Raw genomic sequence first — 57,671 nt, forward strand, 5'->3', positions numbered from 1 at the left:
GCGCGTGGCGAAATTGTGTCTGGACTACGGCGTGCGCGTGCAATATTCGGTGTTCGAATGCGACATCGCGCCAGACCAGTGGGTTGTTTTAAAAGACAAACTTTTGAAAACCTACAACCCCGAAACCGACAGCCTGCGCTTTTACCATTTAGGCAGCAAATGGCGGCGCAAAGTGGAACACCACGGCGCGAAACCGGCGGTGGATGTGTTTAAGGATACGTTGATTGTGTGAATCGCGAACCTGCGGTTCTCATGAAAATGCGGCAGGGTTGGCGAACTGGAATTGTTCTTTAACAATCAGGATATTGCGAATGCGGGTGTAACGGAAAAGGCTGTGTTATACTTGCGTTCGCGCTTTTCTTGGGAGCCTAGCGAAATCGGGGCTGCGAAACCTGATGGAGCAAGGCTTTTGAGAGAGGCTCCAGCCGCCTTCGGGCGGCTGTGTGTTGAAACCGTTTTTGATGGGTTTTTGTGCGGTTTTGTCGTTGCCAGCCGCCTTCGGGCGGCTGTGTGTTGAAACTGAAATAGTTATCGGCGACGTAGTTCAAGATGCCCCAGCCGCCTTCGGGCGGCTGTGTGTTGAAACTTTCGTAATACCCAAATCGCGGGCATCTTGTTCAATCCAGCCGCCTTCGGGCGGCTGTGTGTTGAAACATTTTCATATCTAACCCTTAAACAAGTAAATCAACCAGCCGCCTTCGGGCGGCTGTGTGTTGAAACAGCCTTTTGTACGGGGCTGGTCTGAGTTCAGCCTCCAGCCGCCTTCGGGCGGCTGTGTGTTGAAACATGCACCTCCCGAAAGGGCGGTTTTGTCAAAGCAATCCAGCCGCCTTCGGGCGGCTGTGTGTTGAAACCACGTTCAGGGTGTTGGTGCGGTCGAAAACCGCCCAGCCGCCTTCGGGCGGCTGTGTGTTGAAACAGGTCGTCTGAAAGACGCCGCAATCAAAAAAGCTCCAGCCGCCTTCGGGCGGCTGTGTGTTGAAACATTATCCTCAATTTGGCGAATAACTTTTGCTGCACCAGCCGCCTTCGGGCGGCTGTGTGTTGAAACTTCGCGGATGGCGAACATAACGGCTTTATTCAACCAGCCGCCTTCGGGCGGCTGTGTGTTGAAACAATCCTTATAAAGCCAAAAAGACCGAAACAGCAGAAGCCAGCCGCCTTCGGGCGGCTGTGTGTTGAAACACCTAATTGTAAATACCCGTGTTGATATACGGCCCAGCCGCCTTCGGGCGGCTGTGTGTTGAAACACTTGCGTATTCAGATCGGTGTAGCCGTTGCTGACTACCAGCCGCCTTCGGGCGGCTGTGTGTTGAAACTAATGAATTCGAGTCCTAAAAAACCAAGTCCATCCCAGCCGCCTTCGGGCGGCTGTGTGTTGAAACAAGAACATGGTAAAAATCGCAGCCCAATATTTTTTCCAGCCGCCTTCGGGCGGCTGTGTGTTGAAACTTTCAGTAGGAATTACAAGTTCGGGTATTCCATGCCAGCCGCCTTCGGGCGGCTGTGTGTTGAAACAGGTGGTTCAGACGACCTTAACCAAAGCGACAGGCCCAGCCGCCTTCGGGCGGCTGTGTGTTGAAACTTTTTCCGATGTTTTGCCCTTTTTAAAATCCCTGCCAGCCGCCTTCGGGCGGCTGTGTGTTGAAACATCAATCAGATTGCACGAGGCGTTAGAAGTGTTCCCAGCCGCCTTCGGGCGGCTGTGTGTTGAAACGATGGTGCGGACGGCTGTGTATAGCAATAACTGCCCAGCCGCCTTCGGGCGGCTGTGTGTTGAAACCCATTTCTGCGCCGCGTCCTCTTGGGCGTAGTAGCCAGCCGCCTTCGGGCGGCTGTGTGTTGAAACCAGTGTGTATTTGTGTGTAAAGATTTTGACGTATCCAGCCGCCTTCGGGCGGCTGTGTGTTGAAACGCGAACGCTCTCGTAAGGGTCTAAGAACGTGTTCATTGTCTCAGCCTCTGCTGTAAACTATCGGCATGAACAGAAAAACCTACCCAAGCGATATCAGTCGCGAGCAATTTGCGCCTCTCCTTCCCCTGCTGGAAAGTGCCCGTAAACGCACAGCGCCACGCCAGGTGGACTTGTACGATGTCTTTTGTGCCATTCTCTACCTGCAACGCACTGGCTGCTCCTGGCGCGCTTTGCCGGGCGACTTCCCCAAATGGCGCACCGTGCATTCCTACTTCCAGAGATGGACCGAACCACGCGAGAGTGGCATCAGCATCCTTGAGGAAGCATTAAAAAAATCAGGTAGTTGCGGAGCACCGCAAGCAGGGGCGCCATGAAGCAACTACTTTCCTGATTATTGATGCGCAGAGTGTGAAGAACACGGATACCGCCATGGAAAAAGGCTACGATGCGGGCAAGAAGGTTAGCGGTATCAAGCGACATATAGCGGTTGACACGCAAGGTTTGCCGCATGCCCTTGCGGTAACGACGGCGGATGTTACGGATAGAAAAGGCTGCCTGGTGGCATTGGAACGTGGGCGGGATAATCTTGGTGCGATACAAAAAATCCTTGCTGACGGTGGTTACACGGGTAAGGCATTTGCTTCGTCGGTACAGGAGTTGATTGGTGCGGAGGTAGAGATTGCCAAACGAAACGAATTGCACCGTTTTGCAGTATTGCCGAAGCGATGGGTAGTAGAGCGCAGCTTTTCCTGGTTGGAAAAGAACAGGCGGCTTTGGAAAAACTGCGAGCGTAAGTTGAGTACCAGTCTGCAAATGGTAGCTTTGGCTTTCTTGGGAGTCCTGCTACGAAGACTATGAACACGCTCTCAGACGACCTTTTTTGTTGATATGGCATTAAACATTCAAAATGAGTTAATTTATAAAATATCAATCGAAATATATATTTCAATAGAAAATTACCAAGATAAACCAAGAGGTAAACCTTGCAATGCAAACAGTTTTTATTTATATTCATGTTTAAGAATAAAACACACTATCAATACTAAGCGAAAGAAAACACGGAGCACATTATGTTTGTCTGCATCTGCAACGCCATTACCGACCACGAAATCAAAGAAACCATCGCCGCCGGCGCAAGTACGATGAGCGATTTGCAGGCTCAATTAGGAGTAGCTACTTGCTGTGGGTGTTGCAGCGAATTGGCTGCTTCGTTTCTGAATATCAACAATGCCCAAACTACCATTACCGCTGGTATTAATGTTCAGTCTTAATTTCATCTAGAATTCAAACAAGGTCGTCTGAAACCAAAATCTTTGGTTTCAGACGACCTTTTGCATCTACTCTAAAATAAAACAGTATATGCCGAACTGCCGTTTTGAAGTTAATCGGCTATACCTTACAATCTCGATTTCCGTTTACAGTAAAGAGTCTATTATGAAACTGACGTTGATGTTTCGCGAATATTGCAGCCTCTGCCACAAAATGCGCGAACAGCTTAAACCATATCAAGAAAGATTTGGCTTTGAGCTGGAAATTCTTGATGTTGATGAAGATCCTGTCTTGGAGGAAAAATATAATGAACTTATCCCTGTTTTGCTTGATGGCGAAACAGAAATTTGCCATTGGTTTTTGGATGGGGAAAAATTGAAAACCTTTTTGGAAACAAAATGTGATGGGGTATAACGGCTGAAAGTATTTCTGTTTTGATAAGTTGGTTTCGATAAATTGAAAACAGCTCGTCTGAAAAATTTTCAAAGAATTTCAGGATTTTGTTCTTACGCTACCGCTATATGAATAAAAGGCTGCCTGATTTTTATTTCAGACAACCTTTGAAATATCATGAGGGGTAAGCATCATCCCCTCTGTTTGGTTTAACCGGCTACGGGTGTAGTCGGAGCAACCGGTTTTCTGGTGAAGGAGGCGCGTTTTGCGGCTTGGTAAATAGCCAGTCGTCTGCGATGTGGCATTATTTTTCCTTTCTGTGATTTAAAGGATTATCCCGAAACGAAAGATGAATAAAATCATAAATTTACCGTTTAATAATCCTGTCGTTGATTGTTTATTGGGCTTTTATCGCTTATTCAATATATTGTGAGATGTTAGATTATAATGATAGCTGTTTTTTATTTAAACTAAAAGATGAATTGTGTAAAGTTAAATGCCTGTTTCGTAAGGCTTGACGTTTATATAAAAAAGCCCCTGATAACAGGGGCTTTTCAGTAAAGATTAGTCCAATTTACCGATGATGTCGTTTAAAGCTTTTTGCCAGTCAGAGGGTTTGATGCCGTAATCGTTTTCGATTTTTCGACAATCCATAATACTGTACTCGGGACGTGGTGCAGGAAGAGGATATTGATCAGTGGTGATGGGTGTTAATTGCGGCATTTTGAAATTATTGTCATGTTTTAGTGCTGTTTGAAAGATAGTTTGACTGAATTCATACCAAGTAACAGATTTGTTGCCGCCGAAGTGGTAGATCCCTCTAGAAGGCGATGGGTGTTGCAAAAGGGTAATGATGGCTTGCGCCAAATCCCCCGCATAGGTCGGGCATCCGATTTGATCGTTGACAACGGAAAGGCTGTCTCGTTCTTTTGCCAAGCGCAGCATGGTTTTAACAAAATTATTGCCGTATTCGCTAAATAGCCAAGAGGTACGGATAATTGTGCTTTCCGGATTAGCGGCAAGCGCGAGTAGTTCGCCGGTGGCTTTAGTGCGGCCATATACGCTTTGCGGATTGGTGTAGTCATGTTCACGATAGGGCGTTTTGCTTGTCCCGTCGAAAACGTAATCGGTCGATACATGGATAAATCGGGCATGAACAGAACGTGCCGCATCGGCAAGGTTGTGAACGGCTGCGGCGTTAACGGCAAATGCTGCAGGAACGTTTGTTTCTGCGCGATCGACAGCGGTATAGGCAGCGGCATTGACAATTGCATCGGGTTGAAAGCTTTGAACCATATTGCGTACAGCATCAGCATCTGTAATATCCAAGGAAGAGGAGTCAGTAGCAATCAGCTCCCAATTATCAGGAAGTCGGTCTCGGAAGCAGTGTGCGAGTTGTCCTTTAGAGCCTGTCAGCAGAGTCCTCATGGTATATCTCCTTAATGAATATTGTTTCGGCAAGATGGACATCATTATAGAGCAAACATCAGCTCTTAACAGCATTTTACGCCCTCACCGTTTTAAACTTATGTTTATCGGAAAATTTGAACGGGGTAAGGAACGATCGTTGTAATGTCTCGCTAATATTTGGTGGTAAGATAAGACGAATGATGAAAAATTTTGTTTGAAGGGGAAAAAAGGAATCTCTGTTGTGGAAAAAAACAATAAATAGTACGTTGAAATAAATAATATTATTTCGACAAAATAATCAATATCTTGTTTTTTAAAAAGGAATTATCATTAGAATAAAGTGTCAATTTAAATTTGATTGCTTTAAAAAATGTTTCCATTCGTCTGAAATTTCAACCGTTAGCGAATTGAAAAACAGTTAATCATGAAATATCACTAGAATAACAGTGTAGGCAGTTTGATCAGTTTGCATTTTGACAAAAGGCCTATGCTTCTTAATTACATATATTCTGGGAGTGATTTATCATGACTTATCATTATGGCGGCTATTCTTCTAAAGCCCACTTCAACTCATACTGCCCTCCGGCTAAACCCTACAATCCTTACTGCCCTCCTAGCCATGGCGGTTTCGGTTACAAAGGCGGTTTCCATAACTACGGTTCTTCACACGGCTTCAAAATGCCTCACGGCAAATTCGGTCATGGCGCCTACTGCCCTCCGCCGAAACCCGTGTACAAATGCATTATTATTGATTTCAACTGCAATCCGGGTAAACCTTATTACCCTAAACCGGCTCCAAAACCGGTTCCTCCAAAGCATGTTGATCCTTACTGCCCACCGGTTGAACCAAAACCACAGCCTCAACCACACCCACAACCCCAACCTAAGCCGCAGCCACAACCTCAGCCGCAGCCTAAACCTCAACCGCAGCCGCAGCCGCAGCCTAAACCTCAACCGCAGCCCAAACCGCAGCCTAAACCCAACGATAAAGACTGCAAAGATTGTGTTGATGATCAAAACCAACAAAATACCTACGGACATGACGACAAAAATCCGGGCAACATTATCCATGTTGATGGTTCGACCAAAGATAAAAATGGCCTGACCAATACCGTAGGTACTGATAAGAAAGATACCATTTACGGTACTAGTGGTGAAGACGTGATTTATGGCGGCGACGGTGCCGACGTGATTTACGGCGGTGACGGCAACGACACTTTGCAAGGCGGTAACAACGGCGACTCTCTGTACGGTCAAGGCGGTAAAGACTACCTGCAAGGCGGTGACGGTAACGACTACTTGAACGGTGGTGCCGACGCTGACATCATGCGCGGTGGTGATGGTAATGACGTTTACTTTGTTGATCACAAAGGCGACGAAGTTATCGAATATGGTAATTTAAACGGCGGTATTGATACTGTCCGTACAGTAATCGACTACACCCTGACCGACAACGTTGAACACCTGTTCTTGCAAGGTTCCGGCAACCTCAACGGTACCGGTAACGCTCTGAACAACGACATCAACGGCAACTCCGGCAACAACCACCTGTACGGCTTGGCAGGCGATGACTGCCTGGTTGGTAAAGACGGTAACGATTACCTCGACGGCGGTATCGGCAACGATGTCCTGATCGGCGGTACCGGCGACGATACCTACTTCTTTGATAAAGGTTACGGTCGTGACACCATCCAAGACGAAAGCGGTAACGATACCCTGCAATTCGGCAAAGGTATTTCTGCTTCCGACGTGTTGTTGAGCAAAACAGGCAACAGCCTGACCGTATCTGTCGGCGGCGGTGACACTGTTACCATTGACGACTGGTTCTCCGGTAACAACCATAAGATCGAAAACTTCAAGTTTGCCGATGGCAGTACTTACGAAGTAACCGGTCATGGCGATTACTACTCTCTGTCAGCTGTAAACAGCATCCAACAACAAACCCAAGTGCCTAGCATCTAATCTCTGATTAGCAATACTTAGGATTGATAAGGTCGTCTGAAAGCGTCTGCATCCGTGCAAAACGTTTTCAGACGACCTATTTTGTAAACAATCTGACCCAAAAATCCAAATTCGGATAAAATAACGGAATCCTGTTTAAACCGAGTCAGCGAAGGGAGAAACCTGAAATGTCCGAAATCAGCTTGAAAAAGATTTACTCCGGAAAAGTGCGAGATTTATACGAAATCGACAGCAAGCGCATGTTGATGGTCGCATCCGACCGATTGTCTGCATTTGATGTGATTTTAGACAATCCGATTCCGGGTAAAGGAGAAATTCTGACGCAGATTTCCAATTTCTGGTTTCAAAAACTGGCGCATATCATGCCCAATCATTTTACCGGCGATACGGTTTATGACGTGTTGCCTGAACATGAAGCCAAAGCCATCGAGAAACGCGCGGTTGTCGCCAAAAAACTGACTCCTGTCAAAGTAGAGGCGATTGTGCGCGGTTATTTGGCGGGCAGCGGGTGGAAAGATTACCAAAAAAACGGTTCTGTCTGCGGCATCAAACTTCCCGAAGGGATGAAAGAAGCGCAGCAGCTTCCGGAAGTGATTTTTACCCCGTCCACCAAGGCTGCCGTCGGTGATCATGATGAAAACATCAGTTTTGAAGAATGCGAACGCATTATCGGTAAAGAGTTGGCGGCTGAAGTGCGCGCTAAAGCCATTCAGCTTTATACGGAAGCTGCAGAATATGCAAAATCACGCGGTATCATCATATGCGATACCAAATTCGAATTCGGGCTGGATGAAAACGGTACGTTAACCCTGATGGATGAAGTACTGACGCCCGATTCCAGCCGCTTTTGGCCGGCGGATCAATATCAAGTCGGCACCAATCCGCCATCTTTTGACAAACAATTTGTTCGAGATTGGCTGGAGCAAAGCGGTTGGAACAAAAAAGCTCCGGCACCGGACGTCCCTAGTGATGTTATTCAGAAAACAGTTGATAAATATCGGGAAGCATTAAATCTTTTAACCAAAGAATCATAAATTTGATAAAAGGTCGTCTGAAACACGGAAGCGCGTTTCAGACGACCTTTTGCTGTCATGAATGCTTGGATTTACTTACATTTGCTATTATAATGCGCGTTTGGATTGACCGTTTGAGGTCGTCTGAAAAATATAGTTTTTACCAACCGCCGCACACCTGAAACCCTAACTATGCACATTCTCACTTTTAGTGTGCATTATTAGTGTTTTAGCGTGCGGCATTCTGAAAGGAACGAAATGTTCGATAAACACGTTAAAACCTTCCAATACGGCAATCACACCGTTACCTTGGAAACCGGCGAAATCGCGCGCCAAGCCGCAGCGGCTGTTAAAGTATCGATGGGAGATACCGTTGTTTTGGTCGCTGTGACCACCAACAAAGAAGTCAAAGAAGGTCAAGACTTCTTCCCTCTGACTGTCGATTACCTTGAGCGCACTTACGCCGCAGGTAAAATCCCCGGAGGTTTCTTTAAGCGCGAAGGTAAACAAAGCGAAAAAGAAATCCTGACCAGCCGTCTGATTGACCGTCCTATCCGCCCGCTGTTCCCTGAAGGTTTCTACCACGATATCCAAATTGTTGCGATGGTGGTTTCCGTTGACCCTGAAATTGATTCCGATATTCCTGCCATGCTCGGCGCATCCGCTGCGCTGGTGTTGAGCGGCGTACCGTTTGCCGGTCCGATTGGTGCCGCACGCGTAGGTTATGTAAACGGCGTGTACGTATTGAACCCGACCAAAGCCGAATTGGCTAAATCTAAGCTGGACTTGGTGGTTGCGGGTACATCCAAAGCCGTTTTGATGGTGGAATCCGAAGCTAAAATCCTGCCTGAAGACGTGATGTTGGGTGCCGTAGTTTACGGCCACGACCAAATGCAGGTAGCGATTAACGCCATCAACGAGTTCGCCGATGAAGTAAATCCTGAAGTATGGGATTGGAAAGCGCCTGAAACTAATGAAGAATTGGTTGCCAAAGTGCGCGAAATCGCAGGTGAAGCAATTAAAGAAGCATTCAAAATCCGTCAAAAACAAGCGCGTTCCGCTAAATTGGACGAGGCTTGGAATGCAGTGAAAGATGCGTTGATTACTGAAGAAACCGATACTCTGGCTGCCAACGAAATTAAAGGTATTTTCAAACATTTGGAAGCTGACGTTGTCCGCACCCAAATTTTGGAAGGTCAGCCGCGTATCGACGGTCGCGATACCCGCACCGTCCGTCCGCTGAACATCCAAACCGGCGTATTGCCGCGTACACACGGTTCTGCCCTGTTTACCCGTGGCGAAACCCAAGCCCTTGCCGTGGCGACTTTGGGTACTTCACGCGACGAGCAAATTATTGATGCGCTCTCCGGCGAATACACTGACCGCTTCATGCTGCATTACAACTTCCCGCCGTATTCTACCGGCGAAGTAGGTCGCGTCGGCGCGCCGAAACGCCGCGAAATCGGACATGGCCGCTTGGCAAAACGCGCACTGGTTGCTGTATTGCCGTCCCCTGAAGAATTCAGCTACACCATGCGTGTTGTTTCTGAAATTACTGAATCCAACGGTTCGTCTTCTATGGCTTCTGTCTGCGGCGGCTGCTTGAGCCTGCTGTCTGCCGGTGTGCCTTTGAAAGCACACGTCGCCGGTATTGCGATGGGTCTGATTTTGGATAACAACAAATTCGCCGTATTGACCGACATTTTGGGTGATGAAGACCACTTGGGCGACATGGACTTTAAAGTTGCCGGTACGACCGAAGGCGTGACTGCGCTGCAAATGGACATCAAAATCCAAGGCATTACCAAAGAAATCATGCAGATTGCTTTGGCGCAAGCCAAAGACGCGCGTCTGCACATCTTGGAACAGATGAAAGCCGCCGTGGCAGGTCCGCAAGAGCTGTCCGCTCACGCTCCGCGCCTGTTCACCATGAAAATCAACCAAGACAAAATCCGTGAAGTCATTGGCAAAGGCGGCGAAACCATCCGTGCGATTACTGCTGAAACCGGTACTGAAATCAATATCGCGGAAGACGGCACCATCACTATTGCTGCAACCACTCAAGAAGCCGGCGACGCTGCGAAAAAACGTATCGAAGAAATCACTGCCGAAGTGGAAGTGGGCAAAGTGTACGAAGGTACTGTGGTTAAAATCCTCGACAACAACGTCGGCGCCATCGTCAGCGTGATGCCGGGCAAAGACGGTTTGGTACACATCAGCCAAATCGCCCACGAGCGCGTACGCAACGTCAGCGACTATCTGCAAGTCGGTCAGGTTGTGAATGTGAAAGCATTGGAAGTGGACGACCGCGGCCGCGTGCGTCTGTCTATCAAAGCATTGACCGAAGCTCCTGCGCGCGAAGAAAAAGCGCCTGAATAATCGTTGAGCCGATTTTGATTGATGAAAGGTCGTCTGAAAAATTTCAGACGACCTTTTTTGCTGAATGCGGATGAAAAAGTAGGGGTAGGAATATGAAGTTGAGTTGTCTTGTGTCGGAACTTTGATTTATCGTTCCTTTTAGGCAGCAATTAGGGAGAATGCTGAAAGGGTCGTCTGAAAACCATTTTCTTTGGTTTTCAGACGACCTTTTATATCAATAATATTCGGGGTAGATGTAGAAACTAGTATCGTTGTTTACAGTATTTCCAGGAGAATACTGAAACATGAACATACATAAAAACACCCGTCTCACCCCGCACCACCGCCAAGCCATTTGGCTGGCCTACACGCAGGAAAAGGAAAGCGTTACCTCCCTGGCACGCCGCTACCAAGTCAGCCGCGTCACCATTTACCGCGCACTTAAAGCCGCAAGAGGCAGACTGCTCAAACCCCAAACCAGTACCAACAACCGTTTCAAACAGGCAAAGTACGGAATGAAACGCCTGGCCAAGGTAGAACGCGGCATTCAGGAAAAACTCAAAAGGCAGGCCAAACGCTACAATAAATCCTACCCCAGAGAGCTGGTGCATCTCGACACCAAACGGCTGCCGCTGCTCAAAGGGCAGAAAGCCACCGATAAGCGGGATTACCTGTTTGTCGCCATCGACGATTTCTCAAGGGAGCTATACGCCGCCATTTTGCCGGACAAAACCGCAGACAGTGCCGCCAAGTTTCTGACCGAACACCTGATTGATCCCTGCCCATACCTGATTGAGTGCGTTTACTCCGACAACGGTACGGAATATAAAGGCTCGGCTAACCATGCTTTCGGTGTAGCCTGTTATGAGAACGGGATTGGTCAAAAGTTTACCCGGGTTGCCCGTCCGCAGACCAACGGTAAGGCGGAACGGGTTATCCGCACCCTGATGGAGATGTGGCATGAGAAACAGTTGTTTGACAGTCCGGAACACCGGCGAAAGGAGTTGTGCCGCTTTGTTAATTTCTATAACACTGTGAAGCCGCACCGCAGTTTGAACGGCGATACGCCGTTTGAGGTCTTGCAGGCTTATTTTTCTCAACCTGTGGTATAAACAACGCAACGTTTTCCTACAAATCAGATATATTGAACCGAAATAATGTCGTATTCGCGTACACCACCAGGGGCTTGTACTTCAGCGACATCGCCTTCCTCTTTGCCGATTAGGGCGCGGGCAATGGGGGAGCCGACGTAGATTTTGCCTTCTTTGATGTCTGCTTCGTCTTCGCCGACGATTTGATAGGTAACGTGTTCTTCGGTTTCCAAATCTTCCAGCGTTACGGTCGTGCCGAAGACGATTTTGCCTTCTGCGTGGATTTCAGCGGGATTGATGATGTGCGCCATGGACAATTTGTGTTCCAACTCGGAAATACGACCTTCGATGAAGCCTTGTTTTTCTTTGGCAGCTTCATATTCAGCGTTTTCGGACAAATCGCCGTGCGAACGGGCTTCGGCGATGGCTTCGATGATTTCTGGACGGGCGACGCTTTTGAGGCGTTGCAATTCTTGTTTGAGCAATTCTGCGCCGCGTACGGTCAATGGAATTTTTTGCATGGTTTGTTATCTCCGCAAAAGCGTTTGGACTGCTTTTGCCTAGTAAATACGCGGGAAACATAGTGGATTAAGTTTAAATCAGGACAAGGCGACGAAGCCGTAGACAGTACAGATAGTACGGCAAGGCGAGGTAACGCAGTACTGGTTTAAACTTAATCCACTATAAAATCCGCAAAATGAAAATAAAAATACAAGCCGCCTAAATCTCGGCGGCTTGTCTGTGTAAGAATGAATGGCGGTATTGTACCAAAATCAGGGGAAACTGCAACGGCAATCGGCTTTTTCCCTGCTCTGGTGTGGCTTTAGTCCAAATGTTCGCTGCTTTGCGCCAAAACAGTACGGTTGCCGTTGGTTTCGGCAGGCGAAACGATGCCGTCTGCTTCCATTTGGTCAATCAGGCGGGCGGCGCGGTTGTAGCCGATGCGTAATTGACGCTGGATGCCTGAGATACTGGCTTTGCGTGTTTTCAGAACAACGGAGACGGCATCGTCATACATCGGATCAACTTCGCTGTCGCTGCTGCGGCTGATACCCGGCAGATCGTCGGTTGTGCCGCTCATCAGAATATCGTCGATGTAATCGGGTTCGCCGAATTGTTTCAAATATTCGACTACGCGGTGTACTTCGTCGTCTGAAGCGAATGCGCCGTGGACGCGTTGCGGATAACCTGTACCAGGCGGCAGGAACAGCATATCGCCTTGTCCGAGCAGGTTTTCCGCGCCCATTTGGTCGAGAATCGTACGGCTGTCGATTTTGCTGGATACTTGGAAGGCGATGCGTGTCGGGATGTTGGCTTTAATCAGACCTGTGATGACATCGACGCTGGGGCGTTGTGTGGCAAGAATCAAATGGATGCCTGCTGCGCGGGCTTTTTGGGCAAGGCGGGCAATCAGTTCTTCGATTTTCTTGCCTGCGGTCATCATCAAATCGGCAAACTCGTCAACCACGACTACGATAAACGGCAGTTTTTCCAAAGGTTCGGGATCATCAGGCGTCAGGCTGAACGGGTTGGCAATTTTCATGCCTTGTGCGGCAGCTTCCATGATTTTTTGATTGAAGCCCGCAAGGTTGCGCACGCCTACATGGCTCATCAGACGATAGCGTTTTTCCATTTCGTTGACGCACCAGTTGAGCGCATTGGCCGCCAGCTTCATATCGGTAACGACAGGCGCGAGCAGGTGCGGAATGCCTTCGTAAATGCTCAATTCCAGCATTTTCGGGTCAATCATAATCATGCGCACGTCTTCAGGCGTCGCTTTGAAGAGCATAGATAAAATCATGGCATTAACGCCGACCGATTTACCCGAGCCGGTCGTACCGGCAACCAGCAAATGCGGCGCTTTGCCCAAGTCGGTAACGACGGGCTGACCGGTAATGTCCTGACCGAGCGCGAGCGTCAGCTTGGATTTGGATTCGGCAAACGCGGGTGAATTGAAGATTTCGCTCAGGCGTATCATTTGCCGTTTCGGGTTCGGCAACTCCAAGCCCATGCAGGTTTTGCCGGGAATGGTTTCGACAACGCGGATAGAGGCAACACCGAGCGAACGGGCGAGGTCTTTTTCAAGGTTTATGACCGAATTGCCGCGCACGCCGACATCAGGTTCGATTTCGTAACGTGTAATCACCGGACCGGAATAAGAGTCCACGACTTTGACTTTGACCTTAAATTCCGCCAGCTTTTCTTCGATGGTGATGCTGTTGTTTAACAATTCTTCTTCGGTCTGTGTGGCAGCCGGGTCGAATTGGGGCGGAAGGAGCAGGGCGGTAGTCGGCAGATGGATGCTGTTCGTCTGCGGGGCGGTGAGGTCGTCTGAAGCCGCGTCCCAATCATCGTCGCCGTCAAACCATGGTGTTTCATTGGTTTCAATGTTTTCAGACGACGTTTGCTCGTGTGGCAGGTCGCGTCCGAATACATCCGCGGTATCGTTGTCTGTTTCGGAATCAACGTCCTTAATTGTGTCGCTTGCCGATTCGCGAATCAGGTAATCATGTATAGAGATTTCCGGATTGTTGCTGATGTGTGCGTTAACTTCCGACTCAAATACGGAAACGGACGGATGATTACGGAACACGGGTGGTTCGGGAATGTCGATTTTGTTTTCGGGTAAATCGAATTTGGGCGGTTTCGGAATATCGACCGCAGGTGCCGGTACGGGCGGTACGGGAGGCGGTTCGATGACGGTTGCGTCAGGAGCGGGCGGCCGGGAGATGAAAGTGTTTTCACGAACGGCGCGGGACAGTTTGGCGGGAACCGCCGCTTTTCGGCTGAGAACAGGAGCTTGGCTTCTTGCTGTAAAGGATGAGGTGGGTTTCGCCGTTGATTGTTCAACACTTTCTGCTTCTTGTTGAGACAGTTGGCGACGGGTTATTTTTTCTGCGGCAGCTTCGGAGTGCTTGAGCGTGCGGCGGCGGTTTGCGGGCAGTTTCAGATTGGCAAAAATATCCTCATCTTCAATAATTTGAGGCTGGTATCCGCGCACAGGAGCAACGGCTGCGGCAAGTTTGTCGCGAGCGGCACGGCGCATGGCGAGATTGTTTTGGATGTCGATGACGTTGATTTCGTCTTTTTGACCGTAATAGTTGGCCGTAGAGGGGATGGATTCACGTTCGGCAGTACGCAAAGCGGTTTGTGCCGTTTCGATATGGGGACGGCCGGCTTTTTCCAGATGGATGCGATCCACATAAGATTTGACGCGTTCGCGCGTACGGCGTAAGACAGGGTCGTTGAAATCAATGACTTCCAAACCTTTCATCGGTGTAACCGATGTCCGTACCAAACGGATTTCCGGTTCGCTTTCATCGGTGATGGCAACGGGGTTTTGTTTAGCGGTTTGATGCTCTTCCCATTCTTGGACGGCAGCTTCAGTCAGCGAGCGGGTGGCTTCTTCCAAAGTAATCTCTTCGAAGGCACCGCCTGTTACCAAGCCGGGCGTATATTCCGGCGTATCGGACGTTTCGAACGGTACGATTTCCGGATATTGCTCAGGTTTGTGGGCATTTGGACGGACTTTAGGGAGGGGGGTGTCGGGTGTTTGGGGAAATTCAGGCTCGTGGAGGTATTCCGGCTCGAAATCGGTTTCAGACGACGTTTCGTATGCGGGCGATGAATCTGCCGCATCTTCTTGTACGGAAGGGGAAACTTGGAATGCGCCCATAGCCTCCGCCAGCGAGCTTGGAGAGAAAGAGGAGTCGTCTGAAAGCGTTTGCGTACGTTTCTTGTAGTCGTGTTGCGCAGCCAAAAGACGCAGGCGGGCGATGGTTTTGTTGCCTGCGGTTTTTGCTTCTTCCGTAAGTTCGTACGCTGCGTCCGGATTTTCGTCAAAATCCCTGCCGCGTTTCAGACGGACCAGCTCGCGTTCCCAATCTTGTTCTTGTTTTTTGTGCAGTAAAAACACGATGCCGATGGCAAGCAATAAAATAATAATCAGCACGCTCCACAACATATTGAAATTTTCCCGAGTCAAAAAAGCAAAGTCCGTTATTCTAACGCTTTTCAGGATGAAACAAAACCGACAAGGCTTTGTTTCCTTTCGGTTGTGCGAATCCACTATAATCAGGTCGTCTGAAACGCTTTTTAAACATTGAGGATATATGCTTTTCCAAACGGGATGGTTTTCGGGTTTGATTTTGGCCGCTGCGTGGTGCGTGTTGGTTTTATTGTTGGCATTATCCGCACCGAAGGCTTATCGTGATTTTCGAAAACATGGCTCGGCTGCCGCATTGGCAGGGATTATTTTGGCGTCGGTCTGGAGCTTGAATGCCACCCCTGACGGCGGGCAGCTTGCGGGGATGAGTTACCATCTTTTGGCGGTCAACCTGATTGCCTTGATGCTCGGTGTCCCGCTGGCATTTTGGGTCTGTGCGTTGCTGTATTTGCCCTATGTTTGGATATTTGGCTCAGATTGGCAGGCTTATCCGGTCAATGCGCTTGCATTGTTTCTGCCTGCGCTGGCAGTCAATTTGCTGTCGCGCGCCTGGGTCAACCGGCTTCCCGCCAATATTTTTATCTTCATTTTTGTCAATGGTTTTTTAGCATCCGCAGCGGGTATGCTGCTGACCGGGGGTGTTTTGGTCGGCATATTGGACAGGGTGCGGGCTTTTCCTGAAACGGCATTGTGGAGTACGGCATTTCCCGTGTTTTTCCTCATTGCATGGGCGGAAGCGTTTTTAAGCGGTATTACCGCTGCTATTTTTATTGCGTTAAGGCCGCAGTGGATTAATACGTTTGATGACGGACGCTACCTGAAACCGTCGAATAAGATTTGGTAAAAAGTCGTCTGAAAACCCGATTTGGGCTTTTCAGACGACCTTTCGTTTGGGGCGGTATCAATAAACGTCGCGTTGGTAGCGTTTGTCTTCGCGCATTTCGTTGAGATAGTCTTCGGCATCGTCGCGGCTGAGTTTGCCTTGGGTTTCGATGACGTCGATCAGGGCGGTTTCTACGTCGCGTGCCATGCGGGTGGCGTCGCCGCAGACGTAGAGGTGTGCGCCTTGTTGCAGCCAGTTCCAAACTTCGGTGGCGTGTTCGGCGATTTTGTGTTGGACATAGACTTTGTGTTCGCCTTGTCTGCTCCATGCCAAGTCGGCGCGGGTGAGTATGCTGTCTTTGCGGTAATCGCTCCATTCAAGCTGGTAGAGGAAGTCGTCGGCGAGGCGTTGGTTGCCGAAGATGAGCCAGTTTTTGCCATTGTCGCCGTTGGCGGCGCGTTGCTGCATGAAGGCGCGGAAGGGGGCGATGCCTGTGCCTGCGCCTATCATGATGATGGGGGTGTCGCCGTCGGCGGGCAGGCGGAAATTGGGGTTGGGTTCGACGAAGACGCGTACTTCTCCGCCTTCTTCAAGGCGTTCGCCCAGATAGCCTGAGGCTGCGCCGGTGTAGGTGTTGCCGTGGTGTTCGAAGCGGACGACGCCGACTGTCAGGTGAACTTCTTCGCCGACTTCGTCTTGCGCGGAGGCGATGGAGTAAAGGCGCGGGGTTTGGGGGCGGAACAGTTGGAACAAGGTTTGCGCGTCCAGCGGATGGGGGTAGGCGGCGAAGACGCCGACGGGCGGGGTAGCGGCGAGGTAGGCGTCCAATCGGGTTTTGTCGGCGGCTGTGGTTTTGAGTTCTTCGCTACCGGACAATTCGGCGTATTGCTGCACGAGTGCCGGCGTGTTTTGCGTGATGTCGGCGGACTCGGTCAGGGCGGTGCGGATGTCGGTTTCGAGGTCGTCTGAAAGGCGGATTTTTTCTTCCCCGCTTAATTGGTGCAAATCAAGGATTTCTTGAACCAAAGCGGGAGCGTTGAGCGGGAGTACGCCCAATGCGTCGCCTGCCTGATAGTGCAGTCCGGAACCGGACAGGTCGATTTCGATGTGCTCCACGTCTTTTTCGGCGGAGCGGGACGTGATTTTTTGGCGGACGGACAGGGTGGCGGTATAGGGTTTGTCTTTGGTATAGACAGTACCTGCAGCTTGAAGGGCAGCAGGTGTTGCAACGGATGCTGCGGCGGTTTGCACGGCAAGCTCGGCAACTTGTGGGACGACGGCTTCTATCCACGCGTCGGCGGCGCTTTGGAACTCTAAATCGCAGATGCCCAAGTCGTTCAGACGACGTGCGCCCAGTTCGGCAAATTTGGCGTCAAAGTCTTTGCCCGCTTGGCAGAAATTGGGATAGGAAGAATCGCCCAAACCTAAAACGGCAAAAGTGAGTTTGCCCAAATCGGGGGCTTTTTTGCCGAAGACGAATTTATACAGCGGCAGGACTTCTTCGGGCGGTTCACCCTCGCCTTGTGTGGATGTTACCAACAGTACGATGTCTTCATCGGGCAGGGTTTTGCTTTTGAAGTCCCCCGCGCTGCTCAATACGGCTTCGACGCCGGCGTTTTTGAGTTTGGCGTGTAAAGATTCGGCAACGCCGCGCGCATTGCCCGTTTGCGAGGCAGATAAGACCAACACGCGTCGCGCGGGGGCTGCAACGGCGGGAGCTGCGGAAACCTCCAAACCGCCCGCCGCCCCTTGACTTTGCGCCCAGCAGTAGCCGGAAAGCCAAGCGAGCTGTGTAGGCGAGAGGGCGGCGAGTTGTGCGGAAAGTTCGGTGGGAAGCGGGTTGGCTGGGGTCATGTCGGTTCCTTTGTGCGGACGGCTGCTTGAGGCAGATCGTTGCCTGCGCGGCTTTAATTGTTTGGTTGAATGGTGATTTTTCTGAAAACAGTGGCGATACTGTAAACAGGTCGTCTGAAAAACGGAAAGAATGCTTGGTTTTAATTTAATGCGATTTCGTTATATTCTGGATTGAGAGAGGGGGAGAGGGTTGATATCGGTTTTCAGACGACCCGACTATAATCTTTTGAGATTTTTAAGGGGCAGCAAAAGCGCAGATGTCCATCGGACAACTAATCAAGCAGCTTATATAAAGCTGCCGTCAGAGGTAATCAGATGATTGAATTTAATGATTTCATAAAAGAAGTAAATAAAAAATTTCAAGATGAGCTATGGGCTGATTTTGAATCCAAATTTTTTGGAGATGATTTATTTATTAAAGTAGGAATAGATTTTTCTTATGGCCATCAGTTTGAACTGTATATTCAAAATGCACTCATGAATAAATCGATTGAGGAATGGACGGTAGATTTGAAGAGAAATCAAATCATATATCTGAAAGATAGGGAAATTTATTTTATAACGGATGTCGATGAAAAAATAATGGTAAAAGGGGAAAGGTTTTTTGTTAATGTTTTGACGACTATTTACCATTTGAATCCTTCTGATAGTTTGACAAATTACATAATCAACCCAAAACTGATGGATTTTCCTACTGTTTCAAATGTTACGGTAAGTAACCATTTTGAAGAGTTGCGATTGTAATAAGCGCCAGTCATGACTGACATGAAATTGAATTCGTCTCTAGGGGAAGGGATATTAAATTCAGAAAACAGCAAAAGGTCGTCTGAAAACAGTTTGGCAGTATCTGCACTCGTGTTTTCAGACGACCTTTTGAGCTTTAAAGCGTTAACCGTTTACAGCGGCCATTTCAGCGCGGGATTGCTTTCTATGACGGCTTTGAACTGGTTTTGAATCCGTTCGATGGCTTCGTCGGAATCTGCCTCGAAGCGCAACACCAAAATCGGCGTGGTATTGGAGGCGCGCATCAGACCGAAGCCGTCGGGGAATTCTACGCGCAGGCCGTCGATGGTGATGATTTCGGTCGCGCCTTCGAATTTGGCTTTGGCGGCGAGTTCGTCGATAACCTGATGGCCGTTGCTGCCTTCGGGCAGGTCGATGTTGAGTTCGGGTGTGGAAATGCTTTGCGGCAGGCTGTTCAGGACTTCGGACGGATTGTCGAAGGCAGACAGGATTTCCAAGAGGCGCGCGCCGGCGTACATGCCGTCGTCGAAGCCGAACCAGCATTCTTTGAAGAAGATGTGTCCGCTCATTTCGCCGGCAACCAGCGCGCCGGTTTTTTTCATGGTGGACTTGATGAAGCTGTGGCCGGTTTTCTCCATGACGGCTTCGCCGCCGTGTTCTTTAATCCACGGTGCGAGCAGGCGGGTAGATTTGACGTCGAAGATGACTTTCGCGCCGGGATTGCGGCTCAAAACGTCTTGGGCGAACAGCATGAGTTGGCGGTCGGGATAGATGATGTTGCCGTCTTTGGTCACGACGCCCAAGCGGTCGGCATCGCCGTCAAAAGCCAAGCCGATTTCGGCATCGCTGTTTTTCAGCGCGGCAATCAAATCTTGCAGGTTTTTCGGTTTGGAAGGGTCGGGATGGTGGTTGGGGAAATTGCCGTCCACTTCGCAGAAAAGTTCGGTCACTTCGTTGCCCAAACCTTTGTAGAGCTTGCCTGCGAATGCGCCGCCTACGCCGTTGCCCGCGTCGATGGCGATTTTCATGGGGCGTTTGAGTTTGACGTGGCCGACGATGTGGTTGTGGTATTCGCCGGAGATGTCTTTTTCGGTTACGCTGCCTTTTTTGTCGGAAGCGGTCAGTTTGTCGGCTTCGATCAGGGCGAGCAGTTCTTGGATGGCTTCGCCTGCGAGGGTGTCGCCGCCGAGCATCATTTTGAAGCCGTTGTAATCGGGCGGGTTGTGGCTGCCGGTAATCATCACGCCGCTGCCGCCGCATTCGTTGATGGCGGCGAAATAAAGCATGGGGGTAGCGACCATGCCGACATTGAGGACGTCGATGCCGCTGTCGGTAAAGCCGCGCTGGATGTGTTCCATCAGTTCGGAACCGCTCAAGCGTCCGTCGCGTCCGAGTGCGATGCGGGTAATGCCTTTTTCGGCGGCTCGGGTGGCGATGGCTTTGCCGATGAGGTAGGCGGCTTCGTTGGTCAGGGTTTTGCCGACAATGCCCCGGATGTCGTAGGCTTTGAAAATGTCGCGGGCAATGTTTGCCATGATGGTTTCCTTTGTGATTGTGAATGGAAAACGGGCTTATTCTAACATAGGCAAAGGTCGTCTGAAGGCTTTCAGACGACCTTTGGGGGTTATATCAAATAACCATTTACTGCGGTTTCAATCAATTGCCGAATGTGTTGCATTGATTGATGTCGCCGCTGTCCAAACCGCGTTTGAGCCATGCCATGCGCTGTTCGGACGAGCCGTGTGTAAAGCTGTCGGGAACGACGTAGCCCTGCCCGTCTTTCTGCAGGCGGTCGTCGCCGACGGATTCGGCAGCCAGCATGGCTTTGGTGATGTCTTCGGCTTTGAAGATATTGTTGTTGACGGCGTAATGCCCCCAAATACCCGCGTAGCAGTCCGCCTGCAATTCGAGTTTGACGGAAAGGGCATTGGCTTCTTTTTTGTCGACCTGCTGCTGCATTCTGTGGACTTTAGGCAGGATACCGAGCAGGTTTTGGACGTGGTGTCCGACTTCGTGTGCGATGACGTAGGCAAACGCGGCATCGCTGGCAGAGTTGAGTTTGGTCTGCATATCCCTATAAAAGTCTAAGTCGAGATAGACTTTTTTGTCGCCCGGGCAGTAAAACGGCCCCATTGCCGATTGACCCATGCCGCAGGCGGTGGATGTACCGCCGTTGTATAACACCAGCGTGGTCGGGGTGTAGGTCCGTCCGATTTGTTTGAAATAGCTGCCCCAAGCTTTTTCAGTGTCGGCGAGGACGACGCGGGCAAGTTCGTTCAGTTCGGCTTCTTCTTGAGGTTTGAGCTGGGAGGTTTGGGTTGAACCCGTACCCATGGAAGGCGTGCCGACCAAGCCGCTCAAATCGACGCCGTAATAAGCGCCAATCAAAACGACGATGATGCCGAGGATGCCGGGCGTTCTACCGCCGCCTCCGCCGCTGCTGCCGCGTCGGTCTTCTACGTTTTGACTCTGTTCGCGTCCTTTCCAATCCATCTTGTGTGTTCCTTGTTGTGAAGTGATATGAGGCGGATTATACCGTGAAGGGGCGGCGTGATGCCTGCCTATATTGAGAAAAGGTCGTCTGAAAACACCAAACGGAGTTTTTTCAGACGACCTTTTTGCTATGTTAAAACCGGATTATTCCGCCTTCAAACCTGCCACACACTGCTTGTCGCGCTCTTCAAACGCTTGCGCGCCGCCGAGCAGGTCGAGCTGCTCTTGCGGGCTGAGTTTGCCCAATGAACGGATTTGATCTTCGGAGAGTTTGTCCAAAGGCTTGTCCCACATACAGGTGCAGTAATCGGTGGCGAGTTTGCTGTTGTTTGAATCCAAGCCCCTTTCTTTCAAATCGTTTTGCCATTTTTCGGCAAAGGGGATGTTTTTTACGCAAGACTCAAAGATGTTCTGCTTTGCCTGCGGTTTGGACATGGCGCATTGGGAGAGCAGGGCGGTGGCGGCGAGCAGCGCCAAAATGACCCACGCCCAAATGCGGATGGTGCGGATTTTGGCTTTTGCCTTTTTACGCGCCGCGGCTTGCTCTTCGGCGGACATTTCGTTTTTCGGTTCAGTCATGCAGGCTTTCCATGCGGATCATGGTGATTGGTTTTTCCACGCAGCTTAATGCTTCGATGGCTTCGATGGCGCGCTTGATGTTTTTCTCGACCGTGCTGTGGGTCAGAATCACGATTTCGGCGGTGGTTTGGTCGATGACGCCTTTTTGGATTAAGGCTTCGATAGACACGTTTTCTTTTGCCAAAAGCGCGGCGATTTGCCCCAGCGTACCCGGTTCGTCTTTGGCTTGGACGCGCAGGTAGTAGCTGCTGGTGATTTCGTCCATAGGCAGGATGGTCTGCGCTTGGACTTGGGCGGGCTGGAACGCTAGGTGCGGCACGCGGTGGCCGGTATCGGCGTCAATCAGGCGGGCGATGTCGATGATGTCGGCGACCACGGCGGAAGCGGTCGGCAGTGCGCCCGCGCCCGCGCCGTAATATAAGGTTTCGCCGACCATATCGGCGTTGACGCGCACGGCGTTCATCACGCCGTTGACGTTTGCCAAGAGGCGGCTTTCGGGAATCAGGGTCGGATGGACGCGCAATTCGATGCCTTTGTCGGTTTTGCGGGTGATGCCCAGAAGTTTGATGCGGTAGCCGAGTTCTTCGGCGTATTTGATGTCGCGGCTGTCGAGTTTGCTGATGCCTTCGAGGTAGCAGGCGGGGAAGTTCATCGGCGTGCCAAATGCCAGCGCGCTCATGATGGTGATTTTGTGGCCCGCGTCGTTGCCTTCGATGTCGAAGGTCGGATCGGCTTCGGCGTAGCCCAATGCTTGCGCTTCTTTCAATACGTCGGCAAACGCGCTGCCTTTTTCGCGCATTTCGGAGAGGATGAAGTTGCTGGTGCCGTTGATGATGCCGGCGATGCTGCGGATGCGGTTGGCGGCGAGGCCTTCGCGCAGGGCTTTGATAATCGGGATGCCGCCCGCTACTGCCGCTTCAAATTGCACCATGACGTTTTTTTCTTCCGCCAGCGGGAAGATTTCGTTGCCGTATTCGGCGAGCAGTTTTTTGTTGGCGGTAACGATGTGTTTGCCGTTTTCAATGGCTTTCAATACCGCATCTTTGGCGATGCCGGTACCGCCGAACAATTCGACGACGACATCGACGTCTTCACGCGCGACCAGTTCGAACGGGTCTTTGACAAAGGCTGCGGACGGACAGGTTTGGCGGGCTTTTTCTTCGCTCAAGTCGCATACGGCACTGATGCGCACTTCGCGTCCCAAACGACGGCTGATTTCCGCCGCATTGTCCTGCAACACGGCAGCCGTACCGCCGCCGACCGTACCTAAACCTAAAAGACCGATGTTTACTGGCTTCATTGTGCCTCCTTGTGAGCCGATTCTCTTAAATCAAAAAGTAAAAACAGAAATTCAGAAAGCCCGAAACGCACCGCCGCCGCAGATTGATATAATGCTGATTTTGCAAGGGCGGAAGGCGCAGGCTAAAGTCGCCCATCCTACCTGAAATTGCCTGATTTTGCACCTTTTTTACGGAACGCGGCGAAAGGGCGGCAAGCCTGTTTGAAATTGATATATCAAGCCGAGAAAGAAACGGAAGAAAAATGCTGATTGAAGAAAACAAAACCGATGAAACCCTAAGCCTGACCGCTTATCGGGCGGGCGCAATCGAAGCGGGCGGCAAAACCTACACCGCGCCCATCATCTGGCGCAACGGCAAAATTGAAGCAATGAACGTGCAAACGCCGTCTGAACTGACTGCCGCCGACCTGTTTCAGACGACCTCCGATTCGGACGGCTTGCCCGAAGTCATCATTATCGGCACGGGGGAGAAGCAGCAGTTCCTCCATCCGAAAATCGCCGCCGAACTTGCCGCACACGGCATCGGGTTGGAATGTATGAACACAGCCTCCGCCTGCCGAACGCTGGTGTTGCTGCAAGGTGAAGGACGCAGCGTTTGGGCTTGGCTGTGGGTGTGAGCGGGCATAAGGCGCATATAAAACAGGTCGTCTGAAATTTTTCAGACGACCTGATTTGAGCATATTGCCCTTAATTATGTATCACTTGGCAAATAGATAAAAACCTTCTATCCTCGTCAATATTTTTCGTCAACCTAAAAAAGGAAACTCTTATGGCTCAAATTACCTTCCACGACAACCCTGTCCACACTTCCGGCGACCTGCCAGCCGTCGGTCAAACCGCGCCTGCATTCAGCCTGACCGCTGGCGATCTATCCGACAAAACTTTGGCGGATTTTGCGGGCAAACGCAAAGTGTTGAACATTTTCCCAAGCGTCGATACCGGCGTATGCGCCCAATCCGTGCGTACGTTTAACCAACGCGCGTCTTCTTTGGATAACGCGGTCGTTCTGTGCATTTCAGCCGACCTGCCGTTTGCCCAAGCACGTTTCTGCGGCGCGGAAGGTTTGGACAATGTTATCAACCTGTCTACGTTCCGCAGCAGCTTTGCCGCCGATTACGGCGTCGCCCTGACCGATAGCCCGTTGCGCGGACTGACTGCGCGTGCCGTTGTGGTTTTGGACGAAAACGACAAAGTCCTGCACAGCGAACTGGTTGCCGAAATTGCCAACGAGCCTGATTACGACGCGGCTTTGGCTGTTTTGTAAACAAGGGTTTTAAAGCTGAAAAAGGTCGTCTGAAAAGTTTCAGACGACCTTTTGTCTTTCTTCCTAAACTATTTCGCAGGCGGCTTCAATTCAAACACTTCGGGATGCGCCTTAAAATATTCTACGGCGATAAATCCGCCGCCGATGATGATTACCAGGAACACCGCCATGACAATCATGGCAAGGATGAATTTGTCCGAAGGATGGGCGTCGGGCTTGCGTTTATCCGCCATTATTGCATCTCCGAGAGCCAGTCGCGGGCGGTGAGAAACTCGTTCAGCCGCGCTTCGGGCGAACCTTCTTTGGGCGCGTATCGATACTCGAAGCGCACCAAAGGCGGCATGGACATCAAAATGCTTTCCGTACGTCCGCCGCTTTGCAGGCCGAACAGCGTACCCCTGTCCCAAACTAAATTAAATTCCACATAACGCCCGCGCCGGTAAAGCTGGAAATCACGCTCGCGTTCGCCGTATGGCGTGTTTTTGCGTTTCGCCACAATCGGCAAATACGCTTCGATGTAGCCTTCGCCGACCGCCTTGATGAAATTCAGGCAGGTGTCGAAATTCCAGCGGTTCAAATCGTCGAAAAACAAACCGCCCACGCCGCGCGTTTCGCCGCGGTGTTTCAGGTAAAAATACTCGTCGCACCATTTTTTGAACTCGGGATAAACCGCTTCCCCAAACGGCGCGCACACGTCCCGCGCCACCGTGTGCCAATGCAAAATATCTTCTTCAAACGGATAAAACGGCGTCAAATCAAAGCCGCCGCCGAACCACCACACAGGCTCGCCGCCTTCCGGATACGCGATAAAAAAGCGCACGTTCGCATGGCTGGTCGGCACATACGGATTTTTCGGATGAATCACCAGCGACACACCCATCGCTTCAAACGCCGCGCCCGCCAGTTCAGGGCGGTGCGCCGTCGCCGAAGCGGGCATTTTGTCGCCTTTCACGTGCGAAAAGTTCACGCCCGCCTGCTCGAATACCGCGCCGTTTTTCAACACGCGGGTTTCGCCTACGCCCAATTTGCCCGTCCATTCTTCACGCGCAAACACCGCCCCGCCGTCTTCTTGCTCAAGTGCGGCGCAGATTTGGTTTTGCAGGTTTTTCAATACGGTTAAAACGGCTTCGGTGTGCATGGGTATTCCTTGCTTTTATGATGAGACAGAGTTCGTCGGGTTGATGAGAGAATTTAATTCGGTATTGTAGTCTGAAATGAGAAATTAAGGTCGTCTGAAAACCCTTTTTCAGGATTTTCAGACGACCTTTCCGTTTTACACAATGCTTAAACGGGCAAGCGGATTATGCGCCGTAAACGGGGTATTTGTCGCAAAGTGCGGTGATTTGCTTGCGGACGTTTGCCAGATTCGCTTCGTCTTCAGGATTTGCCAAAACGTCGGCAACGAGGTTGGCGAGGACTCGGGCGTCGGCTTCGTTAAATCCGCGCGTGGTCATGGCGGCGGAGCCGATGCGGATGCCGGAGGTAACGAACGGTTTTTCCGGGTCGTTGGGGATGGCGTTTTTGTTGACAGTGATGTTTGCTTTGCCCAATGCGGCTTCGGCGGCTTTGCCGGTGATTTTCATCGGTTGTAGGTCAACGAGGAAAACGTGGCTTTCGGTGCGGCCGGAAACGATGCGCAAACCGCGTTTGACCAATTCTTCCGCCATCGCTGCGGCGTTGATTTTCACCTGTTTCGCGTATTGTTTGAACTCGGGTTGCAGGGCTTCTTTGAACGCAACGGCTTTGGCGGCGATGACGTGCATCAGCGGGCCGCCTTGCAGGCTTGGGAAGATGGAAGAGTTCAACGCTTTTTCATGCGTGTTGTCGCGGCACAAAATCACGCCGCCGCGCGGGCCGCGCAGGGTTTTGTGGGTGGTGGTGGTCACGAAGTCGCAGAATGGGACGGGGTTGGGGTATTCGCCGCCGGCAATCAGACCTGCGTAGTGCGCCATATCGACGAAAAGGTAGGCACCGACTTTGTCGGCGATTTCGCGGAATTTCGCCCAGTCGATTTGCAGTGCGTAGGCAGATGCGCCGGCAACGATCATTTTGGGTTTGTGTTCGAGCGCGAGGCGTTCGACTTCGGCGTAATCGAGGACTTCGTTTTCATCCAAGCCGTAGGTAATGGCGTTGTAGAGTTTGCCGGAAATGTTGACGCTGGCGCCGTGGGTCAGGTGTCCGCCGTGGGCGAGGCTCATGCCGAGGATGGTGTCGCCGGGTTTGAGGACGGAAGCGTACACGGCTTGGTTGGCTTGGGAGCCGGAATGGGGTTGGACGTTGGCGTATTCCGCACCGAAGAGTTCTTTGACGCGGTCGATTGCCAGCTGTTCGACGATATCGACGTATTCGCAGCCGCCGTAGTATCGTTTGCCGGGGTAGCCTTCGGCGTATTTGTTGGTCAATTGCGAACCTTGTGCCTCCATCACGGCGCAACTGACGTAGTTTTCGGAAGCAATCAGTTCGACGTGGTCTTGCTGGCGTTGGTCTTCTTGGGCGATGGCGGCTGCCAGCTCCGGATCATATTGGGCTAGGTTGACGCTTTTTGAAAACATCTTCTCGACTCCTTTGTCGGTTGGGAAACGGGGATTGATAAGTGTTGAACAATGTACCAAATCGGTTTGGATTGTCAACGATTTTATCTTTCAGACGACCCCTTTGCTGCTTGGAGGGTCGTCTGAAAAGTTTTATTTGAACAGATTGTCTTGTTTCAAATGAAATTCGATTTTTTCGAGCAGGGCTTCGAGGTCGGTCTCGGCTTGGGTGGCGGCGAGGTTTTTGCCCAACTCCTCCAAAGCCAGCGCATCGAGCCTGCGGCGTTCGAGTTTGCGCGCTTCTTCGTTGAAGATTTTGATGTTGTCGGGCAGGACAAGCGGCGGCACGCTGCCGTCGGTCGTATAGAACGCTTCATCCGCAAACACGAACCCCTCCGGCAAGGCGGGCGCATTGTCGTAGTCGGCATCGTTGACCGGCATCCACTCGGAATGCTGTTCCAACAGGATGAATTGCCCGTTCATGCCGTAAATGTGGGCAAAACGGGAGAGCTTGGGGCGTTTGGTGTTCATGCAAAGATTGTATGCCGATGATGCGGGAGCGTCTAGGGTGGAAATTTGTGTCGTCGCAGTAGGAAGGTCGTCTGAAAGTAGTATAATTACAGATTCGATAAAATCTTGAAGACAAATATAAAAAGGGAAACCCCAATGTCAGCAAACACAAACAAGCAATGGTTAAGCGTCATCGCCCTGGCGGTCGGCGCATTCATTTTCAACACCACCGAATATATCCCGATTGCCCTATTGAGCGACATCGGTGCGACCTTCAATATGCCGCCGACCGAAGTCGGCATCATGATTACCGTGTATGCGTGGATTGTCGCGCTGCTGTCACTGCCGCTGATGCTGGTAACGAAAAACATCGAACGCCGAAAGCTGCTGCTCGTCCTCTTCGCGTTCTTTACCCTCAGCCACATCGTTTCCTATTTCGCCCGAAGTTTCGAAATCCTGCTCGTCAGCCGCATCGGTATCGCCCTGACGCATGCCGTGTTTTGGTCAATTACCGCCTCGCTGGCAGTACGCGTTGCGCCGCAGGGTAAAGGCAATCAGGCTTTGGGGCTGCTCAGTACGGGTACGGTTATGGCGATGGTGGCGGGCATCCCGCTGGGGCGCGTTATCGGGCAACACTCAAGCTGGCAGTTCAGCTTTTTGCTTATCGGACTTTGCGCGGCGGCAGTCATGGGCATATTGGCGAAAAACCTGCCGCTGCTGCCCAGCGTGAACACAGGTTCGCTCAAAAGCCTGCCCGGATTGCTCAAGCGCAAAAACCTCATGCTGCTCTACGCGCTGACCGTCCTGCTGATTACCGCCCACTTTACGGCATACAGCTATATCGAACCCTTCGTCCTGCAAGCCGGCGGCTTCGCGCCCGAACAAGTGACCATCGTCTTGAGCCTGTACGGACTGGCGGGGTTTGCCGCGTCGTATCTGTTCGGCAAATGGTTTGCCAAACACCAGCGCACATTCCTGCTGACCTCGGTATCCGTCATCATGGCTTCAACGCTCTGCCTGCTGCCCCTTGCCACTTACCCGATAGCCGTTTACGCGCTGGTGTTTGTCTGGGGTATCGCCATCGTCGTCTTAAGCCTCGGCATGGTATCCAAAGTATTGGACTTTGCCTCGGATGCGACCGATGTAGCCAACTCGATTTACTCAGGCCTCTACAACGTCGGTATCGGCGGCGGCGCGCTTTTGGGACATTACGTTACCGTCTGGGCGGGCATTTCCAACATCGGCTTTGCCGCCGCAATCTTGGCAGCAGCAGGATTGGGCGTGTGTCGGATGTTGGTTGAAATGCGAAAATAAGAGGGTTGTATAAAAAAGAGGTCGTCTGAAAACAAACGTTTTCAGACGACCTCTTTTTTATTCTTATAATTAATTCTTTATGTGTACTTAATAGTATTTTTACTATTCTTTGTAGCTATTGACAAAAATCAAAGTTCATAAACAAAGACAAAGTTATCCGCATTCTAGGTAAAGAAAATGATATATCATATCGCCTTTCGTGATGTGTTATCTAAAAAGGATGAATGGTGAAGCAAACTATCTTTTTCAATAAAAACAGAATATTGTGTGCTGTTTTAGCGGTTTTTTCAGGACAAGTGGTTGCGGAAGATACCCCGCAAGTAGACTTGCCTGAAGTCAAGGTTACTGCGAAAGCACCTTCTAACAACTGGCGTTTGCAATCTGGTGCAAAAGACTACCTGAAAGACGGGGAAGTCTTGACTACGAATGATTTGAAAACAAAACGCGCCGTATCGCTCGGGCAGACTGTGGAACAAGTGTCCGGTGTTCAAAATAATGCTTACGGCCCTAATACAGGCGTACCGCAAATCCGCAGTTTGAGCGGTTCGCGTGTGTATGTCAGTGAAAATGGATTGGGTATTTCGGACGCTTCTTCTTTAAGCCCTGATTTGCCGTTGATGGTGAATCCGTTTATGGCGGAAAAAATTACCATTTTGAAATCATCGGCTTCGGTGCTGTATGGCGGTAATGCGATTGGCGGTGCGGTCGATGTCGATACGGGCGTGATTGCCAGTCAGCTGCCTGAAAAAGACGTGGGCGGCAAAGTGGAAGTGAGCGGCGGTTACAATACGCCGCGCGTCGCCGCGTTCAAATTAAACGGTAAGGTAGGCAATGTGGCTTGGCATTTGTCGGGCGCGGACACCCATTCGGATGATTACCGCATCCCCGGCGATTCCAAGCCGGCAGCCTGTTACGATCCTGCCAATATTTACAGCTCGCGTCTGATGTGGGCATGTCAGGTTACTCCGGATATTAGCGAAACCTTAAATAAAGGCCATTTCCGTTATGTCGCGAAAGATATTCCGGCTTTTATCGCCCAGTGGAAACGCTATAACGATGGGTCAGAACCTGACGAGTCTGAACTGTACAAAGTGAATAAACCGTCTTGGGGCGATTGGGTAGAGAATCCGCTTTACGATGGCAGCAAAGACCGTAGGATTAAGGTCGTCAATGCCATGAAAGACGATATGCCTGTTGAAAAAGGTCGTCTAAAAAACAGCCACTTGAGCAATCAGAACTTTGCTTTCGGTTTGAGCCATATCGGCGAGCGCAGCTATGTCGGTTTGTCTGTCAGCCGCTTCTTAAGCAAATCAGGCATTGCCGGATTCGGCTATTACAATTTTGCTTCATCCGGACACAATCATCATGGCGGCTCTTCTAACAAAACCGGACGCGAGTATGCCTCCGTGCGCGCCCAGCAAACCCGTTGGCAGGCTGAGGCCATGTACCGTCCGTTGGCTCCGTGGATAGAGAACATCAAGTTTCAAGCTGCTTATACGCAAACGCCTACCGCTGAATATTTGGGCGACACCAAAATGCAAACGCTGGACAGCAAAACCTTCCAAAGCCGTTTGGAGTTCAACCACAAAGCCGGTTCTTGGCTGAAAGGCACAATGGGCGCAGACTGGAAACAACGCAGCACTGAATCTTCCGGCATCAACGGCAAACGTACCGGAAACTACGCCTACCTGCCTGATACCGACAGCAAAGAATACGGTATTTTCGCGTTGGAAAACTTCAAATGGAAAAACTGGGATGCTTCGTTGGGCTGGCGGCACGGTCAGGTTCGCCACTCGGTCGATATCGGCGATTTCAAACCTGGACGCAATAGCTCGACAGTTCAAAGTTTGCAGGAAAGAGGTCGTCTGAAATACAGTTTGAACCACTATCATGCCGGTGTAGGCGTGGATTTGTTTGACTTCTGGAAGCTGGGCGCGCGATATAGCCGTTCGCAACGCGCTCCTGAAGTCAACGAGTTGTACGCAGGCGGCGATCACTATGCCCTGATGGCTGCCGAATCACACTGGGCGGTCGATGTCCTCCGTCCTGAAACCGCTAGAACTTGGGAATTCAACAGCGAATTCGGTTGGAAAGACGGACGGCTTCGCGCAAGCTGGTACAGAACCCAATTCAAAGATTATGCCTTCTTGGTCGATGCGGCACACGATGGCGGTCAACGCCTTCCAACCAAATATTGGCGCGCCGGCAATACCCAACTTCACGGTTTAGAGTTGGAATTGAATCAGTGGTTTGACCTGAACAAATACGGCACATTGGAAGCACGACTTTTCGGCGATTTCGTACACAACCGCGCCGATTTGGACGACGAGCGCAACACTTCCTTAGAACACGGCAGCCGCGTCCGCAACAACGGCTATTACATGCCCAATATGCCCGTTTCCCGCTACGGAGCAGGTTTGACATGGAATAAAGGCGGCTGGCAAGTGGGCAGCAGCCTGACGCGCTACCGTCCTGCCAAACATACCGGCCATATGGCTGCCAATTACAAAGAACCTGTGTTGGGCGGCTATACCATGTGGGATGCGTATTTGAGCCATACGCTCAAACACGGCAAGGTAACATCTGAATGGTTTGTCGATGCGCGCAACCTTGCCAATCGCACCGCACGTCCGCAAAACTCCATGCTGAAATACATCGCACCGCTGCCTGGCCGCTCCGTCCGCGTGGGTGTGAGAATGAATTTCTAAGTTTGGAATAAAACAAGCCGGATTCCTTTGATGGGAATCCGGTTTTTCTTTTTGATGATTGGATTTTCAGATGACGTTTTGGGGTCGTCTGAAATGTGAGACACCATTTACTTCTGCTTATCCAACGCCTCTTCATCCAGCGATTTCAACCATTCCAGCTTTTCGCCGATTTTGATTTCCAGTCCGCGCGGGACGGGTTGGTAGAAGTCCGGTTCGTCCAAGCCGTCGGGCATATAGCTTTCGCCGGCGGCGTAGGCGTTCGGTTCGTCGTGGGCGTAGCGGTATTCGCGTCCGTAGCCCAATTCTTTCATCAACTTGGTCGGCGCATTGCGCAGATGGACAGGCACTTCGTTGCTGGCATTTTCTTTGACGAAACGGCGCATTTGGTTGTATGCCTTATAACCTGCGTTTGATTTGGCGGCGGCGGCAAGGTACAACACAGCTTGAGCCAAAGCAAGCTCCCCTTCCGGCGAGCCTAAGCGCTCATAAGTCGCGGCGGCATCATTGGCAATCGTTAAGGCACGCGGATCGGCCAAGCCGATGTCTTCCCATGCCATGCGGACAATGCGGCGGGCAAGATAGCGCGGGTCGGTGCCACCGTCGAGCATACGGCAGAACCAATACAATGCCGCGTTAGGATGCGAACCGCGCACGGATTTGTGCAGCGCAGAAATTTGGTTGTAGAAACTCTCGCCGCCCTTATCAAAACGACGGATTTGCGCACCCAAACTGTCGGCAAGAAATTCGGCAGTCAGGGTTTTCAGACGGCGTGTATCGGCAGCGCGTAAAAGCTGCTCAATCAAGTTCAACAATCTGCGGGCATCGCCATCGGCGGTATTCACAAGTAATTCTTGCGCATCGGCTTCAATCGTAAACTCTTGGTATTCGGGCAAGGCCAACACTTTGGCAATCAGCTTTTTCAGGTCGTCTGAAGACAAGGATTGCAAGACATAAACCTGCGCCCTGCTGAGTAATGCCGGATTGACTTCAAATGACGGGTTTTCCGTGGTAGCGCCGATAAAGGTTAATAAGCCGCTTTCGACATAAGGCAAAAATGCGTCCTGCTGCGCTTTGTTGAAGCGGTGTACCTCGTCAACAAACAAAATCGTCGCGCGCCCTTGTTGCAAGGCAATTTCAGCTTTCTCGATTGCCTCGCGTATGTCCTTCACACCGGAAAATACGGCGGAAACAGGCAGAAACTGTGCATTGAAACTCTGCGCCAAAATCCGCGCCAACGTCGTCTTGCCCACGCCCGGCGGCCCCCACAGCAACATAGAATGCGGCTTCCCGCCTTCCACCGCCACACGCAGCGGTTTGCCTTCGCCGATTAAATGCTGCTGCCCGATAACGTCATCAAGCGTATGCGGGCGCAGGCGTTCGGCAAGCGGCGCATCAGGTTGGCGGGTGAAAAGGTCGGACATGGCGGTTTCCGTGAAAGAGGGTTTTCAGACGACGTGGATTATAGCAGGTCGTCTGAAAACGGACGGATGGCGAAGAGAACAATAAAGACAGGATACATCACAGCCGTCATTCCCGCGCAGGCGGGAATCCGATTGTAAATTTCAGTTGATTGATTTTTATGGATTTTCCTATCCTCAAAGATGGATTCCCGCCTGCGCGGGAATGACGGCATAGGTTTGCCATAACTTACTGGCAGATTTTTTTGTCTGTGTATCCTATACCAGGATGATCATCCTTGTTTCTTGACGAATCATGATTACAGCTGCCGTAGTTAATCTGGATTGACATATTTTTTGCATTAGATTGTATCGGCAGGATAGGTTGGACATTGAAATTATTCAAGCCGGCATTGGATTGGGCGTTAAGGTCATTTTTGAATTTAACGTCAGTGTTAATATCAATTGCAGGCTCGTCATGACCGGTATTCTCAGGATTACTGTCGTCAATGCCATCAGTATTGGTACTGATATAACTTTTAGGCATGATTTGCAGGGCTTTTCCGCTGATGATGATACATTCTTCAGTTAATTTGTCAGCTTCTTTAGCAGCTAATTCGTCAGCTGCTTCTTGTTCTTTAGTTTTAGGGTCCTCATTTTTACTTTTAGAGTCCTCATCTTTAGTTTTAGTGGAGTCGGCTTTGGTGTTATCAGTAGTCGCTGGGCAAAAAAACTTAATATCGCCCAAATTCCACGCCATATAGCCGTATAGGGCATTATTGCGTTGTTCGGGAATCGAAGAACAATTAATGTTTTTATCTGCTTTTTCTTTTTCTGAAAGAATAGAACATTTGAAATTTTGTTTTAATTTGATCAAGTCATTTTTATCAATACCGTTGGTTTCTTGAGAGCCGTTGTTTTGTTGGAAGTTATTATGCAATAAGTACCATGAGGAGTCTTCAGGTATTTCAATGATATGCGTAAAGTTTAAGATTCTTGTTTTATCGCCCATACCTAATATCATTAGATAAATTATCATGATTAATGTTATGAGTAATCTAGTAAAGGAAATAAAAGATTCTTTGTCGTTTAAATTGAATAAATTAAGCAAATTTTTACGGTAATAATCTATTAATGTCAGTAAGAATATGAATAATATGAGTATAAATGAAATGAGATATATACCGATATTATTTGTTTGTGGAAATAAATATTCTAAAAAAATTGTGAGAAATCGAAAAATTACCCAAAAAATTATTAAGGAAATACATATATTATATAATCTAAAAATAATTTTTACAGAGTGATTTGACTTGGTGGATTTTGAGTTTAGAGAGTCCTGTATAGCAGAAGATGATTCTGGTAAAAATGAATGCAATAAAAGATAGTGTAACGAAATTATAATAATATAAATAAGTATAAAAATTGTAATTGCAGCAATTAGGCTAGACGGATTGCTTATTACATCAGGAAGAATACTTAATTGATTAATCTTCAAGAGATAGATATATATAACAAATCCACCGGAGAGTATCCCTAATATTGTCGATATTCCGATGAGTTTGCTGAAAATTTCCAAATAGTCAGTTTTTTGTTTGCTCTGTTGTATTTGTTTGCGCTGTTGTCTTAGTCTGTTTAAATTTCGATGTGTCGTTGTTTCTTCCACATTCTTTGAGTTTTTATTTTTTCTTGCGCATATCCATTCCTTAATCTTTGTAAAAAATTTACAGCAGCTAGGGTTTTGCGTGTTTTCTTTTGAGTTAGACATTGATCAATCCTCTATTTTCCCAAAAAAACGGATTATACCCGACTTTCCCCAATCCCCCATCTCACACCGCTTACGGTATAATACGCGTTTGTTTAAAGACTTTGCGGGGCGTTTCAGACGACCTTGCGGCAAGGGATGGCTATGAATATGAAAAAGATTGTTGCCGTTGCTTCTGTGGCGGCTTTTTTGGGCGGTTGCGCTTATGATTCTGACTCGGCGTTCGGCGGTTTGGGCGGCGGTACGGGGATTGGTGGCAGCGTGGTGAAAATGGCGGTCGATCATCAGTGCCGTTCGGAGTTGAAAAAGCGCAATGAGTGGCGTTTGGTCGCGCTGACCATGAGCGCGGAAAAACAGCGCGAGTGGGAAGACAAAATCTGCGGCTGCGCGAGCGAGGAAGCGCCGAACCAGGTGTCCGCGCAAGAGTTGATGGATGTTTTGAATCCTTCTTCGCGCGATCGGGCGATTGCGTCGGTAACGGTGAAAACTGTCAATACTTGTTTCAAGCGTTTGTATAGATAATGTTTTCAGACGACCTCTGTGTATCGGGGTCGTCTCAAAGTTTATAGTGGATTAAGGTCGGGATAGGACGGCTTGTGGGATATAGTGGATTAAATTTAAACCAGTACAGCGTTGCCTCGCCTTGCCGTACTATCTGTACTGTCTGCGGCTTCGTCGCCTTGTCCTGATTTAAATTTAATCCACTATAGTTCGCAGGCGGGTTTCCTGTTTTGATTAGCAATATTTTTGTTTTTATAGAGAAGAAATCATGAAATATATCAGTACGCGCGGCGAGACGGCGCATAAACCGTTTAGCGAGGTTTTGTTGATGGGGCTTGCGCCCGATGGCGGTTTGATGCTGCCGGAGCGTTATCCGCAGGTCAGCCGCGAGACTTTGGACAAGTGGCGCGGTTTGAGCTATCCGGAGCTGGCGTTTGAGGTGATGAGCCTGTTTGTAACGGATATTCCGGCAGACGATTTGCGCGATATTCTGAACCGTACTTATACGGAAGCGGCGTTCGGCACTGAGGAAATCACGCCTGTGCGTACTTTGTCCGACGGCATCAAAATCCAAGCCTTGTCCAACGGCCCGACGCTGGCGTTCAAGGATATGGCGATGCAGTTTTTGGGCAATGCGTTTGAATATGTGTTGAACAAAAAGGGTAGGGAACTCAATATCTTGGGCGCAACCAGCGGCGATACGGGTTCGGCTGCGGAATATGCGTTGCGCGGTAAAAAGGGCGTGAATGTATTTATGCTGTCGCCCGACGGCAAAATGAGCGCGTTCCAACGTGCGCAGATGTACAGCCTGCAAGACGAGAATATCCACAATATCGCCGTGAAGGGGATGTTTGACGACTGTCAGGATATTGTGAAGGCGGTGCAGAACGATGCTGCGTTCAAGGAAAAATACCATATCGGTACGGTCAATTCGATCAACTGGGGACGCATCGTCGCGCAAGTGGTTTATTACTTTGCGGGCTATTTCAAGGCGACGCAAAGCAATGATGAGCAGGTCAGCTTCTGCGTGCCGAGCGGCAACTTCGGCAACGTTTGCGCGGGACACATCGCCAAACAAATGGGCTTGCCTATCCGCCGCCTGATTGTCGCGACCAATGAAAACGATGTGTTGGACGAGTTTTTCAAAACCGGCGCATACCGCCCGCGCAACAGCGAGCATACTTATGTTACCTCCAGCCCGTCTATGGATATTTCCAAAGCGTCCAACTTCGAGCGTTTCGTGTTCGACCTGATGGATCGCGATCCTCAGGAAATCAACACGCTGTGGGCGGAAGTGGCGGCGGGCAAGGGCTTTGACTTGCAGTTTGCCTTGGAAAAAGTCGGCGGCAAATACGGCTTTACTTCCGGCAAATCTACCCACGCCGACCGCCTCGCCACCATCAAGCAGGTTTACGAGCAAGATAAAGAACTCATCGACCCGCACACTGCCGACGGCGTAAAAGTCGCCCGCGAAGTGCGCGAAGAAGGGGAGACGGTTGTGTGTTTGGAAACCGCGTTGGCAGCGAAATTCGATGCGACCATACACGAAGCCGTCGGCGATGTCGCCATTCCACGTCCCGCCGCGCTGGAAGGTTTGGAAAAATTGCCGCAGCGCGTCCGAGTCGTGCCAAACAATGCAGCCGCCGTCAAAGAAATCATCCGCGAAACCTTAGATAAGTAATGCGTTGCCAAGAGGTCGTCTGAAAAGTTTCAGACGACCTCTGCTAGACAGCAAGCATTGTGATGATAAATATTTTCGTTTAAAATTGCGCGTTTGCTCTAATTCGGCATTATCTATTCACAGGCGAGAGAGGTCGTCTGAAAACCCTTTTAAACCATCATCCGCCCGACCCGCGCGATCAGACGGATTTACCGACAGGAAACTCAAATGGCAGCATTCAATACCCAAAAAGTATTGTCCGTACATCACTGGACGGATGCGTATTTCACCTTTACCTGCACCCGCGACGAATCGTTGCGCTTCGAAAACGGCCAATTCGTCATGGTCGGATTGATGGTGGACGGCAAGCCGCTGATGCGCGCATACAGCGTCGCCTCCGCCAACTGGGAAGAACACCTCGAATTTTTCAGCATTAAAGTCCAAGACGGCCCTCTGACCAGCCGCCTGCAACACCTCAAAGTCGGCGACGACGTGTTAATCAGCAAAAAACCGACCGGAACCTTGGTTGCCGGCGACCTGAATCCCGGCAAACACCTTTACCTGTTGAGCACCGGTACCGGCATCGCCCCTTTCTTGAGCATCACCAAAGATCCCGAAATTTACGAGCAATTTGAAAAAATCATCCTCGTACACGGCGTGCGCTACAAAAAAGATTTGGCGTACTACGACCGCTTTACCAAAGAATTGCCCGAACACGAATACCTCGGCGACTTGGTTAAAGAAAAACTGATTTACTACCCCATCGTTTCCCGCGAAGACTACGAACACCACGGCCGCCTGACCGACCTGATGGTAAGCGGCAAACTGTTTGAAGACATCGGCCTGCCCAAAATCAACCCGCAAGACGACCGCGCCATGCTCTGCGGCAGCCCTGCCATGTTGAAAGACACCTGCAAAGTTCTGGACGATTTCGGTCTGACCGTCTCCCCGAAAACCGGCGTACGCGGCGACTACCTGATTGAGCGCGCGTTTGTGGATCAATAAGGGTTTTGTTTTAAGGATAGATAAAGGTCGTCTGAAAAGTTATGAAAACTTTTCAGACGACCTTTTGGCTTTTAAACCGATAATAGGTAAACGAATGAAAGAATCAGGCGGGAGAATTTATATCAAATCGGCTTTGTGATACATTTCATATCTTTACAAACCGCTATATGAAAGGCGGCAGGTAGGCAGTTTGACTGTTTGACAGTGGCTTCAAATAGAAAATATTTGTACCGTGATTGCCGCGGCAGGTATTTCTTATTTGAATTTACTCCTTTCCAATCTGCCGTTTCATTGCCGATTACCGCGCCCTTCATTGTTGCACATCAAAAATACAGGAAAACAAATGTTTTGGTACATCATAGGTTTTTGCGCCTTTGTCGTTTCGCTTCTCGCGCTTTGGGTCAACGCTAGCGCGTTCGGTATGCAGGATGACGATACGCCGCAATCGGAATATGAAAAACGCCTTGGTCTGGGAACGAAATTGAAAGACAAGGAAACCGCCGCCAAAGAGCGTGCAGCCGCGCGTTTCCATCCGGACGATTGAGCCGTTTGGCAATATTGGTTTCAGACGGCATAAGGAATCCGAACAATGAAAAAATGCGTTGTCCTGACCGGCGCGGGAATCAGCGCCGACAGCGGGTTGCTGACTTTCCGTGATGCGGGCGGTTTGTGGGAAGGGCATAGGGTTACAGATGTCTGCACGCCCGAAGCCTTGGCGCGCAATCCCAAGCTCGTGATTGATTTTTATAACCAGCGCAGGCTTCAGGCAAACGCCGCCGAGCCGAACGCCGCGCATCTGGCGTTGGTCAAGCTGGCGCAATATTACGATGTGCGCATCATCACGCAGAATGTGGACGCGCTGCACGAGAAGGCGGGCAGCAGCAAAGTATTGCACCTGCACGGCGAGCTGAACAAACTGCGCAGCACCGTCGATGAAGACGAAATCATCGAATTTACCGGCGAGCAGACAGACGATGTGCGCGACAGCCAAGGCAATCCGATGCGCCCACATATCGTGTTTTTTGGCGAGCAAGTGCCGATGTTTGACGCGGCGGTCGAAGAAATGCGCGATGCCGATGTGGTCATGATTGTCGGCACATCGATGCAGGTTTATCCGGCGGCTTCGCTGATTCACTACGCGCCGCCCGATGCGGAATGCTATCTGGTCGATCCAAATCCGCAAGGCGTGGGCGCGGATGTCGAAGTGATTCCGAAACGCGCGGCGGAAGGTGTGCCGGCATTGGTCGAGTATTTGATTGGTCGGGTTTGAGAATTAAGGAAAGGTCGTCTGAAGAAGTTTCAGACGACCTTTGGTATTGTATGGGGCCATCCGGTTGGAGATTGTTTGGCGGGAAGTTTAAATGTTAAGTGTGGATATTGTCTTCACTCTCTCCCTTAGATGACTAACCTATCGTCGTCATTCCCGCGCAGGCAGGAATCCGGAAGTTTAAAGTTATGGCAGCTTTGAAATCATTCCGAAATGCCAAGGTCTGGATTCCCGCCTGCGCGGGAATGACGATGGATAAGGGTTTCTTTGAGTTTTTTAAAGATAGGTTTGGTGGTGGTTTTCGTGGGCAAAGCCCACGCTACGTTTAGGTTATCGATGGGAGGAGTTTTTAATTAAAAGGTCGTCTGAAACCTTTTGATTTGGCGATAGATTAGGTTGAAAATTGGGTATCGCAGAAGATTCAGTAATTTTTGTTAGGGTTTGACACAGCCTGCACTTGCTTCACTTTTTCCCCTCCCTCACACATGGCTAACCTACCGTCGTCATTCCCGCGCAGGCGGGAATCCAGAAGTTTAAAGTTATGGCAGCTTTGAAATCATTCCGAAATGCCGAGGTCTGGATTCCCGCCTACGCGGGAATGACGATGGATAAGGGTTTCTTTGAGTTTTTTAAAGATAGGTTTGGCGGAGGTTTTCGCGGGCAAAGCCCACGCTACGGTTGGTTTTTTTGATTGAATTTGAGATAAAAGGTCGTCTGAAAACCTAAATCCGTTTTCAGACGACCTTTGCTTTTCGCCAACTTTATTGTCCGCGTAAAAACAGTGCGTCCAATTCTTTCAGCGTCAGTTTCACCCAGGTCGGGCGGCCGTGGTTGCATTGGTTGCTGCGCGGGGTGTTTTCCATGTCGCGCAGGAGGGCGTTCATTTCGGGCAGGGTGAGCTGGCGGCCGGCGCGGACGGAGCCGTGGCAGGACATGGTGGCGAGGATGTGGTTTTCGTGTTCTTCGATGGTTTGGCTGCTACCGACTTGGGCGAGTTCGTTCAATACGTCTTTGGCGAGCGAGACGACGTCGGCTTTGCCGAGCATGGCGGGGACGGCGCGGACGGCGAGGGTGTTGCCGCCCATGTCGGACAGTTCCAGCCCGAAGCCTGCCAGCGTGTCGGCGTGGTCGGCAAGGGCGGCGCATTCTTCGTGGGACGCGGCGAAGGTAACGGGGATGAGCAGGCGTTGGCTTTGCAGGTTGCCGTTTTCCTGCCGCTGGCGTTTCATTTTTTCGTAGTTGACGCGCTCGGCGGCGGCGTGCATGTCGATGAGCAGCAGGCTGTCTTCGGCTTGGGCGAGGATGTAGATGCCTAATAATTGGGCGATGGCGAAGCCCAGCGGCGGCAGTTCGGGTTTGGGGTCGTCTGAAAAGCTGCGTGCGGGGGTTTCAGACGACGTGGCGGATGTGGTGCTGAAGCGGGCTTGTTCGAACTGTGCCAACTCGATATCGGCTTCATCGGCTGCGCTGTTTTTGAAGAGTTCGGCGTAGGTGTTGAGGGCGGCGCGGCTTTCGCGCAGGGACAGGCTGCGTTGCTGCGGCGCGCGTGCTGCCTGATAGGGCATGGGGGCGGTTTTGCCTGAACTGAAGGCGTTGCGCGGTTCAGAGGCGTGTGCGCTTGGTGCAGCGGCGAAAATATTTTCAGACGTGGGCGGGTTTGGGCGGAACCCGCTATGCTCGTTTTCAGACGACGTTACCGCGGGACGGATGCCTGTGATTTCGTGCAACACTTCGCCTGCGTTGCCGACGCTTTCGGTCAAGTCGGCTCGGGTGTCGGCGAGGGCTTTGTTGAGGGTGTGGAACACGAGTTGGTGTACCTGCTGGCTGTCGCGGAAGCGGATTTCGGTTTTGGTGGGGTGGACGTTGACGTCCACGGCTTCGGGCGGCAGGTCGAGGAAGAGGACGAAGGCGGGGGTGAGGGCGTTGTGCAATACGTCGCGGTATGCCTGTTTGACAGCGTGGAGCATGACTTTGTCGCGCACGAAGCGGTGGTTGACGAAGCAGTATTGTTTGTCGGTTTTGCCTTTGGCGAAGGTGGGTTTAGCGATGGCGCCGTAGAGCCGCAGTGCGCCGTTGCCGCTGTCGATTTCTAAGGATGCTGCCTGAAAGTCTTCGCCGACAATGGCGGCTATGCGTTCATGCAGGCTTTGGGCGGGGAGTTTGAACACTTGTTTGCCGTCGCGTTTGAGCGAGAAGGCGATGTGCGGATGCGCCAGCGCGAGGCGTTCGAGCATGGTGGCGCAGTGGGCGTATTCGGTGTTTTCGGATTTGAGGAACTTGCGCCGCGCGGGTGTGTTGAAGAAGAGTTCGGCGGCTTCGATGGTGGTACCGACGGGGTGGGCGGCGGCGGTGGGGCTGCTGAGTTTGCCGTCTTCGGCTTTGACTTGGGTTGCGTGCGCGCTGCCGTCTTGGCGGCTGGTCAGGGTCAGGCGGCTGACAGAGGCGATGCTTGCCAAGCCTTCGCCGCGAAAGCCCATACTGGCGACGTGTTCCAAATCGTTTAGGGTTTTGATTTTGCTGGTAGCGTGGCGGTGGAGTGCGAGTTCGATGTCGTCGGGGTGGATGCCGCCGCCGTTGTCGCTGACTCGGATGAGGCGGATGCCGCCGCCTGCCAGCTCGACTTCAATCGCCGTCGAGCCTGCGTCTATGCTGTTTTCGACGATTTCTTTGAGGGCGTTGGCGGGGCGTTCGACCACTTCGCCGGCGGCGATTTGGTTGACGAGGTGGTCGGGCAGGGCGGCGATTCGGGACATGGGTTTCTTCCGTTTTCAAACTGGCGGGTATTATAGCAAAAGGTCGTCTGAAAACCGGAATCGGGATTTCAGACGACCTTTTGAAATTTATAGTGGATTAAATTTAAATCAGGACAAGGCGACGAAGCCGCAGACAGTACAGATAGTACGGCAAGGCGAGGCAACGCCGTACTGGTTTAAAGTTAATTCACTATAACTGCCGTTTTACAGGATACTTGTAGCCTTACTTTGTCTTATTTGAGATTCTCCAACAATTTTTCCCCATCAGTAATCTGAGATAATGTTTGGGCAAAAGGAAAAGAACGTCCCAAAATGGATTTAACCTGTCTTGCTTTGATTGGATTTTGACTTAAATCGACAAAATGTTCTAGTTTTTGAAAAAATGTTTTATTATCAACACCATAATGATGTGTTTTCTCTACGATTCCTGTTGCTTGACCATATGCAACAATTCCTTGTCCGGAGGCGTATAGGAATACATAGTCTCCTTTTTTAATCCGACAGATTTTTTCTTTGTAGCCATCTTCAAATGCAGCAGCTACTTGGTTTGTCATCATAAAATTATGGTCTTCCAGGTCGTTGGCACTATTAGTATTTAATAAGAAATATCGTGTTGTAGTTGAATTATCAAATTCTTCGTCTTTTTGTTTGTCAATCATTCGTTTGTTCTCCCAGTCTTGAATAATGAATTCTTGAATTAAATCATTGATGATATCTTGGCGGGTTGTTTCCCAAGCATCGGCAAGCTCTTGCAAAATCAAATCATCTTTAATGGATAAACGTAAACTCAACGTAATCTTATTTTGATTTCGTTGGTTATATATTTCTGTGCGGCGGTCGATATAGCTGTTGGGCATAATTATATCCTTTTGTTTTTAGAGTTAAATAAAATATTAGGAGGAGAATATCCTTTTTGATGATGAGCATTATGCTATATTTGTATTTTAAATGCAATAAAAATTATTCTTGAATTATTTTATAATTATTATATTATTATTTTTATTTGAAATAAATTATAGTAATATAGTGGATTAACTTTAAATCAGGACAAGGCGACGAAGCCGCAGACAGTACAGATAGTACGGAACCGATTCACTTGGTGCTTCAGCACCTTAGAGAATCATTCTCTTTGAGCTAAGGCGAGGTAACGCCGTCCTGGTTTAAAGTTAATCCACTATAATTTTCATGGGAGGTTGGCTGAATCAGGTAATTTATAGCAAAAGGTCGTCTGAAAACCGGAATCGGGACTTCAGACGACCTTTTGATAAGACGGGCGGTTTATTTGTTTTCTGCTTCTTCAAAGCCGACGACTTCCAAGCCGAAGCCAGTCAGGCCGGTGAAGGCGGAGGGCTGTCCTAACACGCGCAGTTTGCCGACGTTGAGGCCGGCGAGGATTTGTGCGCCGATGCCGTAGCTTTTGCTGTCCCATTTGTAGGCTTGGTTGGCGCCTTTGGGCAGGGTGCGGTCGAGCAGGGTGGCGCCGTCTTCGGTGCGGTGCAGGAGGATGACGACGCCGCTGTCGGCTTGCTGGATGCGCTCAAGGGCTTTGGGCAGCGACCAGGAATGGCGCGGGTTGGCTTGGATGAAGTCCATGACGCTGAAGGGTTCGTGTACGCGGACGAGGGTTTCGGTGTCGGCGGCGGGTTTGCCTTTGACGAGGGCGAGGTGGGTTTCGCCGGAGAGTTTGTCGACGTAAACGTGTTGCTGGAATTCGCCCCACGGGGTTTGTACGGGGGCGTTGCCCATGTCTTCGAGCAGGCTTTCGGTGCGGCTGCGGTATTCGATAAGGTCGGTAATTGTGCCGATTTTGAGGTTGTGTTCTTCGGCGAACTTCATCAGCTCGGGCATACGCGCCATGGTGCCGTCGTCGTTGATAATTTCGCAGATGACGGCGGCGGGGATGAGTCCGTTCATTTGTGCCAAATCGACGCCGGCTTCGGTGTGTCCGGCGCGTACTAGGACGCCGCCTTTTTGCGCACGCAGGGGGAAGATGTGGCCGGGTTGGACGATGTCTTCGGGTTTGGCGGTCGGGGAGACGGCGGTTTGGATGGTCAGGGCGCGGTCGGCGGCGGAAATGCCGGTGGTGATGCCTTGCGCCGCTTCGATGGAAACAGTAAAGTTGGTGCCGTATTGCGCGCCGTTTTTCTGGGTCATCATGGGCAGGCCGAGCCGCTCGACCATGCTGCCTTCCATCGGCAGGCAAACCAGTCCGCGCGCGTGTTTGATCATGAAGTTGATGGCTTCGGGGGTAACGAACTGCGCCGCCATCAGCAAATCGCCTTCGTTTTCGCGGTCTTCCGCGTCGGTGATGATGACCATTTTGCCGGCTTTGATGTCGGCGAGGATTTCGGGGATGGAGGAAATGTGGGGCATGGTGCGTCTTTCTTGATGGTCGGGTTGGGCTGTGGCGTGTTCTTGATCCAGCCACATGGCGGGCATTTGTGCCGCCTGTTCGATTTTGCGGGCTTTTTTCTCGCCGAAGGATTTGTTTTTCAGAAGGGCGGACAATTCGCCTTGGTTGATGGCGATGGCTTCGGCAAAACGGGTTTGCTGGCCGCCGTATTTGTCCGCTATCCATTGCCGCAGGTTGCGGCGGCGCAGGTCGGTGGTGTTCATGATGTGTGGGGTGGCTGAAAAGATGTAGGCGATTGTAGTCTTGTCTTTACCAAAAGGCAAACTGTGTTTGATGGCGGATTTTTATTACCTTTTGGTAATGTTTTGATAGGAGGTTGTCTGAAAAACAAAAATGGCGTTTTCAGACGACCTTTGCTTGAAATCTGAACATTTGAAAGAATATGGGCGTTATAGTGGATTAAAATAAAAATGAGACAAGGCGGCAACGCCCGCCGTGTACAGGTAGTACATAAGGGCGTTGGCAACGCCGTATCATTGCAATTTTAATCCACTATAAGTTTAACGCAACCGAAAAGGGTCTAACCTAATGAAAATGGTTTACCGATTGATTTTAATATCTATTTTTTGCGCAGTCGCAGCGGCGGGCGGCTGGTTTTATGCCCAGCACCGCAACGACAACGCCCATGAAGCGATTTCGCGCGAAGGCGTTTTGATGCAGATTAAGCAGATGAACCGCTTGGAAAGCACGGCTTTTTACATCGACACCATCATCCGCACCGAGAAAAAAGGCGACTGGCGCAGATTGTGGCAGGACTCGCAAAGCGGTCTGTTTATCGTGCGCGGCAAAGTGTTGGCGGGCTTGGATTTGGACAAGCTTCACGCCGACAACGTCAATATCGTGGACGGAAAAGTCCTCATCAGCCTGCCACCCGTAGAAATCCTCAGTGTCGATTTGGAAAATATCGAGGTGTACGACATCCAAACCGGCTCGTTCAACCTTTTGCCCGTGGATAAGGCAGTGTTCAAAACCGTGCAGGACGAAGCCAAAAAACAAGTTCTCGCCAGCGCGTGTAAAGCCCAGATTTTGGATCACGCCAACCGCCAAGCGCAAACGCAGCTTGAAAACCTGTTTGCCCTGACGCAGACGCAGGTATCAGTTTATCCGGCGGCAGTGGGGCAGTGCAACTGAACGCTGGATGACGTTTGACAGCATAATATTGCGAGTGGGTAACCAAAAGTGTATTTGGATTTGCATACCTTTTCCCAATAAGGTGTTTCGGTAGGCGAGACTTTTTGAGAAAATACGTTGCCTTTTGCAAGGTATTTGAAGAATTCATTTTTTACATAACAAACAAATTTAAAGGAACACTGGTGAAACGTGTCTTTCTGTTTCTCGTAACCAATATCGCGGTTTTAGTTGTCATCCGGATTGTTTTGGCAGTCCTCGGTATCAACAGTACGGACCAAGTCGGCAGCCTGCTGGCGTATTCTGCCGTCGTCGGCTTTACCGGTTCGATTATTTCTTTGCTCATGTCCAAAACCATCGCTAAAAACTCGGTGGGTGCGGAAGTTATCGTTCAACCGCGCAGCGAAGAAGAAGCATGGCTTTTGGCAACTGTTGAAGCGCAGGCCCGTCAATGGAGTCTCAAAACTCCTGAGGTAGCGATTTATCATTCTCCTGAGCCGAATGCTTTTGCAACCGGCGCGACACGCAACAGCTCCTTAGTCGCCGTCAGTACCGGCCTTCTCGATCATATGACCCGGGACGAGGTCGAAGCGGTTTTGGCGCACGAGATGGCGCACGTCGGCAACGGTGATATGGTTACGTTGACACTGATACAGGGTGTCGTCAATACGTTTGTGGTTTTCTTGGCACGCGTCGTTTCCGGCATGATTGCCCGCAATAACGACGGCAGCACTTCGCAAGGCACATATTTTATGGTGAGCATGGTGTTGCAGATTGTGTTCGGCTTTTTGGCAAGCATCGTCGTCATGTGGTTCAGCCGTCAGCGCGAATACCGTGCGGATGCGGGTGCCGCCAAGTTGGTTGGTGCGCATAAAATGATTGCCGCGCTGCAACGTTTGAAAGGCAGCACGAGCGATTTGCCAGAGCAGATGAATGCGATGGGGATTGCCAGTGATGCCAAAGATTCCCTGCTGAGTACGCACCCTTCTTTGGATAACCGCATTGCGCGCTTGAAAAATCTGTAATGCGGAAAAACAAAAGGTCGTCTGAAAACCAAATTTGGTTTCAGACGACCTTTTTTCATGAGTGTTTCGGATAGACGGCCGCAGTATGGGGGCGATACAATAGCATCCCTTTTCAGAGAGCTATAACAATGAACATCTTGATTTCCAATGACGACGGGTACTCTTCGCAGGGCATAGCCATTTTGGCCAGGGTGGCGGCGGAGTTTGCCAATGTCCGCATCGTTGCTCCCGAACGCGACCGAAGCGGCGTCAGCAATTCTTTGACACTCGACCGCCCTTTGCAAATGAAGCAGGCGGCAAACGGGTTTTATTATGTTGACGGTACGCCCACCGACTGTATTCATGTGGGTTGTCATGTGCTTTCGGATTTTAAACCCGATTTGGTCCTTTCAGGCATCAATAATGGTGCGAACATGGGAGACGATACGCTTTATTCGGGAACGGTTGCCGCAGCGACCGAAGCCTTCCTGATGGGCATTCCTGCCGTTGCGTTGTCTTTGAACGATACGCGGGGGCGTTATTGGCAGACGGCGGAACAGGCGGCTTGGATGATATTGGAGCGGTTGTTGAAAAATCCTCCTAAAACGCCTGTCCTTTGGAACATCAATATTCCCGCCGTACCGCCGGATGCGGTACAAGGTATCAAAACAACGCGGTTGGGGCGGCGGCATCATGAGCAAAGCGTTATCCCGATGAAGAATCCCCGCGGTGAGTCTATTTATTGGATAGGTCCCGTCGGCGATATTTCTGATCGGGAGCAAGGTACGGATTTCGGGGAGTGTGAGGCGGGCTTTATCACGGTTACACCGCTGCAAATCGATTTGACTTCCTACCGCCATATGGATGCAGTCAGCGGATTTTGGCAGGACGGTAAAGAGGGATAAGCACACAGATTTCTGTTTTTTTTGCCGAGTGTTTTCAGACGATCTTTTTGTTCTGAAACAGGCGCGGCAAGCCGATTTTAACAGTCCCTAACCGCCCCGATACTTGAGGGGCGGGCTTATTTTTATTATGATATGCACCAATCAAGACAATAACCCCGATATAAAGGTCATCGATTATGTTGAAAAAAACCGCATTTTATGCCGCTTTCGCCCTGACATTGGGCGCATGTACCAGCCAGCAACCTGCCCCCGTCGTCGTCGGTAATGCCGGTTCCGGTACTTCTTCCAATCCTTATGGTGCGACCCCTTACGGCACAAATGCGCCGGCAGCCAACGATGCCCCTTATACTCCTCCTTCCGCTCCCGCTGTCAACAACAGCTATACGCCTCCTGTTTCCGGTGGTGCCTATGTTCCGTCCTATGCTCCGGTTGACATCAATGCAGCAACGCATACTGTCGTCCGTGGCGATACCGTTTACAATATTTCCAAACGCTACCATATTACCCAAGACAATCTGCGTGAATGGAATGGTTTGACTGACAACAACATCAGCGTCGGACAAAATCTGCGCGTCAAACCGGCCGGTTATACTGCCCCTGCTTCGACTGCGGCAGCCAAACCGTCATATTCTGCACCTGCACCCGTTGCCAAGCCTGCTCCCGCACCTCTCAATACGCCGACAGTTGCTACCGGTGCAACCCGTACAGTCAGCGGCATTACATGGCAACGTCCGACCAACGGTAACGTTCTTGCCAACTTTGGCGGCAGCAATAAAGGCGTGGACATCGGCGGTAATGCTGGTCAGCCCGTCGTAGCTGCCGCAGACGGTAAAGTGGTTTATGCAGGCTCGGGTTTGCGCGGTTATGGCAACCTTGTCATCATCCAACACAACTCCTCATTCTTGAGCGCATACGGACACAACCAACGTCTGCTCGTCAATGAAGGACAAAATGTCAAACGCGGACAAACCATTGCACAAATGGGTAATACCGATGCCAACCGTACTCAACTTCACTTCGAAGTCCGTCAAAACGGCAAACCGGTCAATCCTGCCACTTATATCGCATTCTGATGAACAAATTGAAGGCCGCCCGATTATTCGGGCGGCCTTTTAAATTAAATCCGTAATTCACAGCGCGGATGAAAATGTAGGTCTCCCTGTTTCGGTGTGTAGGAAATCGTCGCGTTGTTTACACTTTTTCTACGGCGGACAGCTTTTGTTTTTGCTTGAATGATTCTTAGACAGCTATCCGGCATTATCAAGAACAGAGCGGGTTTCCCGTGTCTATCGACATTCTTGACAATGCCGGATAGCTGCTCAAACGGGTCTTCAGGCAAAAGCCAAAAGTGTAAACAACACTGTTGATTTCTACAGAGTGCCTGTCCGGGTAATTTATCAAAGGGGCTGTTTGAGTAGAACTTTATACCGATATGCTGCCCTAAATATTGGTTTTCAAGAATATATACTGTGAAAACGGCCGTATGTATGTTCTTAATTTTTGAAAATGTAAAAATAGAAAAGGAGCGATGATGAAACAATATACCTTAGATCCCAAAGCCTTGTTGGGCGGGGTGATCAGCAGTGATACTGATCAGGAAATCGTCCAGCTTTCTTTGCAGAAAGACAATGAAATTCCGCCCTATGAAGCCGAAGCGATTATTTTGTTGATTGTGTTGAACGGTAGTGCGCAAATCTCGACGTCGTCTGAAACTTTACATACCGAAGGCCTGCAAATCGTCCGGATCGAACCCGGCGAGACACACAGTATCCGTGCGCTTGAAGATTATACGAATATCTTGGTGATTAAGCAGTTGACTTACGTTGCGGGCTTAAACAAAAAATTGCGTTTCGGAAAATGTTGCCTGTGAAAATTTTTGCAGTATGGCGGTACTGTTGCGGTAAGTTTGGTGATTCCCATAAAGAACCAGATAGTAGGCGATGTACTGTACAAAGGTCGTCTGAAGAACAGATAAGGTTTTCAGACGACCTTCATCCATAGCGTTTAAACAGGAATCCCCATGCGTACCCTGAAAAACATTCTGACCCTGATGCTCAAAGAGTTCCGCAGCGAGCTGACTGATCCGGTGCTGATGGTGCTGATTGGGTATATCTTTACAGCCACGATTTATCAGATGGCGCAGGTGGGCGCGGATTTGAAAAATGCCACCGTCGGCATCATCGACCAAGACCGTTCGGTTTTGTCCATGCGTATCCGCGATGCCGTGCAACATCCGTTTTTCAAACTGGTAGAGGACGTGCGGCGCGAGGATTCGGACGAATTGATGGATAAGGGCGAGTTCACCTTTATTTTGGAAGTGCCGCCCAATTTTCAGCGCGACATGGCGGCGGGGCGCAATCCTGATTTGCAGCTTTTGGTTGATGCGACGTCGATGACGCAGGCGGGGGTGGGCGCTTCGTATCTTTCGCAAATTATCAACCGCGAAATTTACGAATTCACCGGCGTGACGCGGCCGGAGTTAATCAGCCCCGTCATCAATACTTATTACAATCCCAACGGCGAAAGCGCGTGGTTCATGCCGACTTCGCAAATCGGATCGATGTCGTGTATGTTGCTGATTTTATTGACGGGGGCAGCGGTTATCCGCGAACGCGAACGCGGTACAATCGAGCATTTGCTGGTGATGCCGGTCAATGCGTTCGAACTGATGATGGGCAAAGTGCTGGCAAATGCCGCCGTGATTTGGGTGGCGGCACTGTCGTCGCTGTGGTTTATCGTGCATTTGAGCATAGGCGTGCCGCTCATCGGTTCGGTGCCGCTTTATGCGGTAGGGTTGGCGTTGTTCCTGTTTTCGGTGGCGTCGCTGGGCATCATGATTGCCACGTTCGCATCGACGATGGGGCAGTTCGGTATGCTGATGCTGCCGGTGTATATCGTGATGAACCTGTTTGCCGGCGGCGCATCCCCGCGCAGCAACATGCCGCACACGGCGCAACTGATCAGCGAATATTGGCCGCTGACGCAGTTTGTGAAATTCTCGCAAGACATCCTGTTCCGCGGCGCGGGGATTGAAATCGTCTGGGGACATATGTTGATCATGGGCTGTATCGGCGTAGGATTCTTATGGCTGGCATTGTTGCGGTTTCAAGGGATGTTGGAACGGCAGGGTTGAGGTTGACCCGCCAAGTATTGCTAAAAAGCAAACCTGACGGTTTGCTGCCCTCTCCCTAGCCCTCTCCCACGGGGAGAGGAGATTGAGGATGCTGAAACCCAACCATTTTTAGGGATTAGACCAATTTGTCCCCTCTCCCCGTGGGAGAGGGTTAGGGAGAGGGCAGTAAGCCGCAGGCTTACATTCAGGTTTCTAGGTTTCGCAAAAAATCTTCTGAAAGGTTGTCTGAAAGGTTGCCCCGTCAAGAGGCTGAGCACACTGAGAACGAGCGAAACAAATTTCGCCAACACGGAACGCTAAAACCTTTTCAAAAAGGAAAATACGATGAAATTCAATCAAATCCATTTATTGTGTATTGCCGCAGCCTTGGCGCTTGCAGGCTGTAAAAACACAGAAGTTCCGTTAAACAGTCAGGTTGAATTGCCCGAAACATTTACGCAGGATGCGGCGGCGAAGGGCGATGCGGACATCGGGGCGTGGTGGCAGCAGTGGAACGATCCGGTGTTAAGCGGATTAATCGCTCAGGGTTTGGCGCAGGGGCATGATGTGAAAATCGCCGTCAGCCGTCTGAACGAAGCCCGTGCCGTGGCGGGGGCGGCGCGTGCCGATTTGGGGCCGACCGTCGGACTGAGTGGCAAGGCGATGGCGAATTATAGTCAAATGGATAACCCGCTCGACAGCAATGCCCGCGCGTTGCTTTCGCGTTATCCGCAGACTTCGTCCTTAAACGACGATACCATCGATTCTCAAAGTACCACCCTGTACGGAGGACTGACCGCTTCGTGGGAGCCGGATATTTTCGGCAAGAAACGCAGCGACGCCGATGCCGCCCGCTATGCCGCGCTGGGGCAGCAGGAATTGGCATACGGCGCGCAAATGCTGGTGGCGGGCGATATTGCCGACAATTATTTCAAAGCGCGTGCGGCACAAGGTCGTCTGAAAACCGCCGACCAAACCGTTGCCACCTTGCGGCGGATGGTGCGCTACATCGAAGGGCGTTTTAAGGCGGGACATGTCAGCGGCTATGAAGTGAACGAGGCGAAAGTGCAACTGACCGCAGCGGAAGCCAAACGAGCCACGATAGCGGCGGAATACGCCGCTTATGTGCGCAGTATCGCCGTTTTGACCGGCAACGTGCCGCAGACGTTTACGCTGCCTGAATCGTCTATCGATGCGTTGGCGCACCAGCCTTCCGCGCCGGGCGGGCAAACGCCGCAAGGCTTGCTGGAACGCCGCCCCGACCTGCGCGCGCAGGCGGCGCAAGTCAATGCCTATGCCGCCAAATTCGCCAGTGCCAAAGCCGATTTGCTGCCGCGCTTCACCATCAGCTTTATGGGGCAGGGCGGACGCATCGGTGTGGACGGCGACCGTTCGCTGACCGGCTGGGCAAGTTTGCTGTCTGTGGGCATACAGACGCCGCTGTTCACCAACGGCCGCATCAAAGCCAATATCAAAGCCGCCGACGCGCGCCTTCAGACGGCATTGCTGGAATACGACAAACGGCTCCTGACCGCACTGGGCGAAGTCGATAGTGCGTATCAAGGCGTGGAATCGCTAAGCCGTCAAACCGAACTGCTGCAAACCGCCCATAATCAGGCAGCACGCCATGCTGCCGATACGGAAAAAATGTTCCGCAACGGCTACAAAACGCTGGATGTTGCCCTCAAAGCCCATATCGCCGAAGGCCAAATGCAGGAAAACCTGATTTCGGCGCAGCTGGCAAGGGCGCAGATGCTGGTGTCGCTGTATAAGGCATTGGGCGGAGGCTGGTCGAAATAAAAAAGCAAAAAGGTCGTCTGAAAAATTTCAGACGACCTTTTTAAGCTGATGACTATTGTTCTCTATCCGGCAACAGTATATTCAAAATAATGGCCAATATTGCGCATAAGCCCACTCCGGCAAAGCTTAACGTACCGATTTTGATGACCATGCCGCCGATACCTGTCGTCAACACCGAGCTGACGATGACCAGATTTTTAGGCAGCATCAAATCAACTTTCGAATCAATCAGCGTTTTCACACCCAAAGATGCAATCGTACCGAACAAAAGCAGCATAATGCCGCCCATAACAGGCATCGGGATGGAAGCCAAAAACGCATTGAATTTACCGAAAAACGCCATTGCAATGGCAAAAATCGCCGCCCAAGTCATGATGACAGGATTGCTGTTTTTCGTAATCATCACCGCACCCGTAACCTCGCCGTAAGTCGTTACCGGCGGTCCGCCGATCAAACCGGCTACGCATACCCCTAAGCCGTCGCCTGCGAGCGTCTTATCCAAACCCGGATCTTTCGTATAGTTTTGACCGGTAACATTTCCAATAGCCATGATACCGCCGATATGCTCGATGGCAGGTGCAATCGCCACCGGCAGCATAAACAATGCAGCCTGCCAGTTGACTTGCGGCGTTTCAAAATGAGGCACTGCAAACCAAGGCGCATTGACGATGGCGGCAGTATCTACCAAGCCCATTATCAAAGCCAATGTGTAGCCCGAGGCCACACCGATCAAAATCGGCACCAGTTTCATCATGCGGCTGCCAAAAACCGACACTACGACCGTTACCGCAAAGGTAAAACCCGACAAAATCAACGAGTCTGCATAATCAATTACCTGTTTGCCGTCAGCCTGCCCCATAGCCATACTGCTTGCCGCAGCGGCTACCGACAAACCGATCACCATAATCACCGGCCCGATGACTACCGGCGGCAGCAAGCGGTGAACCGCCGCCAGCCCGCGCCACCTGATTAAACCCGCGAACACAAAATACATAAAGCCGGCCGCAAATAGGCCAAACATCGTTGAAGGCAGACCCCATTCACCAATCGAGTAAATAATCGGTGCGATAAAAGCAAATGAAGAACCCAAAAAAATCGGCACCTTACGCCGAGTAACCAATTGGAACAACAATGTCCCAATCCCCGCGCCCAACAATGCCAGAGCAGGGTTCAACCCCGTCAGAAGCGGTACAAGCACCATCGCACCGAACGCCACAAACAAAATCTGCGCGCCCGAAACCGCCAATTTAAACTGATTCATCCGAAACCTCGTATATTCGATTCAAACGGCGGGAATTATACTGTCTAGGCAGCCGGATGAACATTAATTTAACGCGGATTCAGGATAAAAAACAGATTGATAAATGGAAATATCCGATTTTGCAGCACCATTCTTTACTTAATATATAACCACCCTGCTTATAGTTGATACACGAAAAAATCGATGCACAGCGAGAATGGTTTTAAGTCAGCAATCACTGTATGCGATGAAATGGCAGACTGAAACTTGTCCTGATTATGTATCTATTTCTGTATGCCTTATTAAAATGGAAGCAGAAATCTGTACATCATCTTAAATGCTATCAATGGTTATCAAATTTACAAAATTTATCAAAATTAGGTTATAGATGGAAGTGGTAAATATCATATAAAAATAAAATTATAATTTAAGTAATAGTTTTATATAAAATTAATAATTATATTTACTCAGCTGAAACAATGTGTTAAAAAATTTTTCAAATATAAAAAGGTCGTCTGAAAAATCTTCAGACGATTTTTTTGTTATGTTTACAGTTGTAATGATACGTTTGCTTGAATTAAATACCATTTATCTGAAATAAATTGCTGGTTTATGAGAATATGGTATTTTTACAGGAATCAGAAATTGATAATGGATTGTATTTCAGCTGGCCTGATTAATCAGAAATATGTTACAGGAAGAGTAAAAGTGGAATGTGGAAAAGATAGGGTATTGAAGAAGCTATCAGCTCTAATAGCAGTTTTGGGTTCATTCGCTTTGGCAGCTTGTTATCCATCTTCAGAAAATAAGGAAGAAGTAGAAATGGACAATCAGATACCCATAACAGGCTTTGAAAGAAATATTAAAATTGATTTGGATGGGACGTTGCTGAGCGTACCTTACGGTTATTTGGCAGGTTCGTCCCGAAATTCGGCAACAAGATGGATGTCGGATGAGGAAAAAATCTATAAGGGCGGTAGGTTTGATATTTACGTCCATGCCAAACGCAAAGGAGATTCTTGGATTTTAGAGCCTTTTAATCGGAAGAATAAAGATAAATTTGTTAAGGCATTGAAGGATGGTCTGCCGATGATAGACACTATTTCGATTCAGAAAAATTCTGAATGCCTTTTAGATCCCAAGTATGTTACGAAAATGATGTTCAGGTACGGTTCAAAAGAAATAACTTCTTATTCTAAAGACTATAAAGCATATGAAAGGTTTAATGCAGAACCGTTCTATCATGAATTTAATTATATTAGAGATGATGAAAATCCAGTAAGAATACAAGTAAGGGATGATGGTAGAAAAAATGGAAAAAAACTTAATGAACCACATTTTTCAATCGCAGTTGACTCATGCATAAATGGTTTGTCAGTAGATTATTATCCTAGTATCAGTGTACATGAATATGGAAATTTTTCTAAGCAACCTTCTCAACAAGAGTTGATTGAATATCATCTAAAAATAGAGAAATTAATTAAAAGTTTTATCAAGTAATTTTATTTTAGGATTCTAACTTATGATTATTTTAAATAGATAACAACAGGCTGAGTTAAAAGGAAAAGAACTGTGTGGAGATGTTCTATCCGAGTTTGCTATATAATCGCGCCATCTTTGATGAACAAACATCGTCTGAAAGAACGTCTTAATTTTCAGACGACCTAAAATAAAACCAACATACAAAGGAGCCGAACCATGTTTCACAGCATCAACGCCTATACCGGCGAAACCCTTTGCCGCCGTCCTGCGCAGGGTTATGCAGAGTTTGCACAAGAATTGGCAGCGTTGAAGGTGCGCCAGCAGGCGTTTGCGCGGTTGGGCGTTACCGGGCGGACTGCTTTGCTGCAAGCTTTTGCCGAGCGTTTGGCGCAAAACAAGGAGCGGCTTGCGGAGATGGTTTGCGAAGAAGTCGGACGCTGCTTGCATGAATGCCGTGCCGAACTGGATAAATCCGTCGAGCTCATCCGATATTACGTCCGCCTTGCCCCCGAGTTGCTGGCGCATAAGACCATTGCTACGCAGGCGAGCCTCAGTCAGGTGCGTTTTGAGCCGTTGGGCGTTGTGCTTGCCGTCATGCCGTGGAACTATCCTGTCTGGCAGGTTTTGCGTTTCGCCATTCCTGCCCTGTGCGCGGGAAATGCTTGTGCCGTCAAACCTGCGCCCAGCGTTGCGCGGGTCAGCGCTGCGCTGTTGGAACTGGTTTCAGACGACCTCCCGTTGATTGGTGCGTGGCTGGACAACGACGATACGTTGAAAGCCATTGAAGACACCGATGCGATGGCGTTTACCGGCTCGACACGGACAGGCCGACTGCTCGCCGCCCATGCGGGAATGCACCTCAAGAAAACCGTCCTCGAACTCGGTGGCAGTAACCCTTTCATTGTCATGCCTGATGCGGATCTCGAACGTGCCGCCGTCGAAGCTTGTTATTCGCGTTTCCGCGACGCGGGTCAGTCTTGCAACGCAGCCAAACGAATCGTCGTAACCGAAGCCGTTGCCGACCACTTCATTCCCCTGTTCCTTGCCGAATGCGCCAAATTGCAAACGGGCGATCCCAAAGACCCTGCGACCACGCTTGCCCCGCTGCACCGTGAAGACTTGCGCGCAAACGTACACGCCCAAGTACAGGACGCAGTTGCACACGGCGCAGAAGTTTTGACGGGCGGTTTCATTCCCGAAGGAAAGGGCTGGTTTTACCCTGCCACCGTGTTGGACAAAGTGAATCTTGACTGCCGCGTTTGGAATGAAGAGGTTTTCGGGCCGGTCGCCATGATTTTGCGGGCGAAGGACGAGGAACACGCCGTCGCCCTTGCCAACGATACGCCCTACGGACTGGGCGCCAGTATCTATACCGCCGATACCCGCCGCGCTTGGGCATTTGCCGAAAAAATCCAAGCAGGCTCGGTCTTTATCAACCGCCACACCAGCAGCGACCTGCGCCTTCCCTTTGGCGGCGTCAAAGCCTCAGGTTACGGACGGGAATTGTCTGAATTCGGGTTGTATGAATTTGTGAACGTGAAAACGTATTGGCAGAAATAAGGAAGGATTGAAAAAGGTCGTCTGAAAATGCTGGGATTGTCTATATTGCGTTTTCAGACGACCTTCTTTTTGTTGAAGCGGCGGTTTGTTTTTCTCAATATTCTCCGTAGGAGTGATGTAATTGGAAATTTCCGATTATTGAATAAGGATTTTCATTTGCACCGGAATGACGGAATCTTTTTTATAGTGGATTAACTTTAAACCAGTACGGCGTTGCCTCGCCTTGCCGTACTATCTGTACTGTCTGCGGCTTCGTCGCCTTGTCCTGATTTAAATTTAATCCACTATATAAGGTCGTCTGAAAACCTATTTCAGACGACCTTCAAAGTCTCTTCACCGACATCACCGTATTTCTTTGGCTGCCTCTTGCTCCGCTTTATAACGGCGCAGGTAGGCAAGCGCAGCAGCTTTTTCTTCTTCGTTGCCATATTTGACATCGCGTTGGGCGCGGCGCAATTCGGCGCGCTCTTTGGCTTCTTCGATTTGCCGGTTTTTGAATGCTTCACGGTTGTCGGATGCAACCAGCTTGTCTTGTTGGGATTGTGCTTTCGCCATGGCTTTGGCAATCAAATCCATGGGATTGAAGGCAGGTTTGGCGGCAGCTTGGGTTTCGGCTTGAGTTTGCGCCTGCTTGGCTTTAACGGCGGCTTCGCGCTCGGCAAGCATGGCTTTGCGTTCCGCTTCGTCACGCGCTTTGCGTTCGGTGTGCCAATCAAAGCGGCTTTGCGCGTGTTCGGCGGCGGCGAAACGCGCTTCGGAAGAACGGCTCAGGCTGCGTGCGGCGGGGAGGTATTCCTGTTCGGAAGGTATCATGTCGATACAATCCACCGGACAAGGCGGGAGACAGAGTCCGCAGCCTGTGCATTCGTCGCTGATGACAGTGTGCATAAACTTGCTTGCGCCCATAATCGCATCGACAGGGCAAGCGCGGATGCAGGCGGTACAGCCGATACAGGCGGCTTCGTCTATCAAGGCGACGGCTTTGGGCTGCGTTTTGACCGGCACAACGCGCGGCTTGCCTAATAAGGCGGCAATATCGACCATCACCGCCTCTCCTCCGGGTGCGCACAGATTAACAGGCGCATCCTCGTGCAACAAAGCTTGTGCATAAGGCAGGCAGCCTTGATAGCCGCATTCTCGGCACTGAGTTTGCGGCAGCAGGCGGTTGATGGCTTGAAGGTCGGTCAGCATGGCGGATAGAG

Annotated in this window: 47 protein-coding genes, 3 pseudogenes and 1 CRISPR repeat array (1 of these 51 running past the window's edge); of the genes and pseudogenes, 29 read left to right on the plus strand and 21 right to left on the minus strand. The window is 50.3% G+C overall.

The genetic code is table 11. From position 1 onward, the window contains the following. The 4 genes from cas2 to MON37_RS04275 form a co-directional block, all read left to right on the plus strand. On the plus strand, positions 1 to 232 hold the 3' portion of the coding sequence (gene cas2 / locus MON37_RS04260) for a CRISPR-associated endonuclease Cas2 (protein WP_003685729.1). The gene continues 62 nt to the left of window position 1, outside the view; 232 of the gene's 294 nt are visible here — the last part of the coding sequence; the start codon falls outside the window, past its left edge; the stop codon is at positions 230 to 232. Between the two features lie 189 nt (positions 233 to 421). Beyond that, a CRISPR array of direct repeats spans positions 422 to 1,915; the repeat unit is 32 nt; unit sequence CCAGCCGCCTTCGGGCGGCTGTGTGTTGAAAC. Positions 1,916 to 1,980: 65 nt separating this feature from the next. After that, a protein-coding gene (locus MON37_RS04265) for an IS5 family transposase (protein ID WP_234403659.1) occupies positions 1,981 to 2,773 on the plus strand; the annotation gives its coding sequence in 2 pieces (ribosomal slippage) (positions 1,981 to 2,244 and positions 2,246 to 2,773; 792 coding nt in all). Between the two features lie 212 nt (positions 2,774 to 2,985). After that, entirely contained in the window at positions 2,986 to 3,186 is a 201-nt protein-coding gene (locus MON37_RS04270; RefSeq protein WP_016686532.1) for a (2Fe-2S)-binding protein, read from the plus strand. A gap of 163 nt (positions 3,187 to 3,349) precedes the next feature. Further along, positions 3,350 to 3,598 (plus strand): glutaredoxin family protein, encoded by a 249-nt coding sequence (locus MON37_RS04275; RefSeq protein ID WP_082013570.1) that lies wholly within the window; start codon positions 3,350 to 3,352, stop codon positions 3,596 to 3,598. Positions 3,599 to 4,141: 543 nt separating this feature from the next. Here MON37_RS04275 and rfbD read toward each other — a convergent pair. Further along, positions 4,142 to 5,005, minus strand: coding sequence for a dTDP-4-dehydrorhamnose reductase (gene rfbD / locus MON37_RS04280; RefSeq protein ID WP_039404659.1), 864 nt, complete (start codon positions 5,003 to 5,005; stop codon positions 4,142 to 4,144). A 507-nt stretch (positions 5,006 to 5,512) separates the two neighbouring features. Here rfbD and MON37_RS04285 point away from each other — a divergent pair. The 4 genes from MON37_RS04285 (at position 5,513) to MON37_RS04300 (ending at position 11,432) form a co-directional block, all read left to right on the plus strand. Continuing rightward, positions 5,513 to 6,949, plus strand: coding sequence for a calcium-binding protein (locus MON37_RS04285; protein ID WP_242883773.1), 1,437 nt, complete (start codon positions 5,513 to 5,515; stop codon positions 6,947 to 6,949). Between the two features lie 167 nt (positions 6,950 to 7,116). Then, entirely contained in the window at positions 7,117 to 7,983 is an 867-nt protein-coding gene (locus tag MON37_RS04290) for a phosphoribosylaminoimidazolesuccinocarboxamide synthase (RefSeq protein WP_039404662.1), read from the plus strand. A gap of 237 nt (positions 7,984 to 8,220) precedes the next feature. Beyond that, positions 8,221 to 10,341 (plus strand): polyribonucleotide nucleotidyltransferase, encoded by a 2,121-nt coding sequence (pnp, locus tag MON37_RS04295; protein ID WP_003757358.1) that lies wholly within the window; start codon positions 8,221 to 8,223, stop codon positions 10,339 to 10,341. A 284-nt stretch (positions 10,342 to 10,625) separates the two neighbouring features. Further along, entirely contained in the window at positions 10,626 to 11,432 is an 807-nt protein-coding gene (locus MON37_RS04300) for an IS481 family transposase (protein WP_039404667.1), read from the plus strand. Positions 11,433 to 11,455: 23 nt separating this feature from the next. On the opposite strand, the gene greA is transcribed toward MON37_RS04300, so the two are convergent. After that, positions 11,456 to 11,932, minus strand: coding sequence for a transcription elongation factor GreA (gene greA / locus MON37_RS04305; RefSeq protein ID WP_003742680.1), 477 nt, complete (start codon positions 11,930 to 11,932; stop codon positions 11,456 to 11,458). Between the two features lie 55 nt (positions 11,933 to 11,987). Between greA and MON37_RS12435 the strand changes: the two are divergent. Beyond that, positions 11,988 to 12,095, plus strand: a pseudogene (locus MON37_RS12435) (IS5/IS1182 family transposase); the annotation flags it as partial. A gap of 139 nt (positions 12,096 to 12,234) precedes the next feature. On the opposite strand, the gene MON37_RS04310 reads toward MON37_RS12435, so the two are convergent. Then, the gene (locus MON37_RS04310) at positions 12,235 to 15,375 is read right to left on the minus strand and encodes a DNA translocase FtsK (RefSeq protein WP_039404672.1); all 3,141 of its coding nucleotides are present in this window, start codon (positions 15,373 to 15,375) and stop codon (positions 12,235 to 12,237) included. A 148-nt stretch (positions 15,376 to 15,523) separates the two neighbouring features. Here MON37_RS04310 and MON37_RS04315 point away from each other — a divergent pair, with 148 nt between their 5' ends. Beyond that, positions 15,524 to 16,201, plus strand: a complete 678-nt coding sequence (locus MON37_RS04315; protein WP_039404675.1) for an energy-coupling factor ABC transporter permease — start codon at positions 15,524 to 15,526, stop codon at positions 16,199 to 16,201. 57 nt (positions 16,202 to 16,258) lie between these two features. Here the strand turns inward: MON37_RS04315 and MON37_RS04320 are convergent, their stop codons facing one another. Continuing rightward, a complete protein-coding gene (locus MON37_RS04320) occupies positions 16,259 to 18,034 on the minus strand; it encodes an assimilatory sulfite reductase (NADPH) flavoprotein subunit (protein WP_039404678.1) in 1,776 nt (591 codons plus the stop codon). 315 nt (positions 18,035 to 18,349) lie between these two features. Between MON37_RS04320 and MON37_RS04325 the strand changes: the two genes are divergently transcribed. Continuing rightward, complete coding sequence (locus tag MON37_RS04325) at positions 18,350 to 18,778, plus strand: hypothetical protein (RefSeq protein ID WP_039404682.1); 429 nt, start codon at positions 18,350 to 18,352, stop codon at positions 18,776 to 18,778. Positions 18,779 to 18,930: 152 nt separating this feature from the next. On the opposite strand, the gene MON37_RS04330 is transcribed toward MON37_RS04325, so the two are convergent. The 4 genes from MON37_RS04330 to MON37_RS04345 all read right to left on the minus strand — a co-directional run bounded on the left by MON37_RS04330 (position 18,931) and on the right by MON37_RS04345 (position 23,150). Continuing rightward, positions 18,931 to 20,313 (minus strand): phosphomannomutase/phosphoglucomutase, encoded by a 1,383-nt coding sequence (locus MON37_RS04330; protein ID WP_039404684.1) that lies wholly within the window; start codon positions 20,311 to 20,313, stop codon positions 18,931 to 18,933. A 121-nt stretch (positions 20,314 to 20,434) separates the two neighbouring features. Beyond that, entirely contained in the window at positions 20,435 to 21,271 is an 837-nt protein-coding gene (ypfJ, locus tag MON37_RS04335; protein WP_039404688.1) for a KPN_02809 family neutral zinc metallopeptidase, read from the minus strand. A gap of 144 nt (positions 21,272 to 21,415) precedes the next feature. Beyond that, entirely contained in the window at positions 21,416 to 21,850 is a 435-nt protein-coding gene (locus MON37_RS04340) for a hypothetical protein (RefSeq protein WP_039404691.1), read from the minus strand. Beyond that, the gene (locus MON37_RS04345) at positions 21,843 to 23,150 is read right to left on the minus strand and encodes a homoserine dehydrogenase (protein ID WP_039404694.1); all 1,308 of its coding nucleotides are present in this window, start codon (positions 23,148 to 23,150) and stop codon (positions 21,843 to 21,845) included. Before MON37_RS04345 ends, MON37_RS04340 begins: the two co-directional genes overlap by 8 nt. A gap of 242 nt (positions 23,151 to 23,392) precedes the next feature. On the opposite strand from MON37_RS04345, the gene MON37_RS04350 reads away from it, so the two are divergent. Both MON37_RS04350 and tpx read left to right on the plus strand, forming a co-directional pair. Continuing rightward, positions 23,393 to 23,767 carry an Mth938-like domain-containing protein gene (locus tag MON37_RS04350; RefSeq protein WP_003778154.1) on the plus strand — a complete coding sequence of 125 codons (375 nt, stop codon included), beginning with the start codon at positions 23,393 to 23,395 and terminating at the stop codon, positions 23,765 to 23,767. A gap of 152 nt (positions 23,768 to 23,919) precedes the next feature. Next, positions 23,920 to 24,414, plus strand: a complete 495-nt coding sequence (gene tpx / locus MON37_RS04355) for a thiol peroxidase (RefSeq protein WP_039404698.1) — start codon at positions 23,920 to 23,922, stop codon at positions 24,412 to 24,414. Between the two features lie 68 nt (positions 24,415 to 24,482). On the opposite strand, the gene MON37_RS04360 is transcribed toward tpx, so the two are convergent. The 4 genes from MON37_RS04360 to MON37_RS04375 all read right to left on the minus strand — a co-directional run bounded on the left by MON37_RS04360 (position 24,483) and on the right by MON37_RS04375 (position 27,476). Continuing rightward, entirely contained in the window at positions 24,483 to 24,647 is a 165-nt protein-coding gene (locus MON37_RS04360; protein WP_003760121.1) for a hypothetical protein, read from the minus strand. Beyond that, complete coding sequence (hemF, locus tag MON37_RS04365; protein WP_039404702.1) at positions 24,647 to 25,552, minus strand: oxygen-dependent coproporphyrinogen oxidase; 906 nt, start codon at positions 25,550 to 25,552, stop codon at positions 24,647 to 24,649. Before hemF ends, MON37_RS04360 begins: the two co-directional genes overlap by 1 nt. Positions 25,553 to 25,715: 163 nt before the next feature. Next, on the minus strand, positions 25,716 to 26,966 hold the full coding sequence (gene glyA / locus MON37_RS04370; protein ID WP_003756352.1) for a serine hydroxymethyltransferase: 1,251 nt from the start codon (positions 26,964 to 26,966) through the stop codon (positions 25,716 to 25,718). A 132-nt stretch (positions 26,967 to 27,098) separates the two neighbouring features. Beyond that, on the minus strand, positions 27,099 to 27,476 hold the full coding sequence (locus MON37_RS04375; RefSeq protein ID WP_039404705.1) for a hypothetical protein: 378 nt from the start codon (positions 27,474 to 27,476) through the stop codon (positions 27,099 to 27,101). Between the two features lie 135 nt (positions 27,477 to 27,611). Between MON37_RS04375 and MON37_RS04380 the strand changes: the two genes are divergently transcribed. Both MON37_RS04380 and MON37_RS04385 read left to right on the plus strand, forming a co-directional pair. After that, the gene (locus MON37_RS04380; protein ID WP_039404708.1) at positions 27,612 to 28,769 is read left to right on the plus strand and encodes a sugar transporter; all 1,158 of its coding nucleotides are present in this window, start codon (positions 27,612 to 27,614) and stop codon (positions 28,767 to 28,769) included. 224 nt (positions 28,770 to 28,993) lie between these two features. Further along, positions 28,994 to 31,477, plus strand: coding sequence for a TonB-dependent receptor (locus MON37_RS04385; RefSeq protein ID WP_039404711.1), 2,484 nt, complete (start codon positions 28,994 to 28,996; stop codon positions 31,475 to 31,477). 107 nt (positions 31,478 to 31,584) lie between these two features. Here MON37_RS04385 and MON37_RS04390 read toward each other — a convergent pair whose 3' ends face one another. Together MON37_RS04390 and MON37_RS04395 are read right to left on the minus strand one after the other, a co-directional pair. After that, complete coding sequence (locus MON37_RS04390) at positions 31,585 to 32,898, minus strand: replication-associated recombination protein A (protein WP_039404714.1); 1,314 nt, start codon at positions 32,896 to 32,898, stop codon at positions 31,585 to 31,587. 226 nt (positions 32,899 to 33,124) lie between these two features. Next, positions 33,125 to 34,642, minus strand: coding sequence for a hypothetical protein (locus MON37_RS04395; protein ID WP_052242805.1), 1,518 nt, complete (start codon positions 34,640 to 34,642; stop codon positions 33,125 to 33,127). A gap of 141 nt (positions 34,643 to 34,783) precedes the next feature. Here MON37_RS04395 and MON37_RS04400 point away from each other — a divergent pair, with 141 nt between their 5' ends. Next, positions 34,784 to 35,161: a hypothetical protein gene (locus MON37_RS04400; RefSeq protein ID WP_082013571.1), complete on the plus strand. Its 378-nt coding sequence runs from the start codon at positions 34,784 to 34,786 to the stop codon at positions 35,159 to 35,161. Between the two features lie 52 nt (positions 35,162 to 35,213). Here MON37_RS04400 and MON37_RS04405 read toward each other — a convergent pair. Next, positions 35,214 to 35,348, minus strand: a pseudogene (locus MON37_RS04405) (IS5/IS1182 family transposase); the annotation flags it as partial. Between the two features lie 60 nt (positions 35,349 to 35,408). On the opposite strand from MON37_RS04405, the gene thrC reads away from it, so the two are divergent. The 4 genes from thrC to MON37_RS04425 all read left to right on the plus strand — a co-directional run bounded on the left by thrC (position 35,409) and on the right by MON37_RS04425 (position 39,075). Beyond that, entirely contained in the window at positions 35,409 to 36,821 is a 1,413-nt protein-coding gene (gene thrC, locus MON37_RS04410; protein WP_039404717.1) for a threonine synthase, read from the plus strand. Between the two features lie 207 nt (positions 36,822 to 37,028). Then, positions 37,029 to 37,805, plus strand: a complete 777-nt coding sequence (locus MON37_RS04415; protein WP_003756710.1) for a ferredoxin--NADP reductase — start codon at positions 37,029 to 37,031, stop codon at positions 37,803 to 37,805. A gap of 343 nt (positions 37,806 to 38,148) precedes the next feature. Then, positions 38,149 to 38,349 (plus strand): hypothetical protein, encoded by a 201-nt coding sequence (locus MON37_RS04420; RefSeq protein ID WP_003742720.1) that lies wholly within the window; start codon positions 38,149 to 38,151, stop codon positions 38,347 to 38,349. A gap of 45 nt (positions 38,350 to 38,394) precedes the next feature. Then, positions 38,395 to 39,075 (plus strand): SIR2 family NAD-dependent protein deacylase, encoded by a 681-nt coding sequence (locus MON37_RS04425; protein ID WP_039404722.1) that lies wholly within the window; start codon positions 38,395 to 38,397, stop codon positions 39,073 to 39,075. A 758-nt stretch (positions 39,076 to 39,833) separates the two neighbouring features. Here MON37_RS04425 and mutL read toward each other — a convergent pair. The 3 genes from mutL to ribBA form a co-directional block, all read right to left on the minus strand. Continuing rightward, the gene (gene mutL / locus MON37_RS04430; RefSeq protein WP_039404725.1) at positions 39,834 to 41,825 is read right to left on the minus strand and encodes a DNA mismatch repair endonuclease MutL; all 1,992 of its coding nucleotides are present in this window, start codon (positions 41,823 to 41,825) and stop codon (positions 39,834 to 39,836) included. A gap of 233 nt (positions 41,826 to 42,058) precedes the next feature. Further along, on the minus strand, positions 42,059 to 42,682 hold the full coding sequence (locus MON37_RS04435) for an EVE domain-containing protein (RefSeq protein WP_039404728.1): 624 nt from the start codon (positions 42,680 to 42,682) through the stop codon (positions 42,059 to 42,061). A 421-nt stretch (positions 42,683 to 43,103) separates the two neighbouring features. After that, positions 43,104 to 44,441 carry a bifunctional 3,4-dihydroxy-2-butanone-4-phosphate synthase/GTP cyclohydrolase II gene (ribBA, locus tag MON37_RS04440; protein ID WP_039405577.1) on the minus strand — a complete coding sequence of 446 codons (1,338 nt, stop codon included), beginning with the start codon at positions 44,439 to 44,441 and terminating at the stop codon, positions 43,104 to 43,106. 325 nt (positions 44,442 to 44,766) lie between these two features. Here ribBA and MON37_RS04445 point away from each other — a divergent pair, with 325 nt between their 5' ends. The 7 genes from MON37_RS04445 (at position 44,767) to MON37_RS04475 (ending at position 52,187) form a co-directional block, all read left to right on the plus strand. Beyond that, a complete protein-coding gene (locus MON37_RS04445) occupies positions 44,767 to 45,369 on the plus strand; it encodes a DUF4230 domain-containing protein (protein ID WP_039405574.1) in 603 nt (200 codons plus the stop codon). A 182-nt stretch (positions 45,370 to 45,551) separates the two neighbouring features. Then, complete coding sequence (gene htpX, locus MON37_RS04450) at positions 45,552 to 46,391, plus strand: protease HtpX (RefSeq protein ID WP_039405570.1); 840 nt, start codon at positions 45,552 to 45,554, stop codon at positions 46,389 to 46,391. A 128-nt stretch (positions 46,392 to 46,519) separates the two neighbouring features. Continuing rightward, positions 46,520 to 47,275: a 5'/3'-nucleotidase SurE gene (gene surE / locus MON37_RS04455; protein ID WP_039405567.1), complete on the plus strand. Its 756-nt coding sequence runs from the start codon at positions 46,520 to 46,522 to the stop codon at positions 47,273 to 47,275. A 176-nt stretch (positions 47,276 to 47,451) separates the two neighbouring features. After that, the gene (locus MON37_RS04460) at positions 47,452 to 48,348 is read left to right on the plus strand and encodes a peptidoglycan DD-metalloendopeptidase family protein (protein WP_039405565.1); all 897 of its coding nucleotides are present in this window, start codon (positions 47,452 to 47,454) and stop codon (positions 48,346 to 48,348) included. Positions 48,349 to 48,806: 458 nt separating this feature from the next. Next, positions 48,807 to 49,145 (plus strand): cupin domain-containing protein, encoded by a 339-nt coding sequence (locus MON37_RS04465; RefSeq protein ID WP_039405562.1) that lies wholly within the window; start codon positions 48,807 to 48,809, stop codon positions 49,143 to 49,145. A gap of 150 nt (positions 49,146 to 49,295) precedes the next feature. After that, entirely contained in the window at positions 49,296 to 50,408 is a 1,113-nt protein-coding gene (locus MON37_RS04470) for an ABC transporter permease (protein ID WP_039405559.1), read from the plus strand. 324 nt (positions 50,409 to 50,732) lie between these two features. Further along, positions 50,733 to 52,187, plus strand: coding sequence for an efflux transporter outer membrane subunit (locus MON37_RS04475; protein WP_039405557.1), 1,455 nt, complete (start codon positions 50,733 to 50,735; stop codon positions 52,185 to 52,187). Between the two features lie 52 nt (positions 52,188 to 52,239). Here MON37_RS04475 and MON37_RS04480 read toward each other — a convergent pair whose 3' ends face one another. After that, the gene (locus MON37_RS04480; RefSeq protein WP_039405554.1) at positions 52,240 to 53,448 is read right to left on the minus strand and encodes a uracil-xanthine permease family protein; all 1,209 of its coding nucleotides are present in this window, start codon (positions 53,446 to 53,448) and stop codon (positions 52,240 to 52,242) included. A 630-nt stretch (positions 53,449 to 54,078) separates the two neighbouring features. Between MON37_RS04480 and MON37_RS04485 the strand changes: the two genes are divergently transcribed. Continuing rightward, complete coding sequence (locus tag MON37_RS04485) at positions 54,079 to 54,927, plus strand: RTX iron-regulated FrpC family protein (protein ID WP_242883774.1); 849 nt, start codon at positions 54,079 to 54,081, stop codon at positions 54,925 to 54,927. A gap of 198 nt (positions 54,928 to 55,125) precedes the next feature. After that, positions 55,126 to 56,469 (plus strand): aldehyde dehydrogenase family protein, encoded by a 1,344-nt coding sequence (locus MON37_RS04490; RefSeq protein ID WP_039405548.1) that lies wholly within the window; start codon positions 55,126 to 55,128, stop codon positions 56,467 to 56,469. Between the two features lie 184 nt (positions 56,470 to 56,653). Here the strand turns inward: MON37_RS04490 and MON37_RS12440 are convergent. After that, positions 56,654 to 56,764: pseudogene (locus MON37_RS12440) on the minus strand (IS5/IS1182 family transposase); the annotation flags it as partial. Positions 56,765 to 56,811: 47 nt separating this feature from the next. Next, the gene (locus MON37_RS04495) at positions 56,812 to 57,660 is read right to left on the minus strand and encodes an RnfABCDGE type electron transport complex subunit B (RefSeq protein ID WP_039405545.1); all 849 of its coding nucleotides are present in this window, start codon (positions 57,658 to 57,660) and stop codon (positions 56,812 to 56,814) included. Positions 57,661 to 57,671: the final 11 nt, after the last annotated feature.

The sequence above is a fragment of the Morococcus cerebrosus genome (assembly GCF_022749515.1).
GTDB lineage: Bacteria > Pseudomonadota > Gammaproteobacteria > Burkholderiales > Neisseriaceae > Neisseria > Neisseria cerebrosa.

Excerpts from the sequence above, each read along its gene's own strand:
- MON37_RS04270 (WP_016686532.1), top strand. The coding sequence starts at position 2,986 with ATGTTTGTCTGCATCTGCAACGCCATTACCGACCACGAAATCAAAGAA.
- MON37_RS04275 (WP_082013570.1), top strand. The coding sequence starts at position 3,350 with ATGAAACTGACGTTGATGTTTCGCGAATATTGCAGCCTCTGCCACAAA.
- rfbD (WP_039404659.1), bottom strand. The coding sequence starts at position 5,005 with ATGAGGACTCTGCTGACAGGCTCTAAAGGACAACTCGCACACTGCTTC.
- MON37_RS04285 (WP_242883773.1), top strand. The coding sequence starts at position 5,513 with ATGACTTATCATTATGGCGGCTATTCTTCTAAAGCCCACTTCAACTCA.
- MON37_RS04290 (WP_039404662.1), top strand. The coding sequence starts at position 7,117 with ATGTCCGAAATCAGCTTGAAAAAGATTTACTCCGGAAAAGTGCGAGAT.
- pnp (WP_003757358.1), top strand. The coding sequence starts at position 8,221 with ATGTTCGATAAACACGTTAAAACCTTCCAATACGGCAATCACACCGTT.
- MON37_RS04300 (WP_039404667.1), top strand. The coding sequence starts at position 10,626 with ATGAACATACATAAAAACACCCGTCTCACCCCGCACCACCGCCAAGCC.
- greA (WP_003742680.1), bottom strand. The coding sequence starts at position 11,932 with ATGCAAAAAATTCCATTGACCGTACGCGGCGCAGAATTGCTCAAACAA.
- MON37_RS04310 (WP_039404672.1), bottom strand. The coding sequence starts at position 15,375 with ATGTTGTGGAGCGTGCTGATTATTATTTTATTGCTTGCCATCGGCATC.
- MON37_RS04315 (WP_039404675.1), top strand. The coding sequence starts at position 15,524 with ATGCTTTTCCAAACGGGATGGTTTTCGGGTTTGATTTTGGCCGCTGCG.
- MON37_RS04320 (WP_039404678.1), bottom strand. The coding sequence starts at position 18,034 with ATGACCCCAGCCAACCCGCTTCCCACCGAACTTTCCGCACAACTCGCC.
- MON37_RS04325 (WP_039404682.1), top strand. The coding sequence starts at position 18,350 with ATGATTGAATTTAATGATTTCATAAAAGAAGTAAATAAAAAATTTCAA.
- MON37_RS04330 (WP_039404684.1), bottom strand. The coding sequence starts at position 20,313 with ATGGCAAACATTGCCCGCGACATTTTCAAAGCCTACGACATCCGGGGC.
- ypfJ (WP_039404688.1), bottom strand. The coding sequence starts at position 21,271 with ATGGATTGGAAAGGACGCGAACAGAGTCAAAACGTAGAAGACCGACGC.
- MON37_RS04340 (WP_039404691.1), bottom strand. The coding sequence starts at position 21,850 with ATGACTGAACCGAAAAACGAAATGTCCGCCGAAGAGCAAGCCGCGGCG.
- MON37_RS04345 (WP_039404694.1), bottom strand. The coding sequence starts at position 23,150 with ATGAAGCCAGTAAACATCGGTCTTTTAGGTTTAGGTACGGTCGGCGGC.
- MON37_RS04350 (WP_003778154.1), top strand. The coding sequence starts at position 23,393 with ATGCTGATTGAAGAAAACAAAACCGATGAAACCCTAAGCCTGACCGCT.
- tpx (WP_039404698.1), top strand. The coding sequence starts at position 23,920 with ATGGCTCAAATTACCTTCCACGACAACCCTGTCCACACTTCCGGCGAC.
- MON37_RS04360 (WP_003760121.1), bottom strand. The coding sequence starts at position 24,647 with ATGGCGGATAAACGCAAGCCCGACGCCCATCCTTCGGACAAATTCATC.
- hemF (WP_039404702.1), bottom strand. The coding sequence starts at position 25,552 with ATGCACACCGAAGCCGTTTTAACCGTATTGAAAAACCTGCAAAACCAA.
- glyA (WP_003756352.1), bottom strand. The coding sequence starts at position 26,966 with ATGTTTTCAAAAAGCGTCAACCTAGCCCAATATGATCCGGAGCTGGCA.
- MON37_RS04375 (WP_039404705.1), bottom strand. The coding sequence starts at position 27,476 with ATGAACACCAAACGCCCCAAGCTCTCCCGTTTTGCCCACATTTACGGC.
- MON37_RS04380 (WP_039404708.1), top strand. The coding sequence starts at position 27,612 with ATGTCAGCAAACACAAACAAGCAATGGTTAAGCGTCATCGCCCTGGCG.
- MON37_RS04385 (WP_039404711.1), top strand. The coding sequence starts at position 28,994 with ATGGTGAAGCAAACTATCTTTTTCAATAAAAACAGAATATTGTGTGCT.
- MON37_RS04390 (WP_039404714.1), bottom strand. The coding sequence starts at position 32,898 with ATGTCCGACCTTTTCACCCGCCAACCTGATGCGCCGCTTGCCGAACGC.
- MON37_RS04395 (WP_052242805.1), bottom strand. The coding sequence starts at position 34,642 with ATGTCTAACTCAAAAGAAAACACGCAAAACCCTAGCTGCTGTAAATTT.
- MON37_RS04400 (WP_082013571.1), top strand. The coding sequence starts at position 34,784 with ATGAATATGAAAAAGATTGTTGCCGTTGCTTCTGTGGCGGCTTTTTTG.
- thrC (WP_039404717.1), top strand. The coding sequence starts at position 35,409 with ATGAAATATATCAGTACGCGCGGCGAGACGGCGCATAAACCGTTTAGC.
- MON37_RS04415 (WP_003756710.1), top strand. The coding sequence starts at position 37,029 with ATGGCAGCATTCAATACCCAAAAAGTATTGTCCGTACATCACTGGACG.
- MON37_RS04420 (WP_003742720.1), top strand. The coding sequence starts at position 38,149 with ATGTTTTGGTACATCATAGGTTTTTGCGCCTTTGTCGTTTCGCTTCTC.
- MON37_RS04425 (WP_039404722.1), top strand. The coding sequence starts at position 38,395 with ATGAAAAAATGCGTTGTCCTGACCGGCGCGGGAATCAGCGCCGACAGC.
- mutL (WP_039404725.1), bottom strand. The coding sequence starts at position 41,825 with ATGTCCCGAATCGCCGCCCTGCCCGACCACCTCGTCAACCAAATCGCC.
- MON37_RS04435 (WP_039404728.1), bottom strand. The coding sequence starts at position 42,682 with ATGCCCAACAGCTATATCGACCGCCGCACAGAAATATATAACCAACGA.
- ribBA (WP_039405577.1), bottom strand. The coding sequence starts at position 44,441 with ATGAACACCACCGACCTGCGCCGCCGCAACCTGCGGCAATGGATAGCG.
- MON37_RS04445 (WP_039405574.1), top strand. The coding sequence starts at position 44,767 with ATGAAAATGGTTTACCGATTGATTTTAATATCTATTTTTTGCGCAGTC.
- surE (WP_039405567.1), top strand. The coding sequence starts at position 46,520 with ATGAACATCTTGATTTCCAATGACGACGGGTACTCTTCGCAGGGCATA.
- MON37_RS04460 (WP_039405565.1), top strand. The coding sequence starts at position 47,452 with ATGTTGAAAAAAACCGCATTTTATGCCGCTTTCGCCCTGACATTGGGC.
- MON37_RS04465 (WP_039405562.1), top strand. The coding sequence starts at position 48,807 with ATGAAACAATATACCTTAGATCCCAAAGCCTTGTTGGGCGGGGTGATC.
- MON37_RS04470 (WP_039405559.1), top strand. The coding sequence starts at position 49,296 with ATGCGTACCCTGAAAAACATTCTGACCCTGATGCTCAAAGAGTTCCGC.
- MON37_RS04475 (WP_039405557.1), top strand. The coding sequence starts at position 50,733 with ATGAAATTCAATCAAATCCATTTATTGTGTATTGCCGCAGCCTTGGCG.
- MON37_RS04480 (WP_039405554.1), bottom strand. The coding sequence starts at position 53,448 with ATGAATCAGTTTAAATTGGCGGTTTCGGGCGCGCAGATTTTGTTTGTG.
- MON37_RS04485 (WP_242883774.1), top strand. The coding sequence starts at position 54,079 with ATGGATTGTATTTCAGCTGGCCTGATTAATCAGAAATATGTTACAGGA.
- MON37_RS04490 (WP_039405548.1), top strand. The coding sequence starts at position 55,126 with ATGTTTCACAGCATCAACGCCTATACCGGCGAAACCCTTTGCCGCCGT.
- MON37_RS04495 (WP_039405545.1), bottom strand. The coding sequence starts at position 57,660 with ATGCTGACCGACCTTCAAGCCATCAACCGCCTGCTGCCGCAAACTCAG.